General features: G+C 53.4%; 50 protein-coding genes and 1 pseudogene (2 of these 51 running past the window's edge). 9 read left to right on the top strand and 42 right to left on the bottom strand.

Annotated features, from left to right (window positions below; all coding sequences use genetic code 11):
• From nirB to ABKW30_RS10010, 6 genes are all read right to left on the bottom strand, one after another.
• Positions 1-1,337, bottom strand: partial view of a nitrite reductase large subunit NirB gene (nirB, locus tag ABKW30_RS10035; RefSeq protein WP_348598751.1) — the 5' portion only. It extends 1,123 nt beyond the left edge of the window; 1,337 of the gene's 2,460 nt are visible here — the first part of the coding sequence; its start codon is at positions 1,335-1,337; its stop codon lies off the left edge, out of view.
• Positions 1,337-2,134 (bottom strand): ABC transporter ATP-binding protein, encoded by a 798-nt coding sequence (locus ABKW30_RS10030; protein WP_348598750.1) that lies wholly within the window; start codon positions 2,132-2,134, stop codon positions 1,337-1,339. Before ABKW30_RS10030 ends, nirB begins: the two co-directional genes overlap by 1 nt.
• Before the next feature lie 10 nt (positions 2,135-2,144).
• The gene (ntrB, locus tag ABKW30_RS10025; RefSeq protein ID WP_348598749.1) at positions 2,145-3,038 is read right to left on the bottom strand and encodes a nitrate ABC transporter permease; all 894 of its coding nucleotides are present in this window, start codon (positions 3,036-3,038) and stop codon (positions 2,145-2,147) included.
• Positions 3,039-3,049: 11 nt separating this feature from the next.
• Positions 3,050-4,348: a CmpA/NrtA family ABC transporter substrate-binding protein gene (locus tag ABKW30_RS10020; protein ID WP_348598748.1), complete on the bottom strand. Its 1,299-nt coding sequence runs from the start codon at positions 4,346-4,348 to the stop codon at positions 3,050-3,052.
• A gap of 346 nt (positions 4,349-4,694) precedes the next feature.
• Positions 4,695-5,957 (bottom strand): CmpA/NrtA family ABC transporter substrate-binding protein, encoded by a 1,263-nt coding sequence (locus ABKW30_RS10015; protein WP_348598747.1) that lies wholly within the window; start codon positions 5,955-5,957, stop codon positions 4,695-4,697.
• Positions 5,957-6,553, bottom strand: coding sequence for an ANTAR domain-containing response regulator (locus tag ABKW30_RS10010; RefSeq protein WP_348598746.1), 597 nt, complete (start codon positions 6,551-6,553; stop codon positions 5,957-5,959). Before ABKW30_RS10010 ends, ABKW30_RS10015 begins: the two co-directional genes overlap by 1 nt.
• Positions 6,554-6,747: 194 nt before the next feature.
• Between ABKW30_RS10010 and ABKW30_RS10005 the strand changes: the two are divergent.
• Positions 6,748-6,861: pseudogene (locus ABKW30_RS10005) on the top strand (IS5/IS1182 family transposase); the annotation flags it as partial.
• Positions 6,862-7,052: 191 nt separating this feature from the next.
• Here the strand turns inward: ABKW30_RS10005 and ABKW30_RS10000 are convergent.
• The 9 genes from ABKW30_RS10000 to ABKW30_RS09960 form a co-directional block, all read right to left on the bottom strand.
• Entirely contained in the window at positions 7,053-8,378 is a 1,326-nt protein-coding gene (locus ABKW30_RS10000; protein ID WP_348598745.1) for an NtaA/DmoA family FMN-dependent monooxygenase, read from the bottom strand.
• Positions 8,379-8,419: 41 nt separating this feature from the next.
• Positions 8,420-9,781: an LLM class flavin-dependent oxidoreductase gene (locus ABKW30_RS09995; RefSeq protein WP_348598744.1), complete on the bottom strand. Its 1,362-nt coding sequence runs from the start codon at positions 9,779-9,781 to the stop codon at positions 8,420-8,422.
• Positions 9,782-9,845: 64 nt separating this feature from the next.
• Positions 9,846-11,519, bottom strand: a complete 1,674-nt coding sequence (locus tag ABKW30_RS09990) for an ABC transporter ATP-binding protein (RefSeq protein ID WP_348598743.1) — start codon at positions 11,517-11,519, stop codon at positions 9,846-9,848.
• Positions 11,516-12,388 carry an ABC transporter permease gene (locus tag ABKW30_RS09985; RefSeq protein WP_348598742.1) on the bottom strand — a complete coding sequence of 291 codons (873 nt, stop codon included), beginning with the start codon at positions 12,386-12,388 and terminating at the stop codon, positions 11,516-11,518. The genes ABKW30_RS09990 and ABKW30_RS09985 overlap by 4 nt, the downstream gene beginning before the upstream one ends.
• Positions 12,385-13,386 (bottom strand): ABC transporter permease, encoded by a 1,002-nt coding sequence (locus ABKW30_RS09980; RefSeq protein WP_348598741.1) that lies wholly within the window; start codon positions 13,384-13,386, stop codon positions 12,385-12,387. Before ABKW30_RS09980 ends, ABKW30_RS09985 begins: the two co-directional genes overlap by 4 nt.
• Before the next feature lie 51 nt (positions 13,387-13,437).
• Positions 13,438-15,063 carry an ABC transporter substrate-binding protein gene (locus ABKW30_RS09975; protein WP_348598740.1) on the bottom strand — a complete coding sequence of 542 codons (1,626 nt, stop codon included), beginning with the start codon at positions 15,061-15,063 and terminating at the stop codon, positions 13,438-13,440.
• A gap of 50 nt (positions 15,064-15,113) precedes the next feature.
• Complete coding sequence (locus tag ABKW30_RS09970) at positions 15,114-16,745, bottom strand: ABC transporter substrate-binding protein (RefSeq protein ID WP_348598739.1); 1,632 nt, start codon at positions 16,743-16,745, stop codon at positions 15,114-15,116.
• Between the two features lie 73 nt (positions 16,746-16,818).
• The gene (locus ABKW30_RS09965) at positions 16,819-17,376 is read right to left on the bottom strand and encodes a GNAT family N-acetyltransferase (RefSeq protein ID WP_348598738.1); all 558 of its coding nucleotides are present in this window, start codon (positions 17,374-17,376) and stop codon (positions 16,819-16,821) included.
• A gap of 28 nt (positions 17,377-17,404) precedes the next feature.
• Positions 17,405-18,409: an MsnO8 family LLM class oxidoreductase gene (locus ABKW30_RS09960; protein ID WP_348598737.1), complete on the bottom strand. Its 1,005-nt coding sequence runs from the start codon at positions 18,407-18,409 to the stop codon at positions 17,405-17,407.
• A 282-nt stretch (positions 18,410-18,691) separates the two neighbouring features.
• On the opposite strand from ABKW30_RS09960, the gene ABKW30_RS09955 reads away from it, so the two are divergent.
• Together ABKW30_RS09955 and ABKW30_RS09950 are read left to right on the top strand one after the other, a co-directional pair.
• Complete coding sequence (locus ABKW30_RS09955; RefSeq protein WP_348598736.1) at positions 18,692-19,795, top strand: hypothetical protein; 1,104 nt, start codon at positions 18,692-18,694, stop codon at positions 19,793-19,795.
• Between the two features lie 64 nt (positions 19,796-19,859).
• Positions 19,860-20,846 carry a type VI immunity family protein gene (locus ABKW30_RS09950; protein WP_348598735.1) on the top strand — a complete coding sequence of 329 codons (987 nt, stop codon included), beginning with the start codon at positions 19,860-19,862 and terminating at the stop codon, positions 20,844-20,846.
• Between the two features lie 335 nt (positions 20,847-21,181).
• Here ABKW30_RS09950 and ABKW30_RS09945 read toward each other — a convergent pair whose 3' ends face one another.
• Together ABKW30_RS09945 and ABKW30_RS09940 are read right to left on the bottom strand one after the other, a co-directional pair.
• Positions 21,182-22,381: a hypothetical protein gene (locus ABKW30_RS09945; protein WP_348598734.1), complete on the bottom strand. Its 1,200-nt coding sequence runs from the start codon at positions 22,379-22,381 to the stop codon at positions 21,182-21,184.
• An 80-nt stretch (positions 22,382-22,461) separates the two neighbouring features.
• Positions 22,462-22,623, bottom strand: coding sequence for a hypothetical protein (locus ABKW30_RS09940; protein WP_348598733.1), 162 nt, complete (start codon positions 22,621-22,623; stop codon positions 22,462-22,464).
• A gap of 958 nt (positions 22,624-23,581) precedes the next feature.
• Between ABKW30_RS09940 and ABKW30_RS09935 the strand changes: the two genes are divergently transcribed.
• Together ABKW30_RS09935 and ABKW30_RS09930 are read left to right on the top strand one after the other, a co-directional pair.
• Positions 23,582-24,007 carry a DUF5086 domain-containing protein gene (locus tag ABKW30_RS09935; RefSeq protein ID WP_348598732.1) on the top strand — a complete coding sequence of 142 codons (426 nt, stop codon included), beginning with the start codon at positions 23,582-23,584 and terminating at the stop codon, positions 24,005-24,007.
• Positions 24,008-24,022: 15 nt separating this feature from the next.
• Positions 24,023-24,403, top strand: coding sequence for a DUF2195 family protein (locus ABKW30_RS09930; RefSeq protein WP_348598731.1), 381 nt, complete (start codon positions 24,023-24,025; stop codon positions 24,401-24,403).
• 994 nt (positions 24,404-25,397) lie between these two features.
• Here ABKW30_RS09930 and ABKW30_RS09925 read toward each other — a convergent pair.
• From ABKW30_RS09925 to ABKW30_RS09910, 4 genes are all read right to left on the bottom strand, one after another.
• Positions 25,398-25,580, bottom strand: coding sequence for a hypothetical protein (locus tag ABKW30_RS09925; RefSeq protein WP_348598730.1), 183 nt, complete (start codon positions 25,578-25,580; stop codon positions 25,398-25,400).
• Positions 25,581-26,045: 465 nt separating this feature from the next.
• Positions 26,046-27,092, bottom strand: coding sequence for a glutathione synthetase (locus tag ABKW30_RS09920; protein WP_348598729.1), 1,047 nt, complete (start codon positions 27,090-27,092; stop codon positions 26,046-26,048).
• A gap of 21 nt (positions 27,093-27,113) precedes the next feature.
• Complete coding sequence (locus tag ABKW30_RS09915) at positions 27,114-28,988, bottom strand: flavohemoglobin expression-modulating QEGLA motif protein (RefSeq protein WP_348598728.1); 1,875 nt, start codon at positions 28,986-28,988, stop codon at positions 27,114-27,116.
• Positions 28,985-29,767, bottom strand: coding sequence for an N-formylglutamate amidohydrolase (locus ABKW30_RS09910; RefSeq protein ID WP_348598727.1), 783 nt, complete (start codon positions 29,765-29,767; stop codon positions 28,985-28,987). Before ABKW30_RS09910 ends, ABKW30_RS09915 begins: the two co-directional genes overlap by 4 nt.
• Before the next feature lie 198 nt (positions 29,768-29,965).
• Here ABKW30_RS09910 and ABKW30_RS09905 point away from each other — a divergent pair, with 198 nt between their 5' ends.
• Positions 29,966-31,099, top strand: a complete 1,134-nt coding sequence (locus tag ABKW30_RS09905) for an LCP family protein (protein WP_348598726.1) — start codon at positions 29,966-29,968, stop codon at positions 31,097-31,099.
• Between the two features lie 68 nt (positions 31,100-31,167).
• Here the strand turns inward: ABKW30_RS09905 and ABKW30_RS09900 are convergent, their stop codons facing one another.
• From ABKW30_RS09900 to ABKW30_RS09885, 4 genes are all read right to left on the bottom strand, one after another.
• Positions 31,168-32,646: a sodium:solute symporter family protein gene (locus ABKW30_RS09900; protein ID WP_348598725.1), complete on the bottom strand. Its 1,479-nt coding sequence runs from the start codon at positions 32,644-32,646 to the stop codon at positions 31,168-31,170.
• Complete coding sequence (locus ABKW30_RS09895; RefSeq protein ID WP_348598724.1) at positions 32,636-32,845, bottom strand: DUF3311 domain-containing protein; 210 nt, start codon at positions 32,843-32,845, stop codon at positions 32,636-32,638. Before ABKW30_RS09895 ends, ABKW30_RS09900 begins: the two co-directional genes overlap by 11 nt.
• Before the next feature lie 108 nt (positions 32,846-32,953).
• Positions 32,954-33,598, bottom strand: coding sequence for a response regulator transcription factor (locus tag ABKW30_RS09890; protein WP_348598723.1), 645 nt, complete (start codon positions 33,596-33,598; stop codon positions 32,954-32,956).
• Positions 33,595-34,974: a cache domain-containing protein gene (locus ABKW30_RS09885; protein WP_348598722.1), complete on the bottom strand. Its 1,380-nt coding sequence runs from the start codon at positions 34,972-34,974 to the stop codon at positions 33,595-33,597. Before ABKW30_RS09885 ends, ABKW30_RS09890 begins: the two co-directional genes overlap by 4 nt.
• A 209-nt stretch (positions 34,975-35,183) precedes the next feature.
• Here ABKW30_RS09885 and ABKW30_RS09880 point away from each other — a divergent pair, with 209 nt between their 5' ends.
• On the top strand, positions 35,184-35,558 hold the full coding sequence (locus ABKW30_RS09880) for a VOC family protein (protein ID WP_348598720.1): 375 nt from the start codon (positions 35,184-35,186) through the stop codon (positions 35,556-35,558).
• A gap of 215 nt (positions 35,559-35,773) precedes the next feature.
• On the opposite strand, the gene ABKW30_RS09875 is transcribed toward ABKW30_RS09880, so the two are convergent.
• From ABKW30_RS09875 to exbB, 8 genes are all read right to left on the bottom strand, one after another.
• A complete protein-coding gene (locus ABKW30_RS09875; protein WP_348598719.1) occupies positions 35,774-36,841 on the bottom strand; it encodes a type VI immunity family protein in 1,068 nt (355 codons plus the stop codon).
• A gap of 874 nt (positions 36,842-37,715) precedes the next feature.
• On the bottom strand, positions 37,716-38,636 hold the full coding sequence (locus ABKW30_RS09870; protein WP_348598718.1) for a hypothetical protein: 921 nt from the start codon (positions 38,634-38,636) through the stop codon (positions 37,716-37,718).
• A 22-nt stretch (positions 38,637-38,658) separates the two neighbouring features.
• Positions 38,659-39,318, bottom strand: coding sequence for a hypothetical protein (locus ABKW30_RS09865; protein WP_348598717.1), 660 nt, complete (start codon positions 39,316-39,318; stop codon positions 38,659-38,661).
• 78 nt (positions 39,319-39,396) lie between these two features.
• Positions 39,397-39,555: a hypothetical protein gene (locus ABKW30_RS09860; RefSeq protein WP_348598716.1), complete on the bottom strand. Its 159-nt coding sequence runs from the start codon at positions 39,553-39,555 to the stop codon at positions 39,397-39,399.
• Positions 39,556-39,949: 394 nt separating this feature from the next.
• Positions 39,950-40,777 (bottom strand): ATP-binding cassette domain-containing protein, encoded by an 828-nt coding sequence (locus tag ABKW30_RS09855; RefSeq protein WP_348598715.1) that lies wholly within the window; start codon positions 40,775-40,777, stop codon positions 39,950-39,952.
• Positions 40,778-40,817: 40 nt separating this feature from the next.
• Positions 40,818-41,660: a TonB family protein gene (locus tag ABKW30_RS09850; protein WP_348598714.1), complete on the bottom strand. Its 843-nt coding sequence runs from the start codon at positions 41,658-41,660 to the stop codon at positions 40,818-40,820.
• Entirely contained in the window at positions 41,660-42,112 is a 453-nt protein-coding gene (gene exbD / locus ABKW30_RS09845; RefSeq protein WP_348598713.1) for a TonB system transport protein ExbD, read from the bottom strand. The genes ABKW30_RS09850 and exbD overlap by 1 nt, the downstream gene beginning before the upstream one ends.
• A 9-nt stretch (positions 42,113-42,121) precedes the next feature.
• The gene (gene exbB / locus ABKW30_RS09840) at positions 42,122-43,192 is read right to left on the bottom strand and encodes a tonB-system energizer ExbB (RefSeq protein WP_348598712.1); all 1,071 of its coding nucleotides are present in this window, start codon (positions 43,190-43,192) and stop codon (positions 42,122-42,124) included.
• 393 nt (positions 43,193-43,585) lie between these two features.
• Here exbB and ABKW30_RS09835 point away from each other — a divergent pair, with 393 nt between their 5' ends.
• The gene (locus ABKW30_RS09835; RefSeq protein WP_348598710.1) at positions 43,586-44,800 is read left to right on the top strand and encodes an adenylate/guanylate cyclase domain-containing protein; all 1,215 of its coding nucleotides are present in this window, start codon (positions 43,586-43,588) and stop codon (positions 44,798-44,800) included.
• Positions 44,801-44,901: 101 nt separating this feature from the next.
• Here the strand turns inward: ABKW30_RS09835 and ABKW30_RS09830 are convergent, their stop codons facing one another.
• From ABKW30_RS09830 to ABKW30_RS09810, 5 genes are all read right to left on the bottom strand, one after another.
• Positions 44,902-49,149, bottom strand: coding sequence for a type III effector HrpK domain-containing protein (locus ABKW30_RS09830; RefSeq protein ID WP_348598709.1), 4,248 nt, complete (start codon positions 49,147-49,149; stop codon positions 44,902-44,904).
• A gap of 131 nt (positions 49,150-49,280) precedes the next feature.
• Positions 49,281-50,141 carry a transglycosylase SLT domain-containing protein gene (locus ABKW30_RS09825; protein ID WP_348598708.1) on the bottom strand — a complete coding sequence of 287 codons (861 nt, stop codon included), beginning with the start codon at positions 50,139-50,141 and terminating at the stop codon, positions 49,281-49,283.
• A gap of 411 nt (positions 50,142-50,552) precedes the next feature.
• Positions 50,553-51,542, bottom strand: a complete 990-nt coding sequence (locus ABKW30_RS09820; protein ID WP_348598707.1) for a TerC family protein — start codon at positions 51,540-51,542, stop codon at positions 50,553-50,555.
• Positions 51,543-51,741: 199 nt separating this feature from the next.
• Positions 51,742-52,935 (bottom strand): RHE_PE00001 family protein, encoded by a 1,194-nt coding sequence (locus ABKW30_RS09815; RefSeq protein WP_348598706.1) that lies wholly within the window; start codon positions 52,933-52,935, stop codon positions 51,742-51,744.
• A gap of 77 nt (positions 52,936-53,012) precedes the next feature.
• Positions 53,013-53,669, bottom strand: coding sequence for a L,D-transpeptidase (locus ABKW30_RS09810; RefSeq protein WP_348599004.1), 657 nt, complete (start codon positions 53,667-53,669; stop codon positions 53,013-53,015).
• 358 nt (positions 53,670-54,027) lie between these two features.
• Between ABKW30_RS09810 and ABKW30_RS09805 the strand changes: the two genes are divergently transcribed.
• Positions 54,028-54,201, top strand: coding sequence for a hypothetical protein (locus ABKW30_RS09805; protein ID WP_348598705.1), 174 nt, complete (start codon positions 54,028-54,030; stop codon positions 54,199-54,201).
• Positions 54,202-54,451: 250 nt separating this feature from the next.
• Here the strand turns inward: ABKW30_RS09805 and ABKW30_RS09800 are convergent, their stop codons facing one another.
• The 4 genes in view from ABKW30_RS09800 to ABKW30_RS09785 are tightly spaced (at most 8 nt apart) and all read right to left on the bottom strand, a layout consistent with a single transcriptional unit that may run on beyond the window.
• Entirely contained in the window at positions 54,452-55,228 is a 777-nt protein-coding gene (locus ABKW30_RS09800) for a phosphodiesterase (protein WP_348598704.1), read from the bottom strand.
• A gap of 8 nt (positions 55,229-55,236) precedes the next feature.
• Positions 55,237-56,283, bottom strand: coding sequence for a LacI family DNA-binding transcriptional regulator (locus ABKW30_RS09795; protein WP_348598703.1), 1,047 nt, complete (start codon positions 56,281-56,283; stop codon positions 55,237-55,239).
• A 2-nt stretch (positions 56,284-56,285) separates the two neighbouring features.
• Positions 56,286-57,098, bottom strand: coding sequence for an ABC transporter permease subunit (locus ABKW30_RS09790; protein ID WP_348598702.1), 813 nt, complete (start codon positions 57,096-57,098; stop codon positions 56,286-56,288).
• Positions 57,095-57,671, bottom strand: the 3' portion of a protein-coding gene (locus ABKW30_RS09785; protein WP_348598701.1) for a sugar ABC transporter permease. 245 nt of this gene lie beyond the right edge of the window; the window shows 577 of its 822 coding nt (coding positions 246-822); the start codon falls outside the window, past its right edge; its stop codon occupies positions 57,095-57,097. Before ABKW30_RS09785 ends, ABKW30_RS09790 begins: the two co-directional genes overlap by 4 nt.

Raw genomic sequence — 57,671 nt, 5'->3', positions numbered from 1 at the left:
AGTGATGCCAGACCTTTGGCATTGATCGCGCCTGTTATCTTACCCTTGCATATGCCGTTGCAACCACAGATTTCCGCATCATCCGGCAAGGCTGCAACGGCCGCCATAGGGTCCAGCGGGGACCCTCCCTGATAGGACTGACCGAAGATCAAGGTCTCGCGCATTTGCGAAATATCGGTGCGTTTTTTGGTCAGGTCATGAAACCATGCACCATCGGATGTCTCCCCGTAGAGCACAGTTCCAATGATCCGGTCGTCCTTCAAAACGAGCCGCTTGTAAACACCCGCTGCCGCATCGCGCAGAACTATTTCCTGCCTGTCGTCTCCTTCACCAAGCTCGCCAACGGAAAACAGATTTATGCCGGTGACCTTCAGCTTTGTCGGCGTTTCGCTATGGACAAAGGACGCGCTTCCATCTCCCGCCAGCCGTGTTGCGACGACCCGCGCCATCTCATAAAGCGGTGCGACCAGACCATAACACTGCCCCCCAACTTCAGCACACTCTCCTATAGAGAAAATATCGGGGTCGGAGGTACACATGCCTCCATCCGTGACAATGCCGCGATTGACTTCAAGCTCAGCATCCTTTGCCAGCGCGCTGTTCGGCCTTATGCCGACTGCCATGACGACCAGATCGGCAGGTAGCGTTGTACCATCTGCGAGTAATACCCCCTCCACTCTGCCATTGCCTATGATCTCTTTCGTGTTGGCTTTGGTGATCACTCTTATGCCGCGGGCTTCGACTGCCTTTTCCAGAAGATAGCCAGCGGCAGGATCGAGCTGGCGCTCCATCAGCGTCGGCATGACATGGAGCACCGTCACCTCCATGCCACGCGAAGCCAGGCCGGCTGCCGCCTCAAGCCCAAGTAGACCTCCACCGATGACGATTGCCTTTGCTCTCGATTGTGCCGCGAGCAACATGGCATTTACATCATCGAGATCACGATAGGTCAGAACGCCGGGGAGCTCCTTGCCCGGCAAAGGCAGAATGAAAGGGACCGAACCGGTCGCGATCAGCAGCTTGTCATAGTATTCCGTGGTGCCCGCGTCTGATGTTACCGTCTTTGCAACGCGATCGATTTTGATAATCTTGTGACCCTTGTAAAGAGTAATGCCATGTTTGATGTACCAGCCATCACCATGGATAATGATTTCTTCAAATTCCTTCTCACCGGATAGGACAGGTGAGAGCATTATCCGGTCATAATTGACGCGCGGCTCAGCATTGAAAATCGTTACGTCATATGCATCCGGTGCAAGTTCGAAAAGATGTTCAAGCGCACGACCCGGTGCCATGCCATTGCCAATTACGACAAGCTTCTGCTTTGCAGCTGTCATTATGCAGCCTCCACAAGTCGGTGACGTTCGTACAGAAATTTCATCACTGCAGACCGGCAACGAATATAAACTGCATCCGATGCCAGCTCGATACGGCGCCGCGGACGAGCCAACGGAATATCCAGTATTTCGCCTATTCTCGCCGAGGGGCCATTGGTCATCATGACGATACGGTCCGATAGCAAAACGGCCTCATCCACATCGTGGGTTATCATCAGAACCGTGTTGGCAAGTTCGGCATGTATCTGCATTACCTGATCCTGCAGATGCGCTCGTGTCAGTGCATCAAGTGCACCGAAAGGTTCGTCAAGCAGAAGGACCTTTGGCTCCATTGCCAGCGCACGGGCAATACCAACCCTCTGCTTCATGCCGCCGGAAATCTCCGACGGTCGCTTATCCCGGGCATGCGCCATTTGCACAAGCTCAAGGTTTCGCATTGTCCATTCATGGCGCTCCGCACGGCTTTTGGTAGATGGGAACACCTTGTCGACAGCCAGCTTGACGTTCTCGTAGGCGGTCAGCCAAGGCAGCAGCGAATGGTTCTGGAATACCACAGCCCTGTCAGGGCCCGGCTCGTCAACAACATTGCCGTCGAGGAACACGACACCACGGCTTGCCAGGGTCAGGCCCGCAACAATATTGAGCAGTGTCGATTTTCCGCAGCCGGAATGGCCTATGATCGAAATAAACTCGCCTTTTTCAACAGTAAGCGAGACCTGATTGAGTACCTGCGTGCTGGCACCGCCACGGCTGAACACCATGTCGATCTGTTCCAGCGAAAGATAGGATTTTGCCATGATAATCTCCTCAGGCAGTTGCCGTATTGCGGGTTACAGCTTTAGCGAGAAAGGCGATGAACCGATCGAGGACATAACCGACGATACCGACGTAGATCAGGGCCAGAATGATGTCGCTGATCCGTGATGAGTTCCAGGCGTCCCAGATGAAGAACCCTATTCCCACACCACCGATGAGCATTTCCGCAGCGACGATTGCCAGCCATGACAGGCCAATCCCGATGCGCAGACCGGTGAAAATATAGGGCGCCGCAGCCGGGATCATGATTTTGATGAAATACTCAAACTGGTTCAACCGCAGCACTTTCGCCACGTTCTGATAGTCTTGCGGAATGTTGCGAATGCCGACCGCGGTATTGATGATGACAGGCCAGATTGCGGTTATGAAAATTACGAAAATGGCCGATGGATTGCCGTCCTTGAAAGCTGCCAGCGACAGCGGAAGCCATGCAAGAGGCGGCACTGTGCGCAGAACCTGAAATATCGGATCAAGCCCGCGCATCGCCCATTCGCTTTGGCCAACCAGCGTTCCAAGGGCGATACCGGCAAAAGCTGCAAGGCAATAGCCCAGTGCAACCCGCTTAAGGCTGGCAAATATATGCCAGAACAACCCCTGATCGACGCCTTGTCCGACATAGAATGGGTTGGCGATTAACTCCCACGTCTCCGATACCACACGAGAAGGCGGGGGTACGCTGGCCGTTGGAGAAGAGCAGGCAATCTCCCAGAGTATCAGCAGGAAAACCAGCGTGATCAGTGGTGGTACGACATGCGTTGCTGCTAATGAAAGCCATTGCGGCCGCATCCTTTGTGTGGATTTGCGTTCAGGTACGGCAAGGGCAATGACCTCCGCCTCAGATTCGATAGGCGGAATGTGTTTCGTTGGCACGGAACTGACAGACATGCCTGTCTCCTTTAGGCAAAACGCTTGATGTTTAGGCTGGCGAGGTAGGTCTGGGGATTTTCCGGATCGAACACCTTGCCATCAAAGAATTTCTCTGATCCCCGCGATGTCGACGAAGGAATATCTGCTGCGGTAACACCGAGCTCTCGAGCTGCCTCGCGCCAGATATCCTCGCGGTTGACCTTGCTTACCAGTGCTGCAACATCTGTATCCGGCGCGAACTTGCCCCAGCGTATGTTCTCTGTCAGAAACCATTTTTCATGGCTCTGGAATGGGTAAGATGTGTGGTCGCGCCAGAATTTCATCAGGTTGGGGCTCGCGGCTTCAATTCGCCCTGAGCCATAATCGTAATCACCCTTCAAGCGACCCGCGATATCTTTGGCAGGGACATTGAACCAGGCGCGCTTTCCGACCATAGCCGCCAGTTCATCCTTGTTTGCCATATCGTCCGCCCATTGCTGAGCTTCCATGACAGCCATCAGGAGAGCTTTGGTGGCAACCGGATGTTTCTCCACCCAATCCGCACGCATTGCGAAAGATTTTTCGGGGTGTTTTGCCCAGATTTCAGCTGTATTGATGGCGGTATAGCCAATACCCTGATTGACGAGTTGGGCATTCCAAGGCTCCCCTACACAGAAGCAATCCATGGTGCCAACCTTCATATTGGCAACCATCTGGGGCGGTGGAACAACGATAGTTTCGACGTCCTTGTCGGGATCAATACCACCTGCCGCAAGCCAGTAGCGCAACCACAAATCATGCGTTCCGCCTGGGAAAGTCATCGCGGCTTTTGCTGCATGGCCCTCCGCTTTCTTCTTCGCAAACGCTTCTTTCAGTACACCGGAATTCACTCCTGCCTTGACGTGGGCATAGGCCTCCCCGACGGAAATTGCCTGAGCATCCAGATTGAGGCGCGACAGGATCACCATTGGCACAGGCTGATTGTTTTGTGTAACTTTTCCGGTGCTGATCAGATAAGGCATGGGCGTTAGAATATGCGCACCGTCAATGCCGTTGCCGTCCGATCCCAAAACGAGGTTATCGCGTGTCGTTCCCCATGAAGCCTGCTTCACAACCTCAACATCGGGCATGCCGTACTTGGCAAAGAGGCCTTTTTCTTTGGCAACGATAAGAGGCGCAGAGTCTGTAAGTGCTATGAATCCCAAAATTGCCTTGGTTGTTTCCGGCCCGGCAGTTGAAGCGAAAGCACCGGCCGGAAAAGCAGCTTTTGTGGTAGCCACCAGAGCCAGTGTCCCGCCTGCCTTCAGAAGTTTACGCCTCGCCATGCCCTTAAGCAGAATATCTTTCATCCAACTTCCCCTCGACAACCGGTCTTTGCGACCTTTGAAAATAAAAAACGCCGCTGGATCGACCTCTTTCCCGGTAAAACCGTAGGAATGAGTCGAGCCAAGCGACGTCTGTGTCTTTGAAAGCACCCATATGGTGCTCGCGGTTCCTGTCTTCGTTGACGGAACATCCTTAGCAAAGCAATGAACGTGCCAGGTTAGAATGCAGAATATTAAACATCTGTTTTAAAACGATTTTTTAATAAATATTAAGTTTTTCGGCAACGAAGTACGCTTTGCTCTGCGAGTCTGAAGATGAATAAAGATGCGGAATTATTGTGCGGTGCATATACAATAGGCACGCCGACTCCTAAGCTTTGATCTCGCAGCCGGCAGTCGAAAGTTGTTGCAGGTATGCCGGGATATCATCGGGGTCGAACACTGCTCCATCCAGAAAACTGTCCTGAACCGTGCCACCCTCGACGCGAGAATCGAGCTTTGGCACACCCGCTTGCGGTCCAAGCGCATTGCGGTAAATGTCCGGACGGAACGCCGCGCCTGCAAGAGCCGCGGCGTTTGGCGTATAGGGTATCTGTCGCCAGCGCACCATTTGACTGTATATCCATTGAGCCTGACTAATCCATGGGAAGTTTGCAGCATCGCGGTGGAAAACAAAGTAGTCAGGAACAGTACGCTCCCTCCCATCAGGGTGGACAGTAAATTGTCCGAGCAGGACGCGATGCAGAATTTCGGACGGCACGTCCAGGTAATTGGGTTGGGCAAGAATCAGCGCTAGTTCACGTCTGTTCACCACGGCATCACACCATTGGGCAGAATGGTCCAGCGCAACAATGAGCCGTGATACGATATCAGGATTCTGCTCTGCCCAATCGGGCCGCATTCCAATGACCTTTTCGGGACTGGATGGCCAGATATCTTCCTTGACGGCGACGATACATCCAACACCCCGCGAAACAGCAACCATGTTCCATGGCGCGCCAACGCAAAATCCGTCAATCACACCGGCCGACAGTGCGTCAGAGGTCATAGGAGGCGGGACCACGATCAATTGCAGATCAGTGTCCGGATCAATCCCCCCCGCAGCCAGCCAGTATCGCAGTTCATAATTATGAGATGAAAAGGGGTACGTGATCCCAAGCACCGGTGTCGCTTCACCACGACTGCGACGATCGTCGATCACCCGCTTGAGCGCTTTTGCGTTGCTCAGAGCATTTTGCCTGTCCGAAAGGTCCGCTACCGCCTGCATTTGGCTATAAAGGTCGATGGAAAGCGTAATTGCATTGCCGCCACGCCCAAGGGTGATGGGCGTAATGACTGGCGAAGGATTGGACCCGAGGCCAAGCCCCGATGCTACAGGCATTGGCGCAAGCATATGAGCAATATCGAACTGGCGAAATGCCAGCCGATCGCGAATGTTGGCCCAAGACACATCCTTGACCAGATCAAGCTGAATACCCTCGCGTTCGGCAAATCCGAATTCTGCTGCCGCGATCAGGATGGAGGCGTCGACCAGGGGCAGGAATCCTGCGCGGACAAGTCTTGAGCCCTGACCCGAAATGGCAACGGGGGCTGCAAGCCCTCCATGCTCACCCCGAATATGAATGAAACTCATCAAGCGCCCTCCCGACCTAACAGCACTGACGCCGTGACGACGCTCTGTGCGATATCGGCTATCTTTTTCTTTTCATTCATTGCGGTCCGACGAAGCAGTGAGTAGGCCTCATCCTCGGACATGCCGCGCAACTTCATCAGGATACCTTTGGCGCGGTCTACAACCTTCCGTTCCTCAAGTGCTCCCTTCGCCTCTGCCAACTCCTGCTGCAAGCGACTGAAAGCCTTGAACCGGCTGACAGCCATATCGAGAATGGGTTTTACCCGTTCTTTTTTTAGACCGTCGACAATATAGGCGGATACACCAGCCTCTACCGCCGCTTCAATCGAAGAGGCGTCTGAACGATCGACAAACATAGCAATCGGTTTGCGTACCGAACGCGTCAGTTGAAACATGTGCTCGAGCATGTCACGGTTTGGAGTTTCGATGTCGATGACAATGACATCCGGACAAATAATTTCGATCTGGCGAATCAGCCCCTCAATGTCGTGCAGCACAACGACCTTATCGTGACCCGCCTCCCGCAAACCTTCCTCAATGATTGAGGCACGGATACGATTCTCGTCAAAGATCATAATGGAGAGAGCAGCAGTCATGCCTTAATTTTGCGCATGCATGAATATTGTGCAATGCTACATTAAGACACACTAATGCTGATCGCTAAAAACCTTCCTAGCTGAACAAATGGCATCAAGGCGACCTACTCCGTGGTTAGTTTCGAGATACTGTCTCGCATAGAGTGTCGCAATCAACTCCCGGGCGATTACTCAAGGCCAAGCTTCTCCATCAAGCCCGATCCTTTTCGGCTCAACAGACTGAGGTCGCCTTCGGTTGCATCGCTCTCGACCCTATGCTGGCATGTGGACGCCTGGAATCTGTGCGCGTGAAGGCGAGGCAGACTTAACTACCCCTGTCAAAGACCCAGACGCGCCGAATTCTTGGTTGCTGCACCAAAGCCCCTCCAAGGCGTAGCATGCTCTTCATTGCCAATCAGACGTCAGCCATGACCGTTCTTTAGCCCGCCAGAGTAGAAAGCTTTTCCGATTACCGCGGGTAGATGACTCTCCAACAGGAGCTGATTGACGATGGTGTCGTTCAACCGGCGCGGACTGATAGTTCGCTGTTAGTTTTTATAAGATCTGGAAGTCCGAGATTTGCGCGGAAGCCCCCCTCTACATATTCCTCATCGATGAGGGAGCGTTTCCGGAGCTCCGGCAGGAGACCGTTCAACAACAAATCCTCCTGATCCGGATTTCCCAAACCATGAAGGGAAATGACGTCCAAGGCACCAGCATGGAAGCGTTCCTCAAGCGCATCGGCGAGTTGCACTGGTGTACCCGCGAGCGACCAATGCCCGGTTTCCTGTGCTTGAATGATCAATTCCCGAAGAGACAGACCCTTCTGAGCATAGCGGCGGAATATTTCGACACGGCCGCGACGGCGATTCACGCTTTCCACATCAGGAAGCAAACCTTCGGGAAGAGGCTCATCAAGCTGCAGGTCGGACAGATCGAGACCACCGCCAAGCATATCAGCCAGCTTCAAGCGACCTTGTTCATAATCAATCTTCTCATGCTTTTCCCGGATCCGGCGCATGACATCCGCGTTGCTTTCACCGATGACTGCATGGAATGAATTCATCACCAGCGGGAGATTATGGCCACGGCCAAACGAACGGGCTTGACGGCGAAGTTCACCGGCAAAGCTGATGGCGGCTTCTAGCGTGGGCTGAGACGTATAGACGACCTCGGCGTAGCGCGCACCCAATGTGACACCTTCCGTAGATTGGCCTGCCTGAAATTGCACGGGCCTTCCCTGCGGTGGCGGTGGAACGTTGAGCGGACCCTGAACCTGAAAATGCTCACCAGCGTAGTCGATCCGGTGCAGTTTGGCTGGATCAACTCCAATTGATCCGCTTGGATTTCTGAAAGCTGCCCGCTCATCGTTAGCATCAAAAAGAGCATTGATTACTTCGATGAACTCTGTGGCTCGCGCATAACGCTTTGCCGGATCAGGCAAGGCATCGCCGCCGAAGTTCTCCTCTCCGACCGATGACGTAACAGCGTTCCACGCCGCCCGTCCTCCGCTTGCGTGATCCAGTGTTCCGATCAATCGTGCCAGATTGTAAGGATGGTGGTAGGTTGTCGAGACTGTAGCGACAAGCCCAATATGCGATGTCACCTGACTCAAGGCGGCCAGTGCAACAATCGGTTCCTGTGTGCCGGTTGTTCCAGCCAAGCCAGCCGGATCTATATGCAGCAGATCAGCGGTAAAAAGGCCGGTTATCTTTTCTGACTCTGCTTTGCGAGCCAACTCGACGGCACGACGCGGGCCTGTGGTGGAATCGGTATCGTTGGAGGCGAAAGCAAAATTTCCGGCACCCACCAGAGTTTTCAAGCGGCGTGGACGAAGGGTGATCATGACGAAATTCCTTGGATCATATGGTGCGGGTTGCAGCGTGTTCAGCTTGCGCGAGCGATCATCTCTTCGGGCAAATCTGCATAACGATTGACCGGGAACGGCAAACCCAGATGTTCGCGTAGAGTGGCCCCTGTATAGTTCTTGCGGAATAAGCCGCGCGTTTGCAGGATTGGAATGACGCCATCGACAAAGTGGTCAAATGCCGTAGGCGTCCCGCCCCTTACGATGAACCCATCTGTCGCTCCGGCTTCAAACCATTGCTGAAGTCCGTCAGCCACCGCTTCTGCCGTGCCAAGGAATGATGGTCGAGGCGTTGCAGCCTGCAAGGCGACCTGACGCAGTGTCAAGCCATTTTCCCGGGCGTTGCGTTTGATTGTATCGGTGGTGCTGCGAAAGCTGTTCTGGCCAAGATCGCCGATATCGGGAAATGGCTCGTCCAGCGGATGCTGCGAGAAATCATAATGCTCGAAATAACGTCCGAGATAATCAAGAGCGTTCTCGATTGTCACCAGTTCGGCCGTTTCCCAGTATTTGCGTTCTGCATCTTCCTGTGTATCGCCAATAATCACGCTGATACCCTGAAAGAGCAGCAGGTCATCCTCGCGACGGCCGTTCTCCAATAATCGTTTCTTGACATCACGATAGAAGTCGCGCGCAAGTTCTACCGTTTCCTGCCGGGTATAGATCGCGTCGGCCTCTGCCGCTGCAAGCCATTTGCCATCTTCGGAAGCGCCAGCCTGAAAGACTATGGGGCGACCTTGAAGCGAGCGGCCCACATTCAGCGGACCCTCAACAGAAAAGTATTCGCCGCGATGATGGAGTGTATGGAGCTTGTCCGGATCGAAGAAAACGCCGGACTCCTTGTCACGCACGAATGCATCGTCTTCCCATGAGTCCCAGAGGCCTTTTGTGACCTCTAAAAATTCCTTGGCGATACGATAGCGTTTGCCGTGTTCCGGATGCTCGGCGCGGGAGAAATTCTTGGCCGACCCTTCCAGCGGGGATGTAACGACATTCCACCCTGCCCTGCCACCGCTCACGTGATCCAGACTTGAGAACTGGCGGGCCACCGTAAAAGGATCGCTGTATGACGTGGAAAGCGTAGCGACCAATCCAATATTTGAAGTTACGGCCGCCAGCCCTGACAACAGCGTCAAAGGTTCAAAGCGGTTCAGGAAATGGGGAATGGATTTGTGATTGATGTACAAGCCATCCGCCACGAACAGGAAGTCAAACTTGCCGGCTTCCGCCTTGGCGGCGAGTTCCTTGCAATATTTGAAATTGATACTCGCATCGGCAACAGCATCTTTGTGGCGCCAGGCCGCCATGTTGCCGGATGCACCCTGAATGATCGCTCCAAGCTTTATCTGCCTGCCATTCCCGGTGTTTCTCTCATTGGTCATCGACGAGTTCCTTTGATCATACTGAAGCTATTTTTGGCTGAATGTTCATCTGCACCGGGATGGATCAGGCAATGCCGGGAATAGCCTCCAGCAGGGCTTGGGTGTAACTGTGGCGCGGTGCCGAGAATACGGAATCGACATTTCCTGTTTCGACAACCCTGCCCTCCTTCATCACCACCACCCGGTCCGTAAGATGGTGGACCACGCCCAGATCGTGAGAGATGAAAAGCAGTGATGTACCCGATGCAGCTTGAAGTTCCGCCAGCAAATCCAGCACTTGCGCCTGAATGGAAACGTCAAGTGCGCTTACGGGTTCGTCAGCGACAAGCAGTTTCGGTCGCGGCGCAAACGCACGGGCGATGGCAACTCTTTGCCTTTGGCCGCCGGAAAGTTCACGCGGATGGCGGTTGAGAAATGCAGGACCCAGCCGTACTGAATCGAGGACTTCAAGAATCCTGTGCTTGCGCTCCGCTCCAAACACGGCCACCGAGTCAAGGCTTTCACCCACGATCCGCTCAACGGTATATCTCGGATCAAAAGAGCTTAGTGCATCCTGGGCTATAAGCTGTATGCCGGCTCGATGCGCGCGGCGCTGACCCTCAGATCGTTCACTCCATGGTCGGCCATCAACCGACACGTTTCCCGCATCAGGCTTGACAAGACCGAGCACAATTCTGGCGACCGTTGTCTTGCCGGACCCGGACTCTCCGACAATTCCCAAGGCTTCGCCGGCAGACAGATCGAATGACACATCGTTGACAACGAGAGAGGCGGCCGCACCGCTTCCATAGCGTTTGGAGAGATGTTCGACGCTGAGCATCTTTCGTTTTGAATCAATCGATTTTGATGGCAGCAGAACCTTCCGACGCTCAACTTGCTTGGCCACTGCCGGATTTTTTACCGGTGTCGATTGAATGGAATTATCCAGGTCCGGGGCTAATCGGTAACCTCGTGAACTGACAGATGGTATCGCGTCCAGCAATTGTCTTGTGTAAGGATGGCTTGGAGCAGAGAGGATTTCTGCAGTCGGCCCCTCTTCAACGACTTCTCCGTTTCGCATCACCAGAACACGGTCAGCAAGCCGCGATACAATGGCAAGGTCGTGACTGATCAACAACAGCGTATTGCCTGCCTGCCTCCGTTCGGCCAGCAGATCGAGAATTTGTTTCTGTACCGTTGCATCGAGCGCGGTTGTTGGCTCATCGGCAATCACAAGTGCAGGTTCGCGGGCAATTGCCGTGGCAATCAATGCCCGCTGACGCAGGCCACCAGAAAGCTGGTGTGGATATTGAGGCAACCGCTGCACCGGATTGGGTATACCGACCGAGCTTAGCAGCGTCACGCTTTCGTCGTGGATATCACGGCGCCCGAAAAAACTGCCATTGCCGAGAGCGTCCGATACTTGCTGGCTGATGCGTCGCAGCGGGTCCAACGAGACCAAGGCATCCTGCAAGACAAATCCAATCTTGCTGCCTCGAAGCTGCCGCCATTTTCGCTCGTGAAAATCCAGCGCGTTTTCGCCGTCAATTTCAAAAACATCGGCGGTAATTTTAGCGCTCTGCCCGGTCAATCCGACGAGCGAGCGGGCCGTGACGGATTTGCCAGATCCGGATTCACCAACGAGCGCTACGGATTCGCCGCGATGAATGGTAAGATCAAGACCGCGGACCACAACGTTCGACTCAAAGCGTTTCGGGAAGCTGATCGTCAGGTTTCGGATGTTGATGAGCGCAGTCATTCCTGCCTCCTGCCTTCAAATGCCGCCTGCCACTGACGTCCGAGGACGCTTACGGAAATGACTGTCAGGGTGATTGCCACACCGGGCCAGACACCGATCCACCAGGCAACGCGCAGATAGTTTCTACCCTCGGCCAGCATCGCGCCCCATTCAGGAATGGGTGGTTGCGGCCCCATGCCGAGAAAGCTCAGGCCAGCCGCCCCGATGATTGCTGTACCGAGACCTATTGTGGCGAGGATCGGCACTTGAGCCATCGCGTGCGGAAGTATGTGGCGTAGCACCAGCACTGTCGGAGTAAGACCGAACGTCCTTGCCTGCTCGACATAGCCTGACTCGGCTATGACAAAAGTTTGAGCGCGAACCACCCTCGCAAAACGCGGTATGGATGCGACGCCAAGTGCAAAGATCAGATTGAATGTGCCCGGTCCCGTGAAGGAGATCAGCACGAGAGCCAGCAACAGGTCCGGAAATGCCGAGACCACATCGAGAAACCGCGTGATTGCTTCGTCAATGATGCCGCGAGCAAGCCCTGCGAGCAGGCCGAGGATCGACCCGACAACAGCTGCTATCAGCACTGCACTGACGCCAATGAGGATCGAGTAGCGTGCCCCGTGCACAACGCGCGAAAACACGTCTCTGCCGAGCTGATCTGTACCGAACCAATGCACTACGCTTGGAGGCAATTGTGCCTGCAACGGATCGGCGGCAATCGGGTTGTAGGAAGTCAGCAGTTGCGGCCAAATCGTTCCTGTAGCGATGATGAAAAGAAACACCACAGCCGCAAGCAGTCCAGGGCGGCGCAGGGCGGTGTATACAACCTGCCGGGCACGGAAGTTGGACAGTGATGTGTCTGTGGACGAGACACTCATGTCCGTGCTCGCAATCGCGGATCAAGCAGCAAGTACAGCGTATCGACCAACGTGCTGAGAACCACGTAAATAAATGCTGACAGGATCGCAACAGCCAGCACCACCGGCAAATCCTTGCCAAGTACGGCATCAACCGTGATCTTTCCCAAGCCCGGTCTGCCAAAGACCTGTTCGGTAATAACTGCTCCAGACAATAAATTGCCGATCAGCCAGCCCGTCAATGTTACTGCAGGTAATGCAGCATGCCGCAGGCCATGCCTCAGTCGTAAAGTTAATGCGTTGGCGCCCCAACTCCGCACTGTCAGTGCAAAGGGTTCTTCCAGCGCACGCTCCAACCCTTCACGCAGGACCTGTCCGATAACTGCGCCAAGCGATAGCCCTAAAGACAGGGCCGGTAGAACCAGCGCGGAAAAACTCCTGTCTCCGGCGACCGGAAACAGCTTGAGTGTAAACGAAAATACAAACAGCAGCACTATGCCAAGCCAGAAGGATGGGGTGGAGACGAGAACGAGTTCCATGCCACCAGCGATCCGGCGTGGCCACCGCAGTCCCGCAGTGGCCACTGCGCTCACCACTGCAAAGACGACGGCGACAACCAGGGCTGCTCCGGTCAACTTGAGTGTCGGCCATATCTGCGAGAGGACCAGTGTCGCAACGTCTGTCTGCAATATGTAAGAGCGGCCAAAATCGCCGTGCAGAACCCTCCAGAGATAGGAAAGATATTGCGCTATCAAAGGCTCATCGAGACCCCACTCGGCCCGAATGGCGGCTTCAATCGCAGGGGTGCGAATTTGTTCCCCTATCAACAGGCTGACAATATCACCCGGAGCGACGTGCAGGCTAATGAAACTCAGGGTGATGGCGGCCCATAGAACGATGATACCAGAGCCGATACGGCCGAGAATCTGCGAGAGCAGAGTGGCGCGTATCGACCAAAAACGGCCCTGCAAACCGGCAACTGGTGCCTGATGGAGTGCGGTCACATTTTCAACGTCCATGTTCTCTCTCCTTATTCCCTCACGTCCGGTGAACGAAAAGCTGTTGCGCCGTTATTCGCTGCGCCAGATGTCGTAAGCGCTTTCCGGTAGTTGTTTGAATTGGCGGAAGCTGATGCCCTTGACGTAGGAAGCGGCGGCAATCTGGTCTTCCGGCTCATAGAGCGGCAGCGCATAGGCCTGATCGACGATGGCAAAGCGCTGCAGTTTCGCATAAAGAGCAAAACGCTCCTTGGCATCCAGTGTAGATGCCGCTGCCTTCAGCCAGGTCAGAAGCTCCGGTGCCGCAGCGCGGCTGTAATTGATGGAACCGCCCTGATCGATTGGCAGATAATGATACTCAATATCAATCGCATCGGTTGGCGTGTTGGAATTGGCAATAGAGCCGAACTGGCCAGTTTTACGACGATCGGTATAGGTGCCTGCATCTACATAAGAGACGCTCAGATCAATGCCTGCATTTTGACGCGCTTGTGCCTGTACGGCCTCAAGCAATACGTTGCGCTGATCGCGGACTGTTGCCTGCGCCTGCACGATTTCGATGGAGAGGCGCTTGCCATCCTTGGTACGGAAACCGTCGCCATCGCGTGCGCTCCAACCGGCTTCATCAAGCAATTGATTTGCAAGATTCGGATCGGTGCCGTACGCGCCTTCGATGGTCTTGTCATAGAATTGTGCGTCGATTGGTGACGTGATGCCCCAAGCGCGTGTGCGCTCGCCGCGATAGACGGATTTGAGCACGGCATCGACATCCACAGCCGCAAGCAAAGCCTTGCGCACTTTTACATCCTGCGTCGGACCATAGGTTACATTCAGAAACAGCGAATAAGGTGTCCCGGTATTCAGTGCGTTCTGATAGGTGAAATCGGGGTTGTCCTTGAACAGGCCCGCATCGTTACCGGAAATGCCTTCGATCACATCAACCTGACCGGAGGATAGTGCCCCCGTCCTGACCGAAGATTCCGGCAGGAATCGGTAGGTAACTTCGTCCAGATAGGCAGGGCCTTGATGAGCTGCCGTCTTTGGCGCCCAGTTATAGGCGGCGTTTTTGACGAAATGGATATCCTGCCCTTTGACATAACGGTTCAGAATGAATGGGCCTGTACCGGCAATTTCAGTGCCACCCGACTTGAGCTGCGCGGAATCAAAAGCTTTGGGCGAGAGGATTTCGAGGCTCGCCGCAAAATCGAGAAAAGGCGCATATACTCCACTTAAAGTCAGCTCAACAGTATGCGCGTCCAGAGCCTTGGCATTGGCAACCTTCGATACCGGACCGGCGCTCGTGCTGCCGGAATAGGCCGCATCCTTCAGCCGGGTGAAATTCTTCACAACTGCCGCAGCATCGAGCTTCTCGCCGTCGGTGAAAGTGACACCATCGCGCAACGTGAATGTGTAAGTCTTCCCGTCATCGGAAATCCGGTACTCATTCGCCAGCCAGGGTACGTAACCGCCATCCGCCGTGCGCGCGAGGAGCGATTCAAAAACATTGCGCAACAGCAGTTTTGTTTTGTCCTGACCGTTGAGTTGCGGATTGAGCGTTGCAGGGTCGGTTTCCACGCCCCAGACGAGAGCGCCCCCCGTAACAGGGGTGGCGTCGGCTGCCTGTGCAAAACCGGCGGCGAATGTTGTACCCGCTGCCGCAATGAGCGGGAGGAAGTACTGGCGAAAAGGTATCTTCATGACTAACCCCTTGATTTGGAACGGGTGCGAGCAAAGGAAGCGTCAAACGCTTACCGCTCGACCCAGATGTCGTATGCATTTTCCGGAAGGTGTTTGAACGGGCGGAATTTTACTCCGCGAACATTGACAGCAGCGGCAATCTGATCTTCCGGCACGTAGAGCGGCAGGCCGTAAGCTTGCTCAAGAATCGCGAACCGCTGAAGCTTGTTGTAGATGGCGGAACGTTCCTTATGGTCCAGAGTAGACGCCGCCTCTTTAAGCCACTCCAATACCTCCAGCGCTTCTGTTCGGCTGTAATTGATTGAACCGCCAAGGCTTCTTGGCAAATAATGGAAGTAGATGGTTACGGCGTTTTCCTGCGTAGTGGTGGAATTGGGAATGGCGCCATATTCCCCGTTCTTTTGGCGATCCACATAAGTACCTGCGTCAACGTAATTCAGGGCAAGATCGATGCCTGCATTCTGTCTGGCCTGCGCCTGCAAGGCTTGAAGAAGCACATCACGCTGATCGCGCAAAGTGGCCTGTGCCTGCACGATTTCGATGGACAAACGCGCCCCGTCTTTCGTACGGAAACCATCAGCGTCGCGCGTGGTCCAACCTGCCTCATCGAGCAAATCATTGGCCAGCTTCGGCTCGTAGCCGTAGCTACCTTCGATACTCTTGTCATAGAAATCCGTGTCGGCGGGTGTCAGCACTCCCCATGCACGGGTTCGTTCACCGCGATAGACAGAGTCGATCACCTTGCCGACATCGATTGCTGCGAGAACTGCCTTGCGTACCTTTACGTCTACAGTCGGACCGCGTGTAACGTTGAGATACAGTGTGTAAGGTGTTCCAGTGTTGATCGCGCTCTGGTAGGTGAATTCCGGATCATCTTTAAAAACAGCTGCGTCATTGCCAGAAATACCTTCGATGATGTCTACCTGTCCTGATGTCAACGCACCCGTACGAACTGCAGATTCTGGCAGAAAACGATAAGTAACATCATCGAGATAGGCCGGGCCTTGGTGCCCCGCATTCTCTGGTGCCCAGTTATAGGAAGGGTTTTTTATGAAGTATATTTCCTGACCTTTGACATAGCGATCAAGAATGAACGGTCCGGTTCCAGCGATCTCGGGACCTCCAGATTTCAACTGCTTCGAGTCAAATCCCTTTGGTGAAATGATTTCAAGACTTGCTGCACCGTCCAGAAATGGCGAGTAGACCGTGTCGAGCTTAAGCACAACTGTCCGTGGATCAGGCGCCAGCGCCTCAACCACATGCGAAACATGCCCTGCGCTGATGCTGCCCGAATAAGTCGGTTCCTTGAGTTTGGTGAAGTTCAGCGCCACTGCTGCGGCATCGAGCTTTTCGCCATCACTGAACGTGACGCCATCACGCAATGTGAAGGTATAGGTCTTCCCTTCATCTGAAATCTTGTAGTCCGTTGCCAGCCAAGGCACATAACCGCCATCAGCAGTTCGCGCAAGCAGGGATTCATAGACATTGCGAAGAATGAGCTTTGCCTTTGCCTGCCCGTTCAAATGGGGATTGAGCGTGCTTGGTTCTGTCTCGACACCCCAGACCAGCGAGCCACCTGAGACGGGTGTTGCGGCTTCCTGCGCGTATGCGCTTTGTTGCCTGATCATGGCGGACACCGCCAGGAAACTTGCACCGCCGATAAAAGCTCTTCTCGTCACCATTTGCCGAACTCCGAAATCTTGTGAACTCCTTTGTTCACATTAGGGTTCTGGTGTAGATGGGGTGTTGGTTTCGTCATTGTGCGTGCGCCAATAGGGGCTCAAAGCGCTCGTATTCAGCTACCTCCAGCGTTTCATAAATGCTTTGGTTGAGGATTTTGCGCAGAAGGACCATCTCATCACCGTCCTTGTCGCGCTTGTAGAAGCCCTCATAGCCGCGCCGCTCGTAGATGCCTACAAGCCAAGGGTGTCGCGTTGCCGTAGCGAGATAAACAGCAGGTGCTTTGATTTGATCGCGGAGGAAGTTCAACTCAACATAATCGAGCAATGAGCTGCCAATTGATTGGCGCTTGAGTTCCGGCGCAACAGCAAACCAGTGAAGAAATGGATAACTTGTCAGGTGGTTTTCCCCCATTGGCCAAGGAAACCGAACCGATATGGTCGCTATGATTTGAGTATCCCGCTCGACCACGAAAGTGGTGTGCCGCTCAATTTTCTCGCGAACCAGATCAACATCCGCAGTAGTGGCGGTGAACTTGATGTTCATCTCCCGCAATGGCTCGTAAGAGGCCCTTATCAGATGGTGCAAAGCTGCGGCATCTTCTGCGGTTGCTATCCGAATAGAGTCACTCATGATTAGCGAGCCTTGATTCCGTTATGGGTCATGCTGCAACTGCCAGATGTGTTTCGGCCAACAGCCTGAAGGAACTAATCCGGCTTGAGGCTTCTGTTACGGGGCAATCGATGATGAATTCCTTCACGCCATAGCGCGCGTGCAGGCGCTCCAGCTCGCCATGAATGCGGCCGGGCGTACCGCGGATGACACCGGGCATTTTTTCTTCGATACGGTACTCGGTTATGCCGGATTGGCGGATATATTCCTGTGCCTGTGCTAGGCTGCCAACGGTGACGCCCTGCCCGTTTGCTACTTCGACCTTGAATCGCCTCAGATCACCTTCGAGACGTTCCGCCGACGCATCGGACTCGGCAGCAATCACACCAATGGCGAGTATTGGCACCTGTCCATTTGTCGCCTCGCCATAGGTGGTAAACACATCGTGCAGCAGGGACTCGTCGCCGTTCAGATGGCCTGCATAGACAAATTGCCAATCATGAGCTGCGGCCAGTCCTGCGCTCTCGGCACTTGCGCCGAGCAAAAAGCGCTCTGCCGGCATAGCAGGTGAAGGAATGGCTCTCAGATTTGTTGCCTGGTCGGCACTTGCTGCGGCATCACGCAGATAGATGTCGAGTTCGCCAAGCTGGTCGGCAAATGTCGGTTTTTGTTCCAGATCAAATGCTTTTTGCAGTGCCCTTGTAGATAAAGGTAAACCCCCAGGCGCTTTCCCTACCCCAATGTCGACCCTTCCGGGTGCCAATGTGGCCAGCAGGTTGAAGTTTTCAGCAACTTTATACGCGCTGTAATGCTGCAGCATGACGCCGCCAGAGCCTATGCGAATTTTGGATGTATAAGCGAGGAGATGCGCGATCAGTATTTCGGGCGAAGAGTTTGCCAGCCGGGCATTATTGTGATGCTCGGCCACCCAAAAACGTTGAAAACCCCAGTTTTCCGCTTGCTGTGCCAGATACAATGTTCTCGCGAGAGCCTGGCTCGGAGCTTCTTCTCCGTCAACAGGACTCTTATCGAGTATACTGAGCAAATAACCCATTTAGCCTACCACAAGTTGCATGTAGGAAACTATAGTAACTTGGTCGAGTATATGACGAGGAAGGATGTTCCAATGTTCGGGTTCATTACAGAAGATCTTTCGTAACTTAGGGAAAGTGTTGCCGGCGTTATAGCAATTCGGCCTCACGGAATTTCTTGCGGGCAGGACTCAGCATTGTACATAACAATGAGCTTCCAGATGATGAACCAGCTGTTTATTCGATCGAGTCGTGTCTGCCTGGCCCTGATGTTTTGTATCGCGATTCCTGTGGGAAAGTTCGCTATGGCCGAAGGTAATCAGCAACATTTGCAGTTGGAAAAAAGCTCGGCAGAGTCTGAAGCATTCTCGTTTCCGGAGCTTCCATTTCTCGATTTTCATTCCGCCAAGCTGGAAGATTTCATGTGGTTTCCCGGTCAAAAGCCCATCCCCGACATGGAAAAATACGGAGTGTTCACCTCGGTGACGCAGCAGACGGCCGGCTATGATCCCGTCAGCCGCGACCATCTCGAAATTCAGGTGCTGACGGCGGAAATCAAACCGGAGAAAGTCGCCCGGTCGCTGGATTATGCCCGGCTTTTCGTCATGGAATGGGCGGCCGCTCCTTCGGCGATGAAAAGCCATGGCAGGGATAGGGGCGATGTTTTCGCGGCAACGGCCGGAAATGGCTTCGACCGCTTCGAACGGGTGGGCGTCTGGCGGCGGAGAACGTCCCTCCTCATCGTGCGGGCCAGCTACGGTCAGGATCAGGCCGCCAAAGCAGAGCCGTTGATTGCGCGCTTTCTGGGATCGCTGGCCTTCGATCAGCCGGTGGAAGACAGCGTGGAGAGTTCCCTGCAACGGCTGAAGCTCCCGGCGAAGGCCAATGCCGATTATTCATTCCGGCTGCCTGGGAACTGGCAAAAAATCGCGGAAGACCGAGGAGCGGGAAAACCCTATTCAGGCACGCTCTTTATCGATTCGAAGGATCCAAACGGAAACACCGCCGTCTCGATCATGTTTTTTCCCAGCGACAAGTCAACCTTGTCTCCGACGGACGAACAGTTGCGGCAGCTTGCGGCCACCGTCGTTGGCATCGAGTTGGAGAATCTCCGGCCCAACGTTGGGCATACACTCAACGAGGAAGCGGTCTTCATGCTGGAGGGCGATGAGACAATCGGCGATCAAAATCGCGGGTACATAGATGCAGTCACATTGCAGGGAAGCGAGGAGAAGATTCGTGCAAAGACGCTGCTTGTCGTCAAAGGCGACCTGGTGACTGTCATCGCGTCATTGTCCGCTTATCCCCGGACGCCGTCTGCCATAGCAACCATGATCCATACCGACTTCGTTACGCAGGTGGCAACGGACGATCTTCGCGAACGATTGAATCTGCCTGTGAAGCCATGACACTATGTGTGAGTAGGCGCGTTAAGGCAGCAGCCATTCCCTGCATAAATCAAGAGGATGGGAGATGACAGAAGAAATCCAGCTTACGGCAAAATCACTGGATTGGAGCTTTCTCGATAAGATCGGCGTCGCTTCGGCTCGCGGTACACCGATGCTGCGTTTTGGCCATTACATTGATTTTATAGTCCAGGACGCCACAAGTGTCGAAAAGCGCCATCGGATGGCTGAGGTTCTTTTCGAATACAAGAAAGTCTTTGCCGAGAAGGTCACCCACTATATTCCGCATGATGCCCGCCGGCTTCGTTCGTTGAAAAAGATTGATTACGACAACTATGTACTTGAGCGCGTGCGCACGCCGGACAATCTGAAAAAGGATGAAGGCTTTGAGGCCTCACTGTTCGGTTATCCGGACGGAGGAGACGTTGATGATCCGACGCTCTATTATGCAGAAGCGATAGGCCACACGGAGAATCGTAAATTTTCCAGCATTGGCATCTATCTGCCGGCTAGTTGGCCCGAACAGGTCGGTTACGACCAATACAGTTTTCTTATCCGATCGTGGTGCGAGAAACTAAAACCCGCCTATGGCACTGCCGGCTTGTCGATCCTGTTCAACGAGGGCAGGCAAGGTCTGGATGATCGTCTGCTGGCTTTTCCGTTTGCGAAACGTTTTCCCGGGCTTGATATACCCGAGCACTCAAGATGGTCTGTCCGGATGAATCGTCTGCGCAAGCGGGCGATACGGACAGTCAACTGGTTGACGTTCATCGACGACGGGTTCGTAGATGAGCTTGGGGGCGGGTTCAAGCTAGCTGAGGAGCTGGGCGATCTATGTCCTATCTATCCCTACGATGGCGGCATCGTCATTCAAGCGGGTGATCGGCCCGAACTGGGCGACGTCAACCTGGGACAAGTTCCGGCAACTTATCGAACGGTTGCCCGGTCGCTGAAACCAATTCGCTTCGATGAGCATCAACACCCGCTGATCGATGCGCCGAAGCCATTGGACGCGCTTGAAGAAACGCTAAAATGGGTCAGCCGGTTCGATTGAGGAGGATTACGACACGCTCTTATGGCAGTCCGCTCGGTCAGGTCCAGTTTCGTAAGATCGGGGCCATCGAGATACAGAAGGTTGAAAGCGTAGAAGATGGTTTTTCTGTAAAACGCTTGACGCCACGACCACCGAGATCCTGCTGCAATAGACCGAAGTCGGAACACCCTTGGTAGTCGAGAAAGTTGTGTTGCAACCTTTTCGTCAATGATGGAAGCGCGCTTTTGTCATAACACAATCCATCGCAATTATTATTATCTCCCGGTCCGCATTTATTGTGTGTCCGACTTTTTTAGAAGAAAGCCCACCTCATCTACGAACAACAGGGCCGCTCGTCAGTCTGAAGTCTTATCCGAGGGGAACGATCTGGCCGCCTTTGTGAGCCTGCGATGTAAACGATCATCGGCTGATGTCTCGTTCACCACCACCTTTATGGCTTCCTGACCGGTCTTTCGTGTCATCACGAGACCAAGGATTGCTGCGTCGCTGACCTTTTCGTCGTCAGTCCGCTTCAGGATGGCGATATAAGCGGAAGTCAACCGCGGATCATCCTGAAGGCTGCTGTTCATGACTCTCATCAGATCACCGACCTCCTCCGCATCGTTTGAGGCCTGCAACACGACAAAAAGCTGCTTCTTTCCGAGCTCGCCGGTCGCCAGCAGTGCAGACACAAGCATGGCTCGCTCCTCGAGCCTGTGTGCCCGTTCGAATGCGCTGGCAAGAGCGGCGGCGACTCGCTCGCTGCCGTCAGTCTGTTTCTTGACGTTCTCGGCTGCAAAACTCAATTCGACTTCTGTTCGGGCGGAAGCGAGATCTTTCAAAGCAGATTCCAGTAAATCACCGCTTTTTAGGCCCACCCTGTCGAGGGTTCGCGCAGCTGACTGGCGCGCCCCGGCATTGTCGGATTTAAGCAAATCCTGCAATTTGGCAATCGACCGTTCGTTGAGTTCCGTATCGGCGAGCAAATGTGCGAGGTCACCGCTGAACCGGTCATTGGTGCTGCTGTAGAAGGCTTTCAGCACGAGTGGCAGAACCTCTTTTCCCTGATAAACGATCGCTGCCGAAGTCGTGGCGCGCAAAGCCTTGTTTTCCGTTCGCTCCAGCAGGGCGAGCAGTCCCGGGCCGAATTCGGCCGGGTGGGGAACTACAACGCTAAAATTGGCAAGATTGGCTTCAAGCTGCAGATTTCTCGTCTCAATAAGCAGTTTACCGGTAAGAGAGACCAGTTCGGGCGGCAACTCGATCACTTCTCGCTTGAATTTCATCGGACCTACAATATTGGCAAGCACATAGAAGATATTGATGCGTTCATCGTCATCCTTCACTGCTGCCAGACGTTTAGTCAGATCCGGCAGAGCATCGCTTCCAAGCGCGATAGCGGTACGCGCCGCGCCATAGAATGCTTCCTCGGTTTCAGCGGAAGCCATCGCTTCAAAAGCGTTCTGAATAGACGTTTCAACCGTGTCGGCCAAAGCCGGAACGCTCGCAGACAGAAATAGAGCAATCAGACAGGCGGGTAAAAAGGGAGGCTTCATAAGATTGGCTCATTTCCTGGACGATTTTGCAAGGGTTTGGGGTGCTTGCTAGAGAGGGTGAAATCCTGATTGACGGAGATTTAACGCAACCGCCGTTGCTTTGCCACAAGGCGATTATCCAAAATAACCCCCGCGACAACTGTGCCGTGTGCCGCCATAGCGGCAAAGCCAAGAATGATGGATGCCAGGGGTTCATGATATCCACCATCAAACGCTACCAGCACCGCCCTCAAGTCAGCCACCCAAGATATCGGGCTGCAAAAAATGCGCGGATTCCAAGCATTAATGCAATTGGATAGCTAAACATAATGATCGGAAAGCCGCGGAAGCCTCCCATGAGGGGGACTTGCTGCACGCCCGACGCCAGAGGTGACAAATCAAATCCCGGTATAATCTTTAAAACACATATCACGACCCCAACCCGAAGCGCCTGTCCGGTGACCGTCTGAGAGCCGGCAGGACCGTGACGCACACGATAAGCATCCCGCTACCGGGGTTGAACGAAGAAGATGTAGCCTGCTTCAGAAATCCCATTCCTACGCACACAAGGACCTGAATGCCGGCCACCGCTAAGCAAAGATAGAGAACCGCGCCATCGCATCGTTGGACGAGTAGGTCGCCTGCTCGGCCCGAGCAGCCGTATTGATACCGGGCAATGGAATTCGCGAACCGACGAGAACAACGAGGGCCACCGGCGCGATCGCTGCAACTGCATGCCATAACGGGGTCGCTGACTTGGTGGCGACAGAGAATCAAAACGCATACGAATGAACTTATTCGATACTCACCGCATCTCAACATCCGGCATGATGTGTAAGGCAATTGCCGACCGTACTCTTCCTTGGGCTGCTTTGCGGACTCATATATCTTGGGCTAATGCCGAAAATTGGAAAGATCGCTTTGGAGCAGTCCCGGAACAGCCGGGAAGGCTGTCTGCGGAATACTTTATATGGCAAACAGTATGGTAGATTTGTTGAACTGATAGTATGCGATAGTCAGGTGGAACGTTCAACGCTCCTGCCGCTCCTGAACGCTTATGGTATATATGCAGTCTCCCTGGAGCGGTCGGCGCGTGGCGTTGCCTAATCTCCATCTTCTTTTGGAGGTTTCCCGTTTTTGTAGTGTATGGCGATCTTGATGATACCCGGGCAATTCCGCCTGCCTTTCAGCCAACCGACAGGGCGAGATAAAAGGAAATCAATGTCGAAACTCTTGAGATTGAATGTGCCTCTGGCAATTCTTTACATACTCGCTGGCGTCCCGGCGCAAGCACAGGATCATCAGGAAAGCATTGTTCTGTCTGTCTCGCCCAAAGTCGTGCGGTGGGCTGATGTTTATAAAGTTCGACCGGAGAGGCCAGACGACCCCTATTACCATGTACGCGTCATCGAGCGGCAAAAGGACTGGAAGATCTGGCAGTTCAACGAGCTGAGCTTTCATATGGCCGTAACGCCAAAGGCGCTGGAAGCCAGCCGGATCAACAAGAAGGCGAAAATCTATAGCTATAAAGACGTCGAAATTCGCAGCGCATATCATCGCTGGCTTGATGATCCGGCAACACGTTCCGAAGCTCCCATTTGCGATACGGACATTCTGGGCTGCATTAAACAATTGCCATCGCGCTAGAACGAGGAGACGCCCATGCATGATCTGATAAGAGGTGCGGTTCTTTCCGCAATGTTCTGTAGTGCGCCAGCTGCAGCCGATACTGGCAGCGTTGCTCTCCAGAATGAGCTGGCGGCGTGTGTGATGGTCAAGGCCAAAAAAACTGTGACCGAAACGAACGTCGTTTCAGCCAGCGCGAGTTTTCAATTACACAAGTCAATTGGTGAATGCGGATGCTATTCGGCGCTGGCGACCTATAAGAGCAGCGTAGATTTAGGAGGTGTGCGAGAAGTATTGCAGGAAGGTGTTATCACGATCAAAAATGACGGGACGAAGACGCTCGTCCTTGCGAGTGAACCGGCTTTGATCGCCAACAGGAAAATCCAGGTCCAGTTGACCTGCGCACGTCCAACATAGATCATTGCATTTGCCACATACTTTTGGCGCTGCGCCGGAAAGGGCCTGTTAATGCTCAGAAAACTTGTCCTCCTAACGATTTCGATAGCAACGACGTTCGGCATCGGCGGTTTATTAATGGGTGGCCCAGAACCGCGATCACTTGCGGCGCAATCGTGTTGTTCCTAACCATAATCTTTTTTGTTTTCGAGAATGTGGCAAGAAAGCACTTGCCGAACAAAGGGAGATGACACGAACAGCTCGCATCTCTTTCATTGTGTTCCAGCCGGACTGACGATTGCGTTATATAATTGAAAAGCTTGGAGCGAGCTTTTGACCAGGCCCAGCCACATCAACCCCGCAACCCACCAAATGTCCGCACCAACAGGCAACAGTGCGCATCACTCGATTTCTAAAATGGAACCAATGGTAATCATGAACAGAAAACCTTTCTTACAATCTCAGCGTTTATCGCAGGGTTGATGGCGGTTCCGGCCTTCGCCAAGGATCTGATATCTGCTCTTCCCGGTGGAGCATCTTCACTCCACGAAACCTACCAGGACTGGCAGGTTTCGTGTGTCCAGCAGCAAGCTGGAAAACGATGTGCGCTTTCCCAGCAGGAGGGACAGGAGGAAGCATGATGCCGATGCTCATTGCGCAGTGCATGGACGGCCTGACGCAATCCCGCGTCAAAACTTTGAAGGGGCTATCTGAAATGTCAGGCAGGGGACATAAGCTGACCCGTTCCCGCCGCAGACTGATATGTCTTGCAACAGATTGATTGCGACGAGACCGGCGACTGGTTCTAACCGCCTGATCATCGTGTGTGAAGGAAGCGGATCACAAAACGCTATAGCTCGTCGCTCGCAATGGCGATTGCAACACCACTCTGTTGACATGGGTCGTTCCGGAGACAGCCCAGAGCGATATGGGATTCGACGTTACCGTCACGCTGTCCAAAAAGGCCACCGCCAAGCTTGCAGCTGCGAAGGAGCGGATCGTTGGATGCCAGACTTCAGGCGGCAACATCCGTGACGGATTTCCGGTGTGGAAATGCGCTCATAAGATGGACGTGAACTGCAAGCGCGGTGGGCGGTACAAAGAGATTGCGGACCGCGGAGAAAGTTGAAAGGGCAGTGCCAAGCTTCACACGCTTGGATGGCACATATCTGAGCCAGAATTGATTCGCAGCTTTCATAAGTAAGCGCCTCTGCCGCAAGTTGACCTTTTTCGCAACCATATGTCGACAGAGCTTCTGCCTGCACGATAAATAAAGCTATAACTTGATTTCTTATGCATATACCAAAATTATGAAGCTATAGATTTACGATTGCTTTCGTGGAAGCACATCGAAAGGTGAAGGTAAAGTTTCATGGAGGATAGAAGCGCAAAAAGCTTCAAACATGGTTCACCCGGTCTGACGTTAAATTCTGCGAGGCGAATAGACGATGTTTCAACATCAAAAAGCTCAAGCGACTCAGCAATCAGATCGATCATCTTTTGCGTTGACGATTTTCCATCGACCTTCAACGTGCAATTAATGGCAAGTGCCTTGAGTGTCATGATCGTGAACCTTTCGATAAATGGTCAAAAAGAAGCAGCCCATCCAGCTCAAGGTTCCGGCATAGCCTGATTATCATCGAAAATGACAATCCCCGCAGCTTTACAATGTTGCCAGGCGGATGTTGGAAAGCGTTGCCGGATAGGCCTGCCGTATCAGGATCTTGCTTTCGAGCGCCATGATGATGCTCTCGGCAAAATCAGTCTTGTACATTTGTGAAATGTTCCACAGCCCTCCGGGCGTAAAGACATTGATTTCAAGTATCTTGTCTCCGACAATATCGAGACCGACGAGAAACATTCCATCCTCTATGAGCTTTGGTCGCACCATCTCCGCGACTTCGAGCATCTTGCCGGTTACCTCGACCTTTTCGGGTGTCCCGGCAACATGAATATTGGACCGCACCTCACCCTTCGCCGGTACCCGCCGCAGAGCGGCATACTTGCCATTGCGCTCCAGCGGCTTCCCGTTCATGAGAAAAAGCCTGACATCGCCACCCCTGGCTTCCGGAAGATAGCCTTGGGCAATGAGATATCCTTCTCCGCTCACGGCCTCAAATATCTGGTTCAGATTGGAATCTTTCGGAGATTCTATCTTGAACACGTGTTTTCCGCCCGATCCCTGCAGCGGCTTTACGATAGCGCCCTTCGGCTGCCCATCGATAAAAGTTCGAATCTCATCAATGTTTTTGGAAATCAGGGTAACCGGGCGCACCTGCTCCGGGAAATCCTGAAAATACAGTTTGTTCTGGGCAAGTCCGAGACCTGCGGGATCGTTGACCACCAGCACTCCACGTTCTGATGCAAGACGGCCAAACATGGCGCCGGCATGGGCCGCCCATGGACGCTCTATCGCATCCTGCGACGGGTCATTTCTTAAAAGAATAACGTCGATCTCACGGACATCGATTATTTTGGTCGATAATTTTTCGCCCTGCAGATCCTTATGGAAGGTTTCCACCTTCTTGTACTTCGCGGGCGGCAAGACCCTGGCACTGACCATCAGACTGTTATCTGACCGCAGGACAAAATCACCCGGCGTCAAATAAAGAATCTCGTGACCTCGAGCAAGCGCTGCAAACGCCAGCAACGTCGTGGTGAAATGCGGGGTTTCGGCTTCTATCGAATTGACGAAAAATGCTATGCGCATAAAAATCCCTTCAAGTGGAGTTTATGCCGAGACCATCCCGACAGGCGAAAGTCCGGAACGTGCACGTTCCAAACCTTTCTTTGCACCGGGATGCGAAAGAAAGGACGGATCGACTACGGGTGCCCTCAAAAGTCCCCGCGAGTTGAGTTCCTGCATCACGCCAAAATGCGATGCAGCGATTTTCCCCATCCAGAACGGGGCAAGGCTTCCACCCCTTTTCAAATGCCTTAGCACTTCAAGCAGACCGCGCAGGTAAATCGCATCCTTGGCGAGACCGCCGCCCCGATAGAGCCGGATTGTCAGGTTGAATGCCTGAGCCTGGCTGAAACCGTGTTTTTGAACGAGTGCGTTGAACGTTTCTACGAATGATGCGCCGTTCAACATATTCGCGCAAGCGACAACACGGGCTGCGACAAGTCTTATTCTCGCGCGCGTCATACCGCCAACAAGGTACTCGGCAAACACGGCAAGACCTTCCTGCAACCCTTCATATCCAGCCAGTCCGGAGCGGAAGATTCGCAAACCTTGTGCCGAACCATTGAAGTAAGTCAAAAGATGAACACCAATTTCGTGGCTCAGCAGCGCATTCAGCCTGCCGCGTACCATACTGGTATTGCGGGAAATCAACAGACGGGGTCCGGAAACCATCAAGCCTGCAGGCAGATCGTCTCGCAGCTCGATTGTGGCCTCGAAACCTGAGTATAGCTGCTGATAGGCATCGATCATAACTTCCGCCGCCCGCATCACCTCGTAGCAATCGGCATTATCAGCATCACCTTCACCCACTTGGCCCATATCCGCAGTTTCCGTCAATATTCTCTCGGCCGCAATCAGCAAATCAGACTCGACACGGCCATAGAGCGCCCTCCCCAACTCAATGAATCGCGGCGTTTCTCGCGCTGAAATCAATGACAATTGCAAATCCAGCTCCTGCTGTTTTTCGCGATAGAGTGTCGAAAGGACCGGGTCCTCGAATCTGTCAAAGGGAATGGAGAACAGCTTTTTCTTTTCGACGTCGATTTCAACCGTCAACGGCCGGTAAAGCAGCCGGGGAGCGCGCTCGAATCTGTTTGATTTGAATTCCTTCCACGCGGCCTCGGCGTTGATCGGCGTAACGGCAAGCAGGAAGTCAAATGTGGAGGCGATCTCATCGATTGTGCGATCCGCCTTGGTCACCGGATCGACAAAGGCACGTCTGCCAAGGGCCCGATGGCCTGTAAATTCGATCGTCCGGTTCGCTTCCAGAAACGCAGCGATTGCCTGCAGGCCTGCATCAAAGATGTTTGCTACTACCCTGTCGCGCAGATCCGGGTAGATATTTTCTGATTCAGGCACGCGGTAGATGGGCGCAAAACGCACAGTCAGACAAGGTACATCCGGCAACCTTCTTGCAAGCTCGGCATGCTCGTCCTCCTCTGGCACAAGCTCAATGAGGCGGGGCATCCTGAATTTTGCCACGACGGCTTTCACGGCGGCCGCGAAATTCTTTAGAGCATCTCTCATTTCCAGCTGGTTCGTACCGGACAAAGTGATCTCAAAGGGAGGCAGATAAGGCGCATCCTCGTTAAGCATCGTATCCCGCTCGAGCTCGCCCACATCGAGAACAACAAAGGTTCCGAAATGCGCCTTCAGAAAAGCCCCCACACTATGGATGCAACAGATAGCGGACTCGATACTGGAAGCGATAAGATATGATGCATTGGCCGAGGCAACATCATAGGCCGCCCCGGCATCCCGCCCGGTTAGAAGGTGGATGCAAAGAAATGGCAGGGGCCGGTCAATATGAAGGCGCCCGCCACCTTCCAGATCAAGCCGAACCGCTTTACCGGTCTTCAGCAAGGCTACGGCTTTTGTGAACACGGCATCCGCAGTTGAGGTCACGTCGATCTGGTTCATTTTGGCTGCAACCTTTCCTCCAGCACAGGCAGCACAGAGGCGATGAGTGCGCGGAGCTCCTTCAAGGCGTTCTCATCAGGTTGTCCGGTCCACTCGTCCATGAAGAATTTTTTGAATTCAATCGCGATGGCGCATCCGTTTTGCGGAAAAGCCTCATGAATGAAACGGGTCTGCTCGCCCTTACCTTGAAACGATATGTTCTCGCGAACATCCAAAGAACGGCCGCAAAACGTCAAAGCACGCAACTTTTCAATGAATGGATCAATCAGGAACGCCCAGCGATCTCTGTCCATGGAAAAGGTACCAATGTTTATTTCGGGCATTTTTTTTGGGTCGCCATGCGGCGCATCCGGGCCGTCACGTCGGTGATTATAGCTGTGAGTATCCAGAACAACGAAGCGCCCGTGCCGCTTCTCGTGCTCGGTCAAGAATTCCCGCAACATGCCATAATAGGCATCATGAAGTTTCAGGGATTCTTCAACAAGCTCCTTGCCTGGCTTCGTCTTCCAGACATTTATTCCCCATGCCTGTTCGGGAGATACATAAACTGCCTGATCTCTGGCGCGATTCAAATCCACTTCAAATCGTGACCTGTGGAAGATGATACGATTGGGAACATCCCGAATAAGAAACTCGGTAAAGGGATCTTCTTCACGCAATCGTTCGTCCCTCGATATGGTCATGACTTCTTCCACCGAAGAGCGCACCAAATCGCCATTATGAATTGCTGTTGCGATGATGGGAGAGCAGCCACAATGGACAGACCACCAATCGGACATGCCGGGCTCCATCAAACTCTCCTTTATGCTGTCGTATAATCCGGCTGCCGAAGACACCATTGTCAAAAACGCGCAGTGGCCGCCGAAGTTCCAAATCAGCAAGACGAGATTTGGGATTACACTTGCAATGCCCCGATGTATTCTGGCTCCTGGCACAATAGCTGGATTATCCGCTAGCGCATTAAGTGGACAATGAATTTGACCGAAGAGTCACTCAATCCGGAACAGAATCCGCCGACACAAATACGCCGCTGGATATTCTGGTCGATATTGATCGCAGCCGGCGTCGCATCGTTACTGCTCCTCGGTGCGGGTATCACGTATTTTACAATGGTCACCAATATCCGATACATCAAAGTCGCGAGCGATGAACTGGGGGACAAGCGGCCCGCCAAAGCATCCCCTGATGCAATGAACATCCTTGTGGTCGGGTCGGATCGGCGAGAGGGAAAGGGTCCCGCCCTTCGCGGCGAGCGCACGGATACGATCATGCTCGTGCACCTGCCGGCCTATCGGAAAGAACTGGCGGTCATCAGCTTCCCGCGGGATTTGCGTGTCCAACTACCAAGATGTGTCTCCCGGAACAGTTTTCCAGGACAACGGGCCCAGCGCGGCATTATCAACTCGTCATATAGTGCCGGGGGTATCGGATGCATCTGGAAAACCATGGAGACCCTCACCGGAATCCATATTGACCATTTCGTCATGGTCGATTTTACCGGGTTCAAGATGCTGGTGGATGCAGCGGGGGGAGTGGAGGTGTGTCTTCCCCAACCAATCCATGACCGCTATGTCGGGCTTGACCTGCCATCCGGATTGCAGGTTTTGCGCGGCGAACAGGCTCTTGGCTATGTCAGGGTCCGCCACGGTCTGAGCAATGGAACTGACATAGGTCGTATTCAGCGCCAGCAGCAATTCCTGTCTGCTTTGGCAAGGAAGGTAGTGGGCGATGGTGCGCTGATAAATCCTGTCAGGTTGTTCAGCTTGCTGAACGTAGCCGGCAAATCCATCACGACAGATCCGGATCTCACTCCCGGTCTAATGATGAAACTGGCTCTCGCCGTACGCGGGATATCGTTCGACAATATCCGCTTTTTGACCACACCCTGGCGTGATTCCAGCTATCCCGGCCGTGTGGAACTGCTGGATGGACCAGCAAAGAGATTGTTCCGTTCTGTCACCGCGGACCAGCCTTTCAACCGGAACGACCTCAAGTGGTCCGAACCCGCAATACCTCTGCGCGCGGAACGCGGATCCGAACAGGGGGCAATGATTATGGCGCCACCGTCAACGGTTGCAGCAGCGACACCATTCCCTTGCCCTCCCATTTGATCCGGAAAGAAAAGTACCCAGTAATTCCTGGAGGCAGCAGGAGAGTATCCGCTGCCTCACTTGACTGATCAAGCTCTGGCAATTGCCGTTCTTGCCGGAACCAGGGCATTGATTATGCATGCAACGGCGATATTTGCAGCCAGCGCCAGCAGGCCGGTATAGATGGTAAACTGGTTTTCGCCGAACCCGATGACGTGAAGCGGCTTCCAGTTTGCATCCCAAACCAGATACGTCCCACCGAAGAAGCCGACGAACCATCCTGCCAGCAGTGCTGGTGCGCGGAACCAGTTGGTATATAGCCCGAAGACCAATGCAGGAAGCGTCTGCAAAATCCAGATACCGCCCAAAAGTTGCAGGTCGAGAGCGAACTGAGTTGGCAGAAGCACGATAACAAGCAGCGCGCCGACCTTGACGAGCAGCGAGGTGATCTTCGCGACCTTCGCCTCACCCTCATCTGTCACCTGTGGATTGACATAGGCTTTCCAGAAATTGCGGGTGAAAAGGTTGGCAGCACCAATACTCATGACCGCTGCCGGCACCAGGGCACCAATGGCAATAGCCGCAAACGCGAAGCCGGCAAACCAGCTTGGAAACAGGCTTTGGAAAAGCGCTGGAACCACATCATTTGCACTTTCCAGCTTCAGGCCGGCTGCGTGACCCATATAGCCGAGCAGCGCCAGCAAACCCAGCAAAAGCGTATAGGCTGGCAACAGAACCGCATTCTTGCGAATGGTATCGCCACTGTTGGAAGCAAAGATGCCTGTCAATGTGTGCGGATACATGAAGGCTGCAAGTGCCGAGCCCAATGCCAACGTCGCATAAGCAACATACTGGTTGCCACCGAGCAACAGATTACCTGAACCCTTCGCCTGAAAAGCTGCATCTGCCGACGCAAATACATTGGCATAGCCACCAAGCTTCGACGGGATAAGGGCAACTGCGGCAATGACCACGATGTAAATCATGATGTCTTTTACAAATGCGATAAGCGCCGGTGCGCGTAGCCCTGCCGAGTAGGTATAAACGGCCAGAACGATAAAGGCGATGGCAAGTGGAATCTCGCCATGCAGCCCAAGTGCTTTCAAAGCAGCTGTCATGCCGACAAGCTGCAGCGCGATATAGGGCATTGTGGCAATCACGCCGGTGACTGCAACCGTAAGTTCCAATGCGCGCGAGCCATATTGGCCGTGCACCACATCGCCTGCTGTCACGTAACCATGGTCTTTGGCCCGCTTCCACAAGAGCGGCATGACAAGGAAGACCAGCGGGTACACTATGATTGTGTAGGGAAGCGCGAAAAAGCCGTAAGCGCCAACCGTATAAACCAGTGCTGGAACCGCAATCACCGTGTAAGCGGTGTAGAAGTCACCACCAACAAGAAACCATGTGATCCACGTGCCGAATGAACGGCCACCGAGACCCCATTCGTCAATATGCGCGAGTGTTTTCGGCTTGCGCCAGCGAGAGGCTACAAATCCCAGAACGGTGACGAGAGCGAAGAAGAAGATGAATACGGCGAGCGCCGTCATATCGATACTAGTCGTCATGACGCACGCTCCTGTAGACAATCCAGGTCAGGAATGCAGTAAGCGGCACCCAGGCAAGTTGATACCAATAGAAAAACGGGAACCCGAAGAGCACAGGTTCCACACGATTGTAGAAGGGTACCCAAAGAAGCCCGATGTAAGGTAGAATGAGTAGCCAGCGAATGGCCTTCACCCACGGTTTCGATAATTGCCGAGACATGCGTAGTACTCCCCAAAACCAACTGGCATGGTTTCTATGGAAGCGATAAAGTTGTTACAAGATTGCAAGGCTGCCGCCTGTCTTTGTCTACCCAGAACTGGGTAAGCGTTACAGGTCCATCTCACCCAAGCCATTATCCAGTGCATAGCGGACAAGACCGGCCGTTGTCGGAATATGGAGCTTCCGCTTTAGATTTTTTCGGTGCGTCTCCACTGTTGCATTGGAGATTCCCAGCTGGGCAGCAATATCCCGGTTGCTCTTTCCGGATGCGATCTGCACGAGAATAGACTTTTCTCGTGTCGTCAGCGGGATGGCATCATATTTGATATGGCGTTCGAGAAGTACATCCGGCACGCCGGTAGAGAAAAACGTTCCGCCATCGGCAACTACGGCAATTGCCTTTGCGATCTCGTCTGTGGGGACGTCTTTGAGCACATATCCGGAGGCACCCCGCATTACCGAAGAAGATATATACTCACGGCTATCATGCATTGACAGCATGATAATGCGGCAGCCAAGCCCCTCTTTCCTGAACATCTCGATTGCTTCGATGCCACTCACATTCGGCATATTGATATCCAGCAAAACAATGTCCGGGCCAGTATCACGGGCAATCTCAATCGCTGCACTGGCCGACCCGGCGCTGCCAACGATCTGGATGTGATCGTATGTTTGCAGGATAGCCCGTAGCCCATCAGCAACCAATGGGTGATTGTCTACCAACAGTACTTTGACGGGCGTTTTTTGTGTCATGCTGCGGCTGCTGCTTCTGCCGTGTAACGGGATGCTGATCTTGGCAGCATCGCTGTCAGCACGGTTTTCCCAGGTTCGCTCTTAACAAGCAGCAGCCCGCCGAAATGTGCTATGCGCTCCTGCATATTACGCAGGCCAAGACCACTATTATCCTGGCCGCTATCCATGTCAAACCCGACGCCATTATCAGTAATTGCCATACGGGCGCGACCATTCTCACTCCATATCCTGACACTCACTTCGCTCGCCTTGGCGTGTCGTTCAATATTGTTGAAAGCTTCCTGTGCCACACGGTACAATGCGGTACTGGCTTCCGGTTTCAGATCATCCAGGAATTTTGATGCTGCAAGGTCGCTGCTGATACCGGTTCGCTCAAGAAATTGGTTGCACAGTGCGGTAAGGGCAGCGGTGAGACCAAGATCGTCGAGAACACGCGGTCGAAGGCCATGCGAAAGTCTGCGAACCTCCTTGATTGCACTGTTCAATGCTTCGATACTCGAGTCGATGGCAATCAATGCCTGCCCGGACCCCGTTGCTGTCTTCCGTTTTGCCAGATCCATTGCGTAGCGCACGCTTACCAGATTTTGCGAGATGCCATCATGCAATTCACGCGATATGCGGGCCCGTTCCTCCTCCTGCGTGTCGATGACCCTCTGCGTCAGTCGTTTAAGTTTGCTATCCGCCAGACGGCGTTCCCGGAGCGTGATCAGCATGCACGTTGAAAACACGACGATGGTTGCCGGTACAGCGACAAGCGCAACAATGAGAAACGTATTGCCTATGCTTTGACGGAGTTCTGATTTCGCAGCCGCAGTCTGCGCAAAGACATCATCAAGATAGGCACCCGTTCCCACGACCCATCTCCATTTATCGAGACCTGACACAAAGGAGAGTTTGTCGGCCATTCGACCAGTAGATGGTTTCTCCCATTTATACTGATGCAGTCCGCCGCCCGCCTTCGCCACTGCAATCAGATTGGCAATAACATGATCGCCATCAGGATCGGTGATACCCAGCCAATTATGTCCGGACCGGAACTCCTGACGCGGGTGGACGATGCTGTCTCCGTCATAATCATAAACGAAAAAATATCCGTCCTGACCGTAATCAAGCCCCTTGAGTATTTCTGTCACTTTTCGTTTGGCATCGCCGTCGTTCGGGCCAGCGTTGAGATAAGTCGCGTTGATGGCGGACAAGGCCAGTGTTGTCAGGTTTGTGATCTCCGTTTCCTTCGAGTTCAACATGTTCTGTTCGAAGGTGTCGATACTGCTTCTGACCAGACTGGAGGACTGCCAGGTAATAAAGATGGTAACCGACAGGATGGCCGCAACCAGTGGAACGATTGCCAGGGCGATGATCTGAAGCCGTAAATTCACAACACGCCCCCTTTCCGCGTGGACCGCTGATTATCCAAATAAGATTGTTTATAGCCTGTTTACGAGTTGCATGAGTAGGCGCTAAATTTGATCACGCCGTGACAAAGCGCTCCAACTGGCCGCAGAGAAATCACCCATGCCCCCCATCTACCTGACTAAAGACGACGATATCTACAATCCCGTCAGTATAACGCAACTCAGGAGAACTCATGTTTGACCACGTCAAGTTCGGTGTCAGCGACTATGCAGCGAGCAAGGCCTTCTATCTTGAAGCACTCGCGCCGCTCGGGGTATGTGTTGTTGCGGAGGGAGAACCAACATATGGAGTTGAGCTTAGCCCAAAGGGGAAGGCCTCATTATGCCTCTACCAAACGGAAGAGAAGCCAGCGCATCTTCACTTGGCATTTACCGCGGAAAACCGTCAGCAGGTAGAAGCATTTTATCATGCTGCCTTGGAGGCTGGAGGCAACGACAATGGTGCGCCTGGTTTACGCCCACGTTACCACGCGAACTACTATGCAGCGTTCGTCATTGATCCTGATGGACACAATATTGAAGTGGTTTGCCACGAGCCCGAGAAATGAGCTTTCTATCCAGCGCAAAATATCAATTTCAGCAAATGCGCTACCACACCAAATCCAGACCAATAATGCTAATCTCTTTCATGGACGCCTCCTCCAAATGGTGATCAACGTCTCCACTCTGGCACATCAATGCCGTCGAGGGGGAGTCCACCCCGTCAAAACCACCTGATTGCCCACACTGCGAATTGAGCAACCGAACTGACGTAGCAATCCGTTCACTCACGTTCAAAGCGTCTGGACCACTCCTCGGTGAAGGCCATCGCGTCGACGTCGTCAGGAACGCCGAGATAGGGATACTCCCATTCCTCGTAACTGACCTCACGCAAGAATTCATCCACAGCGCGATAGGCCTCGGGAATCTTCCCTTTATTTATATCACCGAGATGGGGACGCTCACCTGCCTGAAACACCACCCCGCCCTTGTAAGGATGCAGAAGAACCTCGCCCCCTGCAATTACATGTGCCTTTTCAATACCACCTGCCCGCTCCAGCAGCTCGTCATTAACGGCTGTCAACCAGTTGACGTCCCGGATAACATCTGTCCGCCGGGTTATCTCCAGTCCGAAATTGACGCCATCTTCATATAAAAAACCGGGGAACCGGCGGTAAAGCGGATAGGCCCTGGCCGGCGCACCTGACGTGTAGGAATAGAACAACAGGGCAATGCCTGAAACTGCATAAAACACATTCAATGCCTGGCACGCATCGACAAAGGCGCCAATGACGCCTGCAGGATTCCGGTCGAGTTCCGCCAGCCGTGTCTGATACATAAGATTGCCGCCACCGCCGTGATACTTCTCGCTTGGTAGCAAACAGGTCAGATATTCGTGGACCGGATCTGTTGTCCGCAACAAATCCTGCGGCATATGTCGAATGTAGAAACTCATGGTTTCCATATTCTGAAGGTACTTTTCGGCATATAGGCCTTCTGTCAAAAACCGTCTTATATCTTCAGCGGACATGATCTGTTTGCCTCTGCCATCTCTCGAAAGCAGATTTATTCGCCCCTCAACTGCATCATAATAGCGCTCAGCCAGCTCAAGGGCGGCTTCGCGAATCTCCAGCTTGTGCGCATTGTTGAAATAGAAGCCGGCTGTCAGTCCGTACAACCAGTTGATAGCGCCTTCCGGTGGATAGGCGGATTCGTCAAGCTGGTTGAGTTCACCCCGTTCTTCAAGAATGGCTATCGAAGCCATCAACTCTGCAATCGTCAGCATTCCACGATCCTTATCGGATAGGAATGGCCCTGCCCGGTAGACGCGGCCCCCGGCAAAGACAGCCATATTGGCGGTTTCTGAAGCTCTCTCTTGATCTGTCGGCCTAGCTGGTCCCACTGCCGTTGACGCTCCTGCCCATACTCTTGAGCGTTGAATTGTTACTGTATGCTTTCGCCATGGCCCCAAAAATGGTCTCCGCTCTTACCGAGACAGGAGCTATGATCGTTGCTGAAAGCAAGAAAGCTATCACTTGGCGGTTTGGCGTGAGCATTATTTTCTCCGATCCGCAGCCCGAACCGATCGGTTCGATAATTCCCTACCCTAGACCATGGCTCAAAGGAAAATCAAGTTTGCGAGGGCCAATTAACAGTTTGTATCAGCCATACATTGCGGAAAGTATGCAACCGATCGAGAACGATTTCTGATAACCGAAAACTCAGGCAAAGAACCCGCTGTAAGCTAATTTCAAGGCTTCACGCATCGATTTTTGGAAAAAGCTCTCCACAACGGCTTCCCGGGTTGACGGACCATCATCGCGAAGAAAAGGCTCGTGCCCATCGTCACCAATCGGCAGCAGGATACTTAGTTCCTGTATAGCCGCCGCAATAAGTCTATAGTCTGAGATGCGGCTTATTTCTGATGCTTCTCTGAGGACAGTAAATTGACCAACGCCATCACTCAGGGTTCATAATCACAGCTGGGATGTTCTCGTATAGCCTCTTGTGCTGCAGATCGGTTCGGATGAAGCAATTGGTTACACCCTTCCCGGCTCCATAAACGTGCTGGTGCGTGAGGATGATCTAGCCGCACGACGCCGCTTTGATCGAGCGTGGATAGTTTACGAGCAGGACTAATACGAACTTAAGCGCTGCAGCCCAAGGCATAACAAGGCTGCGCATTTTCTCCAATGATGCGCCAGTAATGAAGTGCCCCACGCTGGCTACACCATCCGCCCGTCCTGCTCACTGACACGCGTTAACATCAGGCCATCGCGATATACCAATTGCAGGCCGTGCTCTTCATCCCATGCGCAACGGCATAAGAGTGCAATATAGATGACTGGCTCATCTCCGGTGTCATGCCGTTCGACCAAGAGTTCCTCAATCGTGACGTATCGCCAGATCTCGGCGGGGTCGCTGATTGCCATCATAGCCTGACGTTCGGCATCACCATCAGTGCCAACAAAATTCAAAAATTCCCGGCACTGAGACAGGACATGCAGGGAAGCATCCTCACGCGCTTCGGCTCTCATAGCGAGAAAATTCATGAGAGCCTTATCGATCAGGGCGACATCGCCTGCGGTGATTCCGGACATTGTCACAGGTAATGGCTCGCCGTCGGCAAGTGGCAGTGCGAGCGGTGCCGCCGCCTGCCAAAATCCGCTGGAATCCGGAACGATTTCACCTGCTACATCGGACATGAAAGGTTGTAGCACCGGCCGCGGCTTCGGGAATTCAAAGACGTTTGCAAGAGCCGTGAAGGCGGTTTCACGTTCAGATTCAGTCCGCTCAACCCACGGTGCAAAATTTCGGCCAAGCTCCTGCATATTCGTGCGCACCAGCAGGCCCGTTGTCTCAATTTCGAAAATGACGGCTGGCGCGGTGGCAAGGATTTTCAACGAGCGGTAATCAAAACTTGCCGGCAAACGAAACCAAACCTCTGAAAGCGGCTCCGCCACTTTCAGGACGAAGCTGACATCTTCACCCAGCACCGGCTTTGCATTGTACTGCGGATGAGATGGGAGGATTGCAGCCAGCACGGAGGGACTGTCGCATGCTGCTAGCGGAGTTGATTGCAAGAATGCCTCCAAGGTAACTGGATCACCTGTGAGAAGAGGCTTCAGTGCGATCTGTGGTTCCATTATCCCTGCCTCCGTTCACTGTTCAATCTCGATTCCGTTTCGCCTGGTTGAAATGCACCCATCGCCAGAATGGATCGCTGGACGTTGCCCCGGAACTGTCCGGAACATTACCAACAATTTCAGACGCCGTTCGGGGGATGGTTACATCGTAATGACTGGTCAGCCAAGTTCGATAGGCATCGTTGACAACAATGCGCCTGCCACCGGAATCATCGGGTACTGCATTTGGATCATACAGGCAGTCGCCACTGATTTCCTCGTAACCAATGCCCAGCAGGCGCAGAAAATCGAGCGGCGTAGGTGCCAGGATACACACTTGGCCTTCTGAGCCCAGATTTACAATCTGTTGCTGACCTGTGTCATCCATCCAGAACGCAGCATAAGATCCATCGCCGCCCGTGCGTGCGAATGGAACGAGACGCTCCGCGACATCTGGAACAGCATTGCCAAGCCACGCTTCGCCGGATTCCTGCGCCTGCTCGGCTGTTTCGATCCGGAGAAGAATGACTGTTCCCTGATGCGGGCCATCCGAAGAACAAAGCATCCCGAGGCGATCTCCGGGAAAGCGCCCGCTTGGCATGAAGAAGCCGTTCGCTTCGATCCAGTCGAACAGAGCTTCAAACTCATCCGGCAGCCGCATCGTTGCCGGAAGCCTCGCACGCATTTCATCCGCGTATTTCATTGATTATTCCTTCCGGTTGGCTTTTCTACCCGGCAATTCAAGCATCAGGCATCTTCGTTCAAAAGCTCTATTCCACGGTCATTCAGAGCCTTCAACAGACGCCTGTTTGTCAGATAGTTCTTTGAGGCTTTTGAAATCAGCGCGTTGCCCGGTGTTAAGCTCGTCAAAAAGTTGACGCGGCATGATGGCAGGATCCTGCTGATAGCGTTTCATCAAACTTAGTACGCTTTCACGCAAGCTCACCCCATGCCGTTTGATAGTCGAATCGCTCGAGCAATCCTACCGCCATCCTCCCGTTCGGGATTCGTCAGCATTTCGTCAAGTAACGTCAATTCGACCCCATCTTAACCTCGTCCGCCAGCGAATCCCCATTCGCAACGGGTATCCCAACCTTATAATCTTTCAATATTAAGGAAAACCCAAGAGCGCCTCTAGGAGAGAGGTTTAGCAGCAAGCGAATAAAAACAATGCCTTAACTCGAAATCAACCCAAAAATGCAAACTGAGATGAGTCAATTTTTTTGGCGAAGAGTCAGACTACTTGGCGAGCAAGAAATGCCTTGGCATGCAGATCCTGGCAAACCTGCTCTTCCAGGCTGAGCGGCAGGAAACATAGCGCCAACCGACCAGAATTACCTCACAAAGCTGACAGGTACGCCGGACGAGGGATGGCGAATGACATCCATGTCTATGCCATAAATTGCACCGAGGCTTTCGGATGTCATGATTTCGTCAGGAGTGCCGCGTGCGATCAGCTTGCCGGAATGCAGAGCTATGATTTCGTCACAATAGCGGGCGGCCATGTTCACATCGTGCAGGACCACAACGACACCAAGCCCCTTCTGACGTGACAGGCGATGCACCAGCGAAAGGATTTCAACCTGATGCGCTACGTCCAGTGCCGAGATCGGCTCGTCAAGCAACAGCCATTCGGCATCCTGAGCGACAAGCATGGCCAACCAGACGCGCTGACGTTCCCCGCCGGAAAGCGTATCTACCAGACGATCTGCAAAACCGCCGATGTCAGTCAGTTCAATGGCTTCATCGACCTTTTCGCGGTCCTGCTTGCCAAAACGCCCCAGTGCGCCATGCCATGGATACCGCCCCAGTGCCACAAGTTCCTTGACGAGCATGCCGTCCGCCTGTGGCGTATATTGCGGCAGGTAGGCAACCTTGCGGGCAAATGGCCGAGCGCCCCACTCATCTATAGCTTTGCCTTCGAATATTACAGTGCCCGAACTTGGTGGTTGTTGCCGGGCCAGGATTTTTACCAGCGTCGACTTTCCCGAGCCATTGTGTCCAATCAAGCCGGTAACGCGGCGCGACTGTAGTTTCAGCGAAAGCGGCTGCAGCAGCGTGCGCGATTCAATTGCAAAGCTTACATCGCCAAGTTCCAGCAGAGCGTCACTTACCCCGGGATCTGTGTGCTGCGTCTGGGTGTGTCCGACTGTTTCGGTCATTGACCACTCCTTGAAAGTATTTGTTTATTTAAATCGCGCCCTACTGGATACGGAAGGGTACCGTGAAGCTCTGGCGCGATACATTCACCTCGTCAGGCGCAGATGGAACCGGCGATGCGCTACGCACGGTATTGAGCACACTTTGATCTAATTGGCTTGATCCGGAGCTCCCAACGACGCTCGACGAGACAATATCGCCGGACCTGGAGACAACAAATCGTACAGTCACTGTTCCCGATCCATCCGCTCTGGCTCTTCTGGCCCGGCGGACAAGATAGGCTTGGACACGTGTACTCCATTTCTCTGCCTGACGCGCAGAGGAAGCACTTGGCGCCGCCTGCCGCTTTTCCTCTACCGGCTTGTCGTTTACGACTTTTGCGGTGACAGGCTTCTCTACCTTGCGAACGATCTTCTTCTCTACAGGTTTTTTGGGCTTCTCCTGCACGGGACGAACGACAGGAAGCGGAACCTCTACCTTGGGTAGCTCAACAAGCTCTTCCGTCTGCTCTTCGAGAGGCTCAACCTCTTCAGGTTCCGGTTCCGCTTCGGCCACTTCTTCGACCGGCTCAATCTGGGGCTCGGGTTCAGGTTCCACTTCCGGTGTTGCTGCTTCCTGCTCGGCAACTTCCGGTTCTATAGGCTCGGGCTCGATGGCAGGTTCTTCTTTCACCGGTTCAGCAACCACAGGCGCTGGCATGGGCTCCATATCGATCATGATCGGGGCGGCAATATCGCCCCCTTCATCCTCCGGCTGGTATGTGTGTATTGCCAACGCCGCACCGGCATGGACACCGACTACAACAATCCCGGCAATTGTCCAGCGCCCGACCTCGCGCCAGTCGGGGTGCAGCAGTCCGCCCAGAGTGCTTGGCCTGCCCACCATTACTGTGCGTTTCCGCCGGGTGCAGCAAGCGGTGCACTTTCAAGGCCGACAAGCGCGATCTTGAGGTAGCCGTTGGAGCGCAGATTATTCATCAGGTCCATCAGTGCGCCATAATCGACTGCGCGATCAGCCCGCAGGAAAACGCGGGTCTCCTTGTCGCCCCTGGTCTGCTGATCAATAAAGCCCCCAAGCGTGTCGGCACTCACGGTGTTGTTGCCGATTGCAATGGTCTTGTCGTCCTTGAGCGTCAGATAAAGCGGCTGATCCGGTCGCGGCACGGGCGTCGCTGTGGAAGCTGGAAGATCGACATTGATATCGACTGTCGCCAGAGGAGCAGCGACCATAAAAATGATGAGCAGGACCAGCATGACGTCGATGAACGGCGTCACATTGATTTCGTGATTTTCCTGCAATTCGTCGTCGGAAACATTGTGCCTGATACCGCCAGCCATTTTTCGCTCCTACTCGGCTGCTGCAGGACGGACCTGCCGGGCTGCAGATGGCACGCGGGCAAAATCAACATCGCGGCTGACGAGGCGTTCGACGCCTGCCGAAGCATCTGCAAGCAATTGACGATAGCCGGTGATCGAACGGGCGAAAACGTTATAGATAACCACTGCAGGAATAGCCGCAACCAGGCCGATGGCGGTTGCCAGAAGCGCCTCTGCAATACCCGGCGCGACAATAGCGAGGTTGGTTGTCTGCGATTGTGAAATACCGATGAAGGAATTCATGATACCCCAGACCGTTCCGAAAAGACCAACGAAGGGTGCGGTTGAACCGATGGTCGCAAGCACCCCCGTGCCACGGCTCATACGGCGTCCGGCCTGCGCTTCGATGCGTGAGAGGCGCGAAGCAATGCGTTCCTTCAGGCCGTCTGCACTCGTGTGAGCCTGCGTTTCCTGCGAAAGCCGCACTTCTTCGCGGGCAGCGTTGACGAGCAAAGCACCCGGCCCTCCCCGGCCCTCAAGTGCCCGCTCGGCATCCTGCAGGGTCCGTGCATTGCCGATTGCATTGAGTGCGCGGTAGGCGCGCATTCTTGCACCGGCGAGTTCAAGAGTCTTGGCCAGCCAGACTGTCCATGTGACCAGGGAGGCAAAAGCAAGACCGATCATGACGCCCTTGACCACCCAGTCGGCGGCCATGAACATACCCCATGGCGAAAGGTTGTGCGGCAATGTTGCCTTGGCATAACCCGCCTCCGGTGCAGCAGTTCCCGCTTCCGGCGACCCTGTTCCCGCAGCAGCGGGATTTACTGGTACTTGTGCGCCTGGTTCCGTTGCTGGCGGGGTCACCTGCATAGACGGTGAAGATTCAACAGCGGGTGGGTTTTCAGACTGGGTTGCAGCTGGTTGCTGTGCCGACGGCTCGACGGCCGGGGTGACTTGCTGCGGGGTTGCCCGAGGAGTTTCCTGGGCAGTGGAAATCGATGGGACGAGGCCACCAGCGATCATTGCCAAACCAAGAGCCCCTGCTCTCAGGCCGTACATGATTGAACCTGATGGTTTCCGCACCGTCGCCATTGCTCGCATCTTTTCGATATCCTTGTTTTGTCTCTGCGCGGCTCTTCCGGACTGCTGGACCGGTTTTTCGCGCAAAGAGCGCAGTCGCACGGGCGGCTTAATATTTATGAGTTTAATAATCAAGTATTTTTTAATGCAAATCAACCTGTGCGGCAAAGGACGGCTCCTTAAACGGGAAACGAACATTCTCAAGGTCGAATCAGGCAAGCCTCGTAAAATTTTGAGCAAACTCACTGGATCACCGCGATCCAAAATATGGAATTGCATTATTGAAACTTCGCTGAATAGAGTCAAATGTGACCTTGGAGAATCTTTAAGCAGCCAGTTAGCTTGCTGCCGATTGGAACATCTCACGTGGCATGATGTAATTCGCGATACAGATGCTGCGAAAGCAGGGCAGAAATGGCAAATAACGACACCAATAATCCCGCTCATCTTCAGAATGTTCCGCATGAAGCCAACTATTTGACTATATCCTTCCTGCAGATTAGCCAGAGTCTGGTCGACGCATCGCTCGGCGGAATGACTGATAAAGAAATTACGGCCATTCTGGGCACCAGCTTATCAAAAGCTGGTGTAAATGTTTCAACTATTGAGATTGCCTGTGACGTCGTTGATCCCGAGGCGGACCTGCATCGGATACGATGGCACAAAGGTGCACTTGATGTCGGGACTAGCGAACGTCCCGTAGATGTTTTCTCAAACATGCTGGAAGAAGATGTAGTCACACTTCGCATCGATACCAAAAACTCTCGATTTGCGTCGGTTCTGCAAGGAAGGGAAACGGACGCAATTGCCTTCGCAAACCACCTCGAACCGGACATCACCATTGGCTTCTTTGACGACGTGATGAGCTTGTTTATCACAGAAGAGCCCGCAGGATTTAAACCATCGGATATTCACCTGCTTCAGCTTGTGACGCCCGTTTTTGCACTGGCATTAGGCGCACGATTAAATGCTTCAGCAGCGCGCACCCTGCTTCAGACCTATCTTGGCAGCAATGCTGCTACAGCCATGCTGGATGGACGCGTGAGTCTTGGCGAAGTCGATGAAATTCACGTGATCGTTCTTTTTTGTGATTTGGTAGATTTTACCCATATGACGGAGGGGCTGGATGCCCAATCGCTTATCAATAATCTCAATCTATTCTTCGAGACCGTGACAAGGCCCCTATCCCACGCGGGCGGGCAAGTATCTGGTTATGTTGGTGATGGCGTCGTCATGTTTTTTCCGATTACCGATCCTGCTGACGAAAAGGCCCTATGTGCCTCCGCAATAAATGCCGCTCTGGAAGGGTTAAAAGCGTTGGATGGGCTGAATGAGAGCTCGTCACGAAACAACCTGCCAAAACTACGGGCCAGGATCGGGATCGACATTGGCGATGTAGTTCACGGCAACATTGGTTCCGCTGGCAGGTTCTCGTTTACGATTATCGGTTCGTCGGTCAATCGGGCCGCTCGTCTGCAGGTGCTTGCCAAAGATCTTGGTGCCGAATTGCTGATGACTTCCGACCTTGCTGATAAAGCCGGGATAAAATGCAATGCATTTGGCAGTCATGCATTGAGAGGTTTTGATAATCCCGTAGATGTTGTCGGGTTCGTCAGCTCTGGCGGATAGTCTGGCTGGTATCCGGTTGAGAAGAGAATGTCTTCCCAACCGGCCGGTCGGCGCCCTTGTAAAGGCTCTATGAGAGTACCAAAGTTATCGCGGAACCCCAGCTAAGCCTTCTTCTCATCTGGTTTTCCATCAATCTTATATTTCTCCAGATAATCGCCCAGGAGGTCACCGTAATCATTCTGCAGAGATGAAGCCTTGCTTTCGTTGATGGCTGCGAAAATGAATATGGATGCCAGGCTCAATACGCCACCGGCGACACCCAATCCGGCACCCAGACCGCTGATCAAACGCGGAACAACGAGACCGGCTATGCCCATTCCGCCTTCTACCGCACCGGCGGCCGAGCCAAGAATACCAAGAGAGCCCGCCGCAATGTTCAAGCCTCCCGCCGCCTTGTCGCCACTTCTGATCGCCTTCACACCGTCAAAGATGCTGTAGGCTCCAAGGGCAAGTCCAGCCAGGCTGCCAACCAACCCGGCTCCTGCCTCAAACTTGGTTGCATTCTTTTGCAGGAACTCGTTGAAGTTCTTCGGGTCGTCGATGAGCTTGGGATCAATCCCCGCGGTTTTCATGTACTCGCGATAATTCTTTACGCCGCCCTCAGCAAGAATTCCGGCGGTCTGAATCGAGCCGATTGCGATATCAACCTTTTGGCGGTCATTGAGATTGCCATTTGAGCCAGCACCTTTACCTATGGTGATCCCGGCCAGCAACAATCCGCTCACCCCATGCATGATACCTTTATCAAAGGTGTTCTTGGCAGAACTGCCGGGGCCAACCAGATCGTAGAGACTGCCGCCACCCGTAGCATTACGCAAGATATCCCATTGACCGCGGAAAGCGCCAAGAATTTGGTCTGCTTTAGGCTTTGAACCATCAGCATTGACGAGAAGTTCAGGATTGGTCTTCTCGATTTCCTCAAGCATCTTCTTGAGTTTATCATCGTCGAGCTTTTCGCCACCATTGGCGCCGAACGCCTTTTGGAGATCCTCGAATGTTGCATCCTTGAATGCACCCTCCTCAGCAATGGAGGTAAAATTCTCATTGAGTTTTTTGTCGAACTTGCCTGTAAATTCAGGGTCCAAGGCAGAATTGTAGAGAGCGGCCTCCACGCTGAAGGTGCTCATTGCTTCTTCGACAGGGTGGTCCTTCAGCAACTCCTTGAAACGGTCGCCCGAAACCATCGACTTCTCATAGAACTCCTGCAATTCGCCATTGTGCTTGGAGTTCTTTACGGCACCTTGCAAGGCCTTGGTATCGTCAAGCCCCAAAGCCCCCTGATACATCTTGCCGGTTTGGAAGAAGCTGGCAAGGTTCTCCGTCGGACTGATGGCTTTATCGTCATCCGTCTTCGTCTTCCATTCCTTGTCCAGCAAGGCGCCGGTCTTGATGTCCTTGTCGTAGTTCTCCGTCAGCGCCTTCTTCAAATCCTTGTCGCTATTGAGGAAATCCGAAAGGGCGCTCTTGCCGGTCTCATCCAGGAACTTCGTAACATCAGGCTCTTTCTCGAGTGTGGCGATGCGCTGCTGGATTTCGGCTTGGACGGCCTTGGGATCATCGCCAACACCGGCACGGTCTCCGAGCTTCTTGATAATGTGATCTTCTTTCCACATACCCGCCTGCTCGCCCATGCCTACCAGATCATAGGCTCTTTGCAGATCACGTACGACGGCGGCTTTTTCCTTGGCACCGTATTTTTCAGGATTCTTGAAAATCTCGTCGTCAAATTTCTCTACCTGTACACCCGACACGGCATTGCCGTCGGCAGCACGCACTGCAAACTCAATTGCGCCTTTCGCATCCTTCGGTGAATCATTCTTCATCCAGTCCGATATGTCGTCTTTCGAAACTTTCCCGTCAGATCCATTTCGCAGTTTGTCGTGGCTGGTTTCCAGAATGTCGAAGCTGCCGGGCTGGGTCCAGAAATCAAGCGACTTCTTCAGGTCATCGCTCATGAATTTGGGGTTGTCCGCCTTGAACTTCTCCAGATCTTTAAGGGTTAGAGAATCTCCCTCAGCCCCTGTCGCCTTTTTGATAGAGTCGAAGTTCTCATGAAGGATTGCACCGTTCTTGGCAATTATCTTGGATGCACCATCGGCATCCTTGTTGTCCTTCAGATAATCATCATAGGTGCCACCCACACCGGCGAGACTTGAAAAGCCATATTTGCCAAAATCCTGCAAGCGTCCGGCTTCCGTCCCATGCTCGGCTTCACCGCTCTTCTTAAAACCGTCGATTGTGCCATTGCCGACTTTGTCGCCGGTTTGCAGCTTCCCGTCGGCATCATATTTTTCGATGCGGTCAAGCACCTGCACAGCACGATAAGCTGCATCCCGGTCATTTTCGAAGTCACCAATACGATCTCGTAATCTGTCTTTCACCCCGCTCTGATTGCCAAGGTTCTTGAGCAGATTGCTGTCATCGATAATTGTTTTGGTATCACGCTTGTCGTGTTCCGGCAGTTCCCACTTGATGCCCAGCGCCTCTGCTTCCTTGCGCGCGGCATCATCAGTGCCGGGCCTGGAGTGATCCGGAAACTTGCCCTTCAGATTCTCAAAACCATACTTGCCGAAGTCCTTTAGACGCCCGGCCTCCGTCCCGTGTCTGACCTGATCCGAATCGGTTATCCCATCGATCTTGTTGTTGCCAACATCCTTGCCGGTATTGTTCTTTCCGTCACCGTCAAATTGCTCGATATGCTTGAGAACCTGTGCGGCCCTGTAGGCCGCATCAGCATCATTTTCATAATCACCGACCCGCTTTTTCAAATCCTCCTTCATATCCTTGATATCAGGACGCCCCTTCCCGCCATTCTCGCGGTCAACGAGGTCCTTCAGCATGGGACTGTCATCTATGATGGATTTGGCAGAGCGTTCATCATCCTTCGGACGCTTCCATTCGATGCCCAAAGCCTCGGCCTGCTCGCGTGCCTTCTTTTCATCGGTAATCTCACTTGATCCGGGCTTTCCGTCGGCCGGTGGCTCCTTATCCGGTCCTGTTGTCGGGCTATCGTTCTTCTTTGCAGGCACCTCGTCCAGATTGCCTTTCAGATTCTTGAAGCCATATTTGCCGAAGTCCTGCAAGCGGCCAGCTTCCGTTCCATGCTTGGCTTCATTGCTGCTGGTGTAGCCGTCGATTTTTTCATTACCGACCTTCTTGTCGTCCTGGATATTACCGTCACCGTCGAATTTTTCGATGTGCTTGAGAACTTGCGTCGCACGGAAAGCCGCATCAGCATCCCGTTCATAATCGCCGACACGCTCTTTCAGCATGTCTTTTGCGTCGCCATGGTTCTCCAAATTCTTGAGCAGATGATTGTCGTCAAGAATCTCTTTGGCAGAGCGTTCGTCACCCTTCGGGCGCTCCCACTTGATCCCGTGGGCTTCGGCTTCCTTGCGCGCTTCCTTGTTATCCTTGGGATTAAGCTTTTCTGGTAGCTCACCCTTCAGGTTTTCAAAACCGTACTTGCCAAAGTCCTGAAGCCGTCCGGATTCCGTCCCGTGTCTGGCCTCACCGCTTTTGGTGAAATCATCGATCTTACCATTGCCGACTTTCTTGCCGTCCAGTTCCTTGCCGTCACCGTCAAACTTCTCAATGTGCTCGAGTACCTGTACGGCACGATAGGCGGCGTCGCGATCATGTTCGAAGTCACCGACGCGATCCCTCAGCTTATCCTTTACACCGCTCTGGTTGCCAAGATTCTTGAGTAGAGGATTGTCATTGATAATGTCTTCAGCTGACCGGTTATCACCTTCGGGCGCAACCCAGTTGATACCGAGGCGCGCTGCTTCCTCACGCGCCTTCGGATCCCCCCACATGGTGTTGGACTTCACCAGATCACCCTTCAGGTGTTCGAAACCATACTTGCCGAGATCTTTCAGACGGCCAGCTTCTGTTCCGTTCTTTACCTGATCGGAATCAGTGATCCCGTCGATCTTTCCGTTCCCGACGTCTTTGCCTGAAATGAGCTTTCCGTCGCCGTCGAACTTCTCGATATGTTCAAGCACCTGATCAGCCCTGAAAGCTGCATCGGAGTCATTCTCGTAATCGCCCACCAGCTTCTTCAGACCATCCTTCATGTCACCGACATCCGGGCGACCCTTGCCGCCGTTTTCGTGATCAATCAGGTCCTTCAGCATGGGAGAGTTTTCGATGATATATTTGGCAGACCGATTGTCGCCCTCGGGGCGATCCCACTCAATACCCAAAGCCTCGGCCTGCTTGCGAGTATTGTCATCGGGAGATTTGGTTTGGATAGCGGTCGTAGCTTTGAGCCACTTGGAAATATCCAGGGAGGAATTTGCATCGCCATTATTGGTCTTTTGCAGTTTTACTGACGGCACGTCCATTAAAAGATCCTCCATATTTATCTTGACAAGGCTACGCGCCAAAAGCCGTTTGACACGAATGTTCATCTCTTTGGATGCACAGACACTTCCAGGTTGAACGCATAGGCGTCACGCCTGTCGTTACAGTGCAGTCAGGCAAAAGACCCATTTCCACCTGGATAGCCTGAAAGGGGCAATTCCCCGCCCTTGCTAACGATATTCCAGAAGTAGTTCACCTTCTCGACATAGTTTTTGGTCCCCAAACCCGTTGTCGACGCAGATGGATCTGATCGGTCTACAGAACCGGGACCTGAATTATATGCACGCAGCGCGAGATCCCAGCTGCCAAACTCTTTGAACTGTTCTTTCAGGTAAAGCGCCCCAGCCATTACATTGGTTTGCGGCTCCGTCTGGTTATTTCCCGGCAGGAGATCAGGATAGGTGCTTTTGAGAGTTGCGAATGTGCCAGGATTAACCTGCATCAAACCGCTGTCAGTCTGCCCGTTTTCGCCGTTGACAGTTCCAGCGGAAGCCTCGCCCTTGGACTCATCCCATATGACAGCAGCAAGAAGGTCTGCCGGAACACCGGTAGCCTTCGAGGCTTTCAAAATGTCTTCACTATAAGGCTTGAGATTCTCGTGAAGGCCCGGTCCCAGAGCGTCTGTCCCCGAGTTTCCTGCGCCTGCTACGTCAACCGGTTTTTTTTCACTTCCGGGCCTGTTCTTTTCCGGCAGAACTTCGGGCTTCTGTTTGTCAGGTTCAATGAATTGCCCATTTGCATTGTCGGGAGATTTAACATTCTCCGCGGCAGGAGGCCCGGCATCGCCGGGCTTGAGGCCCATGGCATCCATCGTTAATTTTGCTTGCTTGAGTTCCGCTTCGAAGTGGGCCCGCAATGCATCATCGGTCGCTGAATTCTTCCGCTGGAGTCTATCGGCATAAAACTCCTGCCATCCGGTTACTGCGCTCGAATCCGTGGCTGAACCAGCGCTTTGAGGCCCTTTGAGAGTCATGACACATTCCTTTCAAATTATGCTTCGAACCGAATTACATAATAGAACAGCGCATCCGCAGCCTTGCGGCTTCCAATGCTCTTGTTCAGACGGATTTCTTGTTGCCGGCCTCCACGCCTGTGTGTACCTCGCCTCCAAACCTTCACTGCCACATCGCGAATATAGCCCCGTCAGAATGGCGCCCTCTACTGGCGGTTGAGAAGCCTAGATTAACTTTTTGCCAATAGACAACTGGCAAAGAATAATAACTTTCGCAGGCAAAGCAGATTTTTCCTTTTGAAAAGATGCGGTTTCAAGACAGCCGGACTGCCGAAACCGATCTACGACACTGCGTTACTGATCATAAATTACAAACTTGAAGAAGAGGACGCGTTTGCGCCCTTCCCTGAATTGCCGATCACTTATGACGATCTATCCGTCGGCGATATCTGTTTCACGGCGCGTTTTATAGAGTGAATAAATCACGCCACTTGCCAGAATCCCCAGCGTGATCACGAGAGATAAAAGCGTATTGATATGAACCCCTAGCGGGACAAGGAATATCTTTATACCGATCAGCACCAGAATGATTGCCAGTGAAACCTGCAGATAGCGAAACCGGTTCATTGCTGCCGCCAGCGCAAAGTACAGTGCGCGCAAACCAAGAACGGCGAATATGTTCGATGTATATACGATAAAAGTATCCTGGGTGACGGCAAAAACGGCAGGAACGGAATCGACTGCAAATATCAGGTCGACGGTTTCAACCATGATGAGCGCTACTGCGAGGGGTGTCAGCCAGGTAACAGGCTTACCCGTTTTCGGGTGAGGCTTGGTAACTGTAAAGTTGCGGCCATGCAGCTCGTTTGTAATGTTGAACCGCCTGCGAAGGAACTGAAAGACGACGTTCTGCTCGATATCCGGCGTGTCATTGTTATGGCCGAACATCTTGACGCCGGTAAAGACGAGGAAGGCGCCGAAGAAAAACAATATCCAGTTGAACTGGTACACCAGGGCCGCACCCAGGCCGATAAGGATGGCGCGAAAAGCAATAACCCCCAGGATACCCCAGAAAAGCACTCGATGCTGGTAGAGGCGCGGGATGCCAAGAAAGCCGAATATCGTTGCAATGACGAACATGTTGTCCATGGCAAGACTTTGTTCGATCAGGTAGCCGGTATAAAACTCAAGGCCAGCCTGCGAACCTCGCTGCCACCACACCCAGCCACCGAAGGCGAGTGCAACGAGGACATAGAAGCCATAAAGCAGAAGACTTTCCCTGGCATCTATTTCATGCTCGTTGCGATGTAAGATGCCAAGATCGAAAACCAACAGGGCGACAACGACGCTGATGAACGCCGCCCAGAAGTATATAGGTGTACCAAGAAAATCGCCCGAAAGGGCTGCAATAAGCGAATCCATCGCCGGACCATCTCCATTTGAACAAGTGGAGCAGCTCCGACATCGCCATAGCGGAAACCATGACCAGAGGGGCCCGGCGCTGCACTTCTTCAAATGTGTCTGGATCGCCCGAATTCAAGGCCATGCAGCAAATTTCTTACTGACCTGAATTGCCACCCGAAAAAGCATCCGGCCTCAATTTATTTTTGCCGGATAAAAATCAGATAATTCCCCAGGCACGATAACGCCCCCTCCCCGTCATTTCGCGCAGGCCCAATTCCCCGATAAGATTGAGGGCACCTCGCTGCGATACCTTCAATTCCCTGGCGACCAGACCCGCTGAAATCATTGGCCGGGAGAGCGCAAGATCAATCATGCCCGGCAGACTAGATGTTGACCGTCGGTCCTTCAGCTTGCGTTCCATCTGTATTCTTGCGAGCCCCAACCGCTCTATTTCCTTGAGATTCGCGATGCTGGCCGTCTCAACCGCTCTCAAAAATGCAGTGAGCCGCGTTCCTCTGTCTTTCGCCCGGCGATGGTCGCGCGGAATATTACGCAGGCCGGAATTGAAGGCCGCAAGGTGGGATCTGGTTTTACCGCGCTCGCGCAGCATGGCCGATACGAGCAGCGACCCGAGCCAGTGTTGATGCTGCAGCGGCTCGATGTCTTCCCATGCATCCCATAAAAGTGCTGCTGCCAAAAGCGGCGGCAGATCGCGCGTCATGTCGTGTACGACAAGCCAGCGCCCGATCCGCTCATCCTCATTCCAGACCGGGTCATAAACCAATGGATCACCATCCGAAGTCACATCCTCGGAGACTGACTTCGTTTCCAACCTCCCCTCGCCTCGCGAATGGGATACATTTGACGGAGTCAGCAGTGTCTGGCTTGTCCGGTCCAGCAATGCATCGAAGCGTGCCAGCTCGTCCTCGAATGCGTTCTCCGCATCTGTCTTGAGCTCATTTTCATATTCGGAAGCGGAAACTGGCTCGGCGACGATTTCCTGCGGGATGGTTTCATTGATCCACCGTCCCCTCAAGCTAGCGATACCCCTGGCACTCAACGCCCATGCTGGCGGGCTTGCCGCGATCTGCCTTCGGACGCGCAGGATATTGTGGGCGCGGGTCAGTTCGTGGGTTGGCGTGCGTATGTCCATTCGAGCGTCGTGAAGAACCAGATCCTCGACATGCACAAGTTCTCCTGCGAGCCACAAAGCGTTACACGCATCCATGAAGTGAGATCGCGCAATCCAGCCTTCATTCTCACGCATCAGACCGCCACCGGAGCGACGGAGGGATGCGTTCAGATCGCTTTTGCGCGAAATCCTTTCATCCAGCCTTGCCAACGCATCCTCGGCGGCCACAACCGGACGAAACAGATCATTGATGGATAACCCACTAGAATCATAAACCATTGTTATTATAGTAAATGATTGGGTACACAGAAGATAGTGGAGCTTTAGCTTCTGCTCGGGGCGACACCTGGTCTGCTTTAAACAACCACGACAGTCGCCTTACCGGGCACACGGTTATACAAATCTATTATATCCTGATTGATTAGCCGGACGCAACCAGAAGACATAGATTGGCCTATCGACCACCATTCCGGTGAGCCGTGAATACGATACCCGGTATCGATCCCCTCCTTGAAGATATACAGCGCCCGTGCGCCCAGAGGGTTTTGCGGGCCCGGTTCCTGTCCATTCTGGTATTTGACCAGTTCCGGTTTGCGCTGGATCATCTCACGCGGCGGCGTCCAGCGCGGCCATTCTTTTTTATACTGAATGTTAGCGCGCCCGTTCCACAGGAAACCAGCCTTGCCGATACCTACGCCATAGCGAATCGCATCGCCGCCTGGCTGGACAAGATAGAGGAAACGTTCCTGCAAGCGGACAACGATCGTTCCCGGCTGTTCCCCCGTCGGATCGACAACCACCTGCCTGCGAAATTGCGCGGGCACTTTCTGGTACGGCACGGCCGGAAGATAATATGGCCCCTCTTGCACAGCCGCATACATGACATCCGGCACGGTGACAGTTTTGTCGATGCTTATCTGCGGGCGAATTCCATTGGTGGATATCGGATCGACATTCAATTCCGGCAAACCGAGTGATGTTTGGGTGCACCCTGATGCGCCAAGCGCCGCCATTGAGCCGAAACCCAGTAACAAATGTCGCCGTGAAATAGCCGGGGTGGACAAATCGGAGGATGCTGCCTTGGGATGCTGGGACAAAATCGTACTCGCTTACAATGGTGGGAATTTCTTAAATTGTAAGGAAATGTGGTTTATAAAGGGTGAACGCAAGGCCTGCCTGTTGACAGCTGTCAACGCGCTTCGAAATGCAACTCGGTTGTCAGCTGTCAACAGCACGGTCAAATCCAATAAGCCGAAGATCCAGTTCCATTCTCCAAAACTTTCGATAACTACAGCACAATTGCTGACTTTGTTTTTCCGCAGACAGCCTTCGATTGCATGGAGCCACATCATCAATTTCAACGAGTCTGCCATGGCTTTAGACGAGCCACCTTGCAAAGAAAGCGGTGATCCGGGCGAAAACCACAGCGTTGCGATTGGCATTCCCGGCGACAGTTGCAGCCCGCTCTATACCGCCGAGACGTTCGTATGCGATAATCTATACGCCCCGGTCATGGCTCGGATATTGCAGCTGCAGCAGGCTTAGGCACTCGGGCGCTTCAGCGGCCTTTCAGAAAACGACATGCCCCGCGCCGACGCAAGTTCCGTTAAACATCAGGATTGCCGGTGAGCGTGAGGTGATCCTTCGCGGCGCGCGCTCCGTCAGGCGGGCCGCTGCCCAACCGCAATTTTCCAACCCGGCGGGTTGTCAAATCTATATTTCAAAATGCAGGCCCCATTCCATCAGAAGAAATCCGGCAGCGCCGGGCGGGTAAGGCTGGCTCTGTTGAAACAGGTCAATAGTAAGCAGCAGAGGCATCCATAAAGTCATGGGAATGAACTATGACCGTATCCCGATCAATAAAAATCACACCATAGACGGGCGGCTCATGGGTAACCGGAACCCGGTCAGGATCAAACCCCAGTGCTGACTGATGGTTCGTTCCGCGCAGCACACTAATCGGAATGCCACGCCAACTTCCTGCAACAGGCCGATGTGCATGACCTGCAAAAATATGCCGGATATTTCCGTGTTCCTGCGCAAGTGCGAAAAGCTTGTCGGCATCAATAAGACCGATTGGATCCAGGTGAGGCATGTGGATCGGAAAAGGCGGGTGATGGGTAAAGATGTAGACGGGCTGATCTCGCACGGCGTCCAGTTTCCGTTTCAGCCAGGCCAATCTGCCGTCATCGAGCCGACCTTCTGTCCGTCCCGTCTCCAGCGTGTCCAGCAGGATAACCCTGCCCTCAGCTGTATCGATGACGCGTTGGATAAACCCCTCGTCTGGAGCGATGGAGGTAAAAGTCCTCACAAAAGCGTCACGGTTGTCGTGGTTTCCCAACATCAAATGATAGGGTGCGACCAGCCTGTTCAATTCTGCCGCAAGTGTCTCGTAGGTATCTATACTGCCCGTGTCGCTTAGATCGCCGGTGAAAATAATCATATCCGCATCGGCATGATGCTCGTTAACATCATCAATACATCTTTGAAGCCTGCTGAGTGGGTCCAGGCCACAAAGCAGTTCTCCCTGCGCGACAAGATGCAGGTCGGTAACTTGAATGATTTTCATCATATTGGGCCCTAGGAGGAACGATGATCAGGCAAACGCGCACTTCCGCGCAAAACAAGGCTCGTAGCAAGCCGTTCATGCGCCGGCGGGCGATCGGGATCAGCTTCACGCTTTTCCAAAAGCGAGACCGCATGCTGAGCCATGATCGCGGCATCCTGCCGGAATGTGGTGAGGTTATACGCGTCCCATGCAGCCTCCGGGATATCATCAAAGCCGATAACCGAAAGATCATCTGGTATAGAAAGGGTGGTATGGCGGCGCACGTAGTCGATCAATCCGAATGCGACGAGGTCATTCGTGCAGAATACTGCTTCGGGCAGGATGTCTCCCCCAAACAACTGTCGCGCCGCGTCCTGTCCGCCATTATAATCGGAATTGCTCCCGTTGCCGACGATAACGGTGGCACCATTCTTTTCAGCCTCGTCGCGGAAGCCGAACTCCCGTTCAATGGTTGTGGGCGTGCGGACAAGCGTTGCCGCAAATGCCAGTTTTCTAAGGCCATTGTCGAGGAAGAACCGTGCTGCGGCACGGCCAGCGCCTTCATTGTCGATGTTAACGTCGTCCGCACCTGTTTCAGACCGTCCAAGAACGATCAGTGGCTGACCGTTGCGACTGGCGAGTTCAACAAAAGAGGAGGGGGGCGAACCAGACAGTATGATCGTTGCTTCGGCACGGTAACCAAAAAGCGTTTTCTGCGCCGCTGTAAGTTCTTCTTCGGTACGCCCTGTATTGATGACGATAGGAACACTTCCGCGGTGGATGAGAGCTTTGGTCAGTGCAGCGACAAGGTGGGAACGGTAACCGAGTTCGGGGTTGGTCACGACAAGGCCGACAAGACGGCTTTTGCGCGCCAATAGGCCCCGAGCCAGATCATTGACCTGATATCCGAGGGCTTCTGCAGCTTCCAGGATCTTTTCACGTTTCTTGGCTGAAACACTGGCTCCGGGTGTGAATGCCCGCGAGACGGCAGATCGTGAAACACCTGCGCGCTTGGCCACCTGCAAAGCACTCACGTACTGATTGCTTTCCTTGGCAGATATTTTCTTCTTCGATGTCATTCTCAATGTCCAACTTTTGAAAGCACGTCGGCGCGCAAGAATCGCTCCACCACCAGCATGAAACCTATCGATGGTATGAGCAACAGCAAGGCCGTTATGGAAGCAATCTGATAATTTCCCCCTGAGCTTGCAGTATAGAGCAAAAGTGGCAGGGTATTGACATCCGGCGCTCCGACAAAATAGCTGCCGGTAAATTCGTCCAGAGATTCAAGAAATACAAATATTGCGCTCGCCAGAAGTCCCGGCGCGGCGAGGGGAAGTGTGATGTCCCGGAAGGCCCGCAGTGGCCCGGCGCCGATAGAACGCGCTGCTTCCTCAAGATCGATCTGAACCGCCGAGAATGCGGCCGTCGCTATCCAGACCGCGTATACCAGCCCATGCGTCACATGCACCATGACCACGCCTGCGACAGTGCCATTAAGTCCGATCTGATAAAAGAACCGGGCAATGTTTACATAGACAGGGAGGTTGGGGAACGCCTGTGGAATGAGAAAAGCCAGCAGGATAAGTCCCCTGAAGGGCAATTTTAATCGCGACAAGGCATAGCCAGCGGGAACAGCCAGCGCCAGAGACACAATGACCGTCAACGAAGCGACGAGAATGCTCGTCGCCAGAGAGCCCATGGCATTGCCACGCGGTGAAAATACCCGCTCCCAGAAACTGAAGCCATATTCTAGCGGCAGCATGTGCGGGAAGTACCATTTTTCGGCAACGGTCCAGAGCAGCAGGTTGGACAATGGACCAAAGATGATGAAGGCCAGCAAGCCGAGGATAAAGGCGCGCGGTAGCCACCAGAAATCAAAGCGCAACATCATGAGCGCTCCTTCATCGTCTGCCTTAGATATATCAGAGCTACACCAGTCGTCAGGACAAGCGATATCATACCGAGTGCGTTGGCCACGCCGTAGTCACCATGGGCGTTGATACGGAAAGCTATATCCGCCGTCAGCATGGTGGGCGACTGCGCATTGATCATGAGCGGCACCGACAGCACCGACATCATCGTCACGAATGAAAGAATAAGCCCCACCAGCAGCGTACCGGCGACCTGAGGCAGAACAATCTCGATAAGAATTCGCAAGCGTGACGCGCCAAGATTACGAGCCGCTTCGATGGTGCTGCGATCGAGTGAGGCCATGGCTCCAGCCACAAGTAACGTAACGAAAGGGGTCTGTTTCCAGACAAATGCAATGACGATCCCGCGCCAATCAAGAAAACCCGCCGTTTGTAACGGGGTCAGGAGGCCAAGACTGACGAGGATATTGTTCATCAAGCCGTTCTTGGCGAGAAATGTACGCAAAATCTGGCCAACGACAATGAACGGAATGAACATGGGCCAGCGGTAAAGCCAACGTAAAATAGCGACAGCTCGCGGGTTTTCTCCCAGC

This window comes from Phyllobacterium sp. SB3, from assembly GCF_040009165.1.
GTDB lineage: Bacteria > Pseudomonadota > Alphaproteobacteria > Rhizobiales > Rhizobiaceae > Phyllobacterium.
This window is presented reverse-complemented; position numbering and strand designations above follow the sequence as displayed.

Excerpts from the sequence above, each read along its gene's own strand:
- ABKW30_RS09930 (WP_348598731.1), top strand. The coding sequence starts at position 24,023 with ATGCATGATCTGATAAGAGGTGCGGTTCTTTCCGCAATGTTCTGTAGT.
- ABKW30_RS10000 (WP_348598745.1), bottom strand. The coding sequence starts at position 8,378 with ATGATCACCCTTCGTCCACGCCGCTTGAAAACTCTGGTGGGTGCCGGA.
- ntrB (WP_348598749.1), bottom strand. The coding sequence starts at position 3,038 with ATGTCTGTCAGTTCCGTGCCAACGAAACACATTCCGCCTATCGAATCT.
- ABKW30_RS09900 (WP_348598725.1), bottom strand. The coding sequence starts at position 32,646 with ATGACGACTAGTATCGATATGACGGCGCTCGCCGTATTCATCTTCTTC.
- ABKW30_RS09955 (WP_348598736.1), top strand. The coding sequence starts at position 18,692 with ATGGCCGAAGGTAATCAGCAACATTTGCAGTTGGAAAAAAGCTCGGCA.
- ABKW30_RS09815 (WP_348598706.1), bottom strand. The coding sequence starts at position 52,935 with ATGGTTTATGATTCTAGTGGGTTATCCATCAATGATCTGTTTCGTCCG.
- ABKW30_RS09935 (WP_348598732.1), top strand. The coding sequence starts at position 23,582 with ATGTCGAAACTCTTGAGATTGAATGTGCCTCTGGCAATTCTTTACATA.
- ABKW30_RS09995 (WP_348598744.1), bottom strand. The coding sequence starts at position 9,781 with ATGACCAATGAGAGAAACACCGGGAATGGCAGGCAGATAAAGCTTGGA.
- exbD (WP_348598713.1), bottom strand. The coding sequence starts at position 42,112 with ATGGCTGGCGGTATCAGGCACAATGTTTCCGACGACGAATTGCAGGAA.
- ABKW30_RS09945 (WP_348598734.1), bottom strand. The coding sequence starts at position 22,381 with ATGAAGCCTCCCTTTTTACCCGCCTGTCTGATTGCTCTATTTCTGTCT.
- ABKW30_RS09850 (WP_348598714.1), bottom strand. The coding sequence starts at position 41,660 with ATGGTGGGCAGGCCAAGCACTCTGGGCGGACTGCTGCACCCCGACTGG.
- ABKW30_RS09890 (WP_348598723.1), bottom strand. The coding sequence starts at position 33,598 with ATGACACAAAAAACGCCCGTCAAAGTACTGTTGGTAGACAATCACCCA.
- ABKW30_RS09965 (WP_348598738.1), bottom strand. The coding sequence starts at position 17,376 with ATGAGTGACTCTATTCGGATAGCAACCGCAGAAGATGCCGCAGCTTTG.
- ABKW30_RS09790 (WP_348598702.1), bottom strand. The coding sequence starts at position 57,098 with ATGATGTTGCGCTTTGATTTCTGGTGGCTACCGCGCGCCTTTATCCTC.
- ABKW30_RS09950 (WP_348598735.1), top strand. The coding sequence starts at position 19,860 with ATGACAGAAGAAATCCAGCTTACGGCAAAATCACTGGATTGGAGCTTT.
- ABKW30_RS09800 (WP_348598704.1), bottom strand. The coding sequence starts at position 55,228 with ATGATGAAAATCATTCAAGTTACCGACCTGCATCTTGTCGCGCAGGGA.
- ABKW30_RS10030 (WP_348598750.1), bottom strand. The coding sequence starts at position 2,134 with ATGGCAAAATCCTATCTTTCGCTGGAACAGATCGACATGGTGTTCAGC.
- ABKW30_RS09980 (WP_348598741.1), bottom strand. The coding sequence starts at position 13,386 with ATGGACGTTGAAAATGTGACCGCACTCCATCAGGCACCAGTTGCCGGT.
- ABKW30_RS09810 (WP_348599004.1), bottom strand. The coding sequence starts at position 53,669 with ATGGCGGCGCTTGGCGCATCAGGGTGCACCCAAACATCACTCGGTTTG.
- ABKW30_RS09895 (WP_348598724.1), bottom strand. The coding sequence starts at position 32,845 with ATGTCTCGGCAATTATCGAAACCGTGGGTGAAGGCCATTCGCTGGCTA.
- ABKW30_RS09830 (WP_348598709.1), bottom strand. The coding sequence starts at position 49,149 with ATGGACGTGCCGTCAGTAAAACTGCAAAAGACCAATAATGGCGATGCA.
- ABKW30_RS09990 (WP_348598743.1), bottom strand. The coding sequence starts at position 11,519 with ATGACTGCGCTCATCAACATCCGAAACCTGACGATCAGCTTCCCGAAA.
- ABKW30_RS09875 (WP_348598719.1), bottom strand. The coding sequence starts at position 36,841 with ATGGCTGTCTTTGCCGGGGGCCGCGTCTACCGGGCAGGGCCATTCCTA.
- ABKW30_RS09835 (WP_348598710.1), top strand. The coding sequence starts at position 43,586 with ATGGCAAATAACGACACCAATAATCCCGCTCATCTTCAGAATGTTCCG.
- ABKW30_RS09805 (WP_348598705.1), top strand. The coding sequence starts at position 54,028 with ATGGCTTTAGACGAGCCACCTTGCAAAGAAAGCGGTGATCCGGGCGAA.
- ABKW30_RS09925 (WP_348598730.1), bottom strand. The coding sequence starts at position 25,580 with ATGAAAGCTGCGAATCAATTCTGGCTCAGATATGTGCCATCCAAGCGT.
- ABKW30_RS09865 (WP_348598717.1), bottom strand. The coding sequence starts at position 39,318 with ATGAAATACGCGGATGAAATGCGTGCGAGGCTTCCGGCAACGATGCGG.
- exbB (WP_348598712.1), bottom strand. The coding sequence starts at position 43,192 with ATGCGAGCAATGGCGACGGTGCGGAAACCATCAGGTTCAATCATGTAC.
- ABKW30_RS09880 (WP_348598720.1), top strand. The coding sequence starts at position 35,184 with ATGTTTGACCACGTCAAGTTCGGTGTCAGCGACTATGCAGCGAGCAAG.
- ABKW30_RS09960 (WP_348598737.1), bottom strand. The coding sequence starts at position 18,409 with ATGGGTTATTTGCTCAGTATACTCGATAAGAGTCCTGTTGACGGAGAA.
- ABKW30_RS09820 (WP_348598707.1), bottom strand. The coding sequence starts at position 51,542 with ATGGATTCGCTTATTGCAGCCCTTTCGGGCGATTTTCTTGGTACACCT.
- ABKW30_RS09870 (WP_348598718.1), bottom strand. The coding sequence starts at position 38,636 with ATGGAACCACAGATCGCACTGAAGCCTCTTCTCACAGGTGATCCAGTT.
- ABKW30_RS09985 (WP_348598742.1), bottom strand. The coding sequence starts at position 12,388 with ATGAGTGTCTCGTCCACAGACACATCACTGTCCAACTTCCGTGCCCGG.
- ABKW30_RS10010 (WP_348598746.1), bottom strand. The coding sequence starts at position 6,553 with ATGACTGCTGCTCTCTCCATTATGATCTTTGACGAGAATCGTATCCGT.
- ABKW30_RS09910 (WP_348598727.1), bottom strand. The coding sequence starts at position 29,767 with ATGTCCGATTGGTGGTCTGTCCATTGTGGCTGCTCTCCCATCATCGCA.
- ABKW30_RS10020 (WP_348598748.1), bottom strand. The coding sequence starts at position 4,348 with ATGAAAGATATTCTGCTTAAGGGCATGGCGAGGCGTAAACTTCTGAAG.
- ABKW30_RS09970 (WP_348598739.1), bottom strand. The coding sequence starts at position 16,745 with ATGGTGACGAGAAGAGCTTTTATCGGCGGTGCAAGTTTCCTGGCGGTG.
- ABKW30_RS09920 (WP_348598729.1), bottom strand. The coding sequence starts at position 27,092 with ATGCGCATAGCATTTTTCGTCAATTCGATAGAAGCCGAAACCCCGCAT.
- ABKW30_RS09795 (WP_348598703.1), bottom strand. The coding sequence starts at position 56,283 with ATGACATCGAAGAAGAAAATATCTGCCAAGGAAAGCAATCAGTACGTG.
- ABKW30_RS09915 (WP_348598728.1), bottom strand. The coding sequence starts at position 28,988 with ATGAACCAGATCGACGTGACCTCAACTGCGGATGCCGTGTTCACAAAA.
- ABKW30_RS10015 (WP_348598747.1), bottom strand. The coding sequence starts at position 5,957 with ATGAGTTTCATTCATATTCGGGGTGAGCATGGAGGGCTTGCAGCCCCC.
- ABKW30_RS09975 (WP_348598740.1), bottom strand. The coding sequence starts at position 15,063 with ATGAAGATACCTTTTCGCCAGTACTTCCTCCCGCTCATTGCGGCAGCG.
- ABKW30_RS09855 (WP_348598715.1), bottom strand. The coding sequence starts at position 40,777 with ATGACCGAAACAGTCGGACACACCCAGACGCAGCACACAGATCCCGGG.
- ABKW30_RS09825 (WP_348598708.1), bottom strand. The coding sequence starts at position 50,141 with ATGACTCTCAAAGGGCCTCAAAGCGCTGGTTCAGCCACGGATTCGAGC.